Origin of the sequence: Achromobacter marplatensis, from assembly GCF_002209535.1 — a bacterium.
Lineage (GTDB): Bacteria > Pseudomonadota > Gammaproteobacteria > Burkholderiales > Burkholderiaceae_B > Achromobacter > Achromobacter marplatensis.
This window is the reverse complement of record NZ_NJIG01000002.1, coordinates 629,044-684,831: the sequence shown is the minus strand read 5'-3', so window position 1 is coordinate 684,831 and position 55,788 is coordinate 629,044. Positions and strand designations below refer to the sequence as shown.

Annotated in this window: 55 protein-coding genes and 1 pseudogene (2 of these 56 cut by a window edge); 21 read left to right on the top strand and 35 right to left on the bottom strand. The window is 65.2% G+C overall.

The features are described from left to right. Nucleotides 1–747, bottom strand: the 5' portion of a protein-coding gene (locus CEY09_RS06670) for a MurR/RpiR family transcriptional regulator (RefSeq protein ID WP_006223876.1). 129 nt of this gene lie to the left of the window's left edge; only the first 747 of its 876 coding nucleotides appear in the window; the start codon lies at nucleotides 745–747; its stop codon lies off the left edge, out of view. Nucleotides 748–937: 190 nt separating this feature from the next. Here CEY09_RS06670 and CEY09_RS06665 point away from each other — a divergent pair, with 190 nt between their 5' ends. Continuing rightward, nucleotides 938–1,396, top strand: a complete 459-nt coding sequence (locus CEY09_RS06665; RefSeq protein ID WP_088588003.1) for a GNAT family N-acetyltransferase — start codon at nucleotides 938–940, stop codon at nucleotides 1,394–1,396. A gap of 55 nt (nucleotides 1,397–1,451) precedes the next feature. Here the strand turns inward: CEY09_RS06665 and CEY09_RS06660 are convergent, their stop codons facing one another. The 3 genes from CEY09_RS06660 to CEY09_RS06650 all read right to left on the bottom strand — a co-directional run bounded on the left by CEY09_RS06660 (nucleotide 1,452) and on the right by CEY09_RS06650 (nucleotide 3,553). Beyond that, a complete protein-coding gene (locus CEY09_RS06660; RefSeq protein ID WP_088588002.1) occupies nucleotides 1,452–2,105 on the bottom strand; it encodes a CoA transferase subunit B in 654 nt (217 codons plus the stop codon). A gap of 12 nt (nucleotides 2,106–2,117) precedes the next feature. Continuing rightward, nucleotides 2,118–2,816, bottom strand: coding sequence for a CoA transferase subunit A (locus CEY09_RS06655; protein WP_054423951.1), 699 nt, complete (start codon nucleotides 2,814–2,816; stop codon nucleotides 2,118–2,120). Between the two features lie 287 nt (nucleotides 2,817–3,103). Then, complete coding sequence (locus CEY09_RS06650) at nucleotides 3,104–3,553, bottom strand: acyl-CoA thioesterase (protein ID WP_035212832.1); 450 nt, start codon at nucleotides 3,551–3,553, stop codon at nucleotides 3,104–3,106. 113 nt (nucleotides 3,554–3,666) lie between these two features. Between CEY09_RS06650 and CEY09_RS06645 the strand changes: the two genes are divergently transcribed. From CEY09_RS06645 to aptA, 6 genes and pseudogenes are all read left to right on the top strand, one after another. Next, nucleotides 3,667–5,313, top strand: coding sequence for an electron transfer flavoprotein-ubiquinone oxidoreductase (locus CEY09_RS06645; protein ID WP_006223866.1), 1,647 nt, complete (start codon nucleotides 3,667–3,669; stop codon nucleotides 5,311–5,313). Between the two features lie 67 nt (nucleotides 5,314–5,380). After that, nucleotides 5,381–6,232 (top strand): NAD-dependent epimerase/dehydratase family protein, encoded by an 852-nt coding sequence (locus CEY09_RS06640; protein WP_088588059.1) that lies wholly within the window; start codon nucleotides 5,381–5,383, stop codon nucleotides 6,230–6,232. A 985-nt stretch (nucleotides 6,233–7,217) separates the two neighbouring features. After that, a pseudogene (locus CEY09_RS32775) lies at nucleotides 7,218–7,265 on the top strand (hypothetical protein); the annotation flags it as partial. Between the two features lie 198 nt (nucleotides 7,266–7,463). Continuing rightward, on the top strand, nucleotides 7,464–7,808 hold the full coding sequence (locus tag CEY09_RS06630) for an antibiotic biosynthesis monooxygenase family protein (protein ID WP_088588001.1): 345 nt from the start codon (nucleotides 7,464–7,466) through the stop codon (nucleotides 7,806–7,808). Between the two features lie 133 nt (nucleotides 7,809–7,941). Further along, nucleotides 7,942–8,823, top strand: coding sequence for a GntR family transcriptional regulator (locus CEY09_RS06625; RefSeq protein WP_088588000.1), 882 nt, complete (start codon nucleotides 7,942–7,944; stop codon nucleotides 8,821–8,823). A 134-nt stretch (nucleotides 8,824–8,957) separates the two neighbouring features. Next, the gene (gene aptA, locus CEY09_RS06620) at nucleotides 8,958–10,283 is read left to right on the top strand and encodes an omega-aminotransferase AptA (protein WP_088587999.1); all 1,326 of its coding nucleotides are present in this window, start codon (nucleotides 8,958–8,960) and stop codon (nucleotides 10,281–10,283) included. 5 nt (nucleotides 10,284–10,288) lie between these two features. Here the strand turns inward: aptA and ltaE are convergent, their stop codons facing one another. From ltaE to CEY09_RS06590, 6 genes are all read right to left on the bottom strand, one after another. Further along, entirely contained in the window at nucleotides 10,289–11,299 is a 1,011-nt protein-coding gene (gene ltaE, locus CEY09_RS06615; RefSeq protein ID WP_088587998.1) for a low-specificity L-threonine aldolase, read from the bottom strand. A gap of 66 nt (nucleotides 11,300–11,365) precedes the next feature. After that, complete coding sequence (locus CEY09_RS06610) at nucleotides 11,366–12,253, bottom strand: DMT family transporter (protein WP_088587997.1); 888 nt, start codon at nucleotides 12,251–12,253, stop codon at nucleotides 11,366–11,368. A gap of 128 nt (nucleotides 12,254–12,381) precedes the next feature. Further along, nucleotides 12,382–14,361: an acetate--CoA ligase gene (gene acs / locus CEY09_RS06605; RefSeq protein WP_088587996.1), complete on the bottom strand. Its 1,980-nt coding sequence runs from the start codon at nucleotides 14,359–14,361 to the stop codon at nucleotides 12,382–12,384. Nucleotides 14,362–14,691: 330 nt separating this feature from the next. Beyond that, the gene (locus CEY09_RS06600) at nucleotides 14,692–15,918 is read right to left on the bottom strand and encodes an MFS transporter (protein ID WP_035212829.1); all 1,227 of its coding nucleotides are present in this window, start codon (nucleotides 15,916–15,918) and stop codon (nucleotides 14,692–14,694) included. A 113-nt stretch (nucleotides 15,919–16,031) separates the two neighbouring features. Further along, nucleotides 16,032–16,439, bottom strand: coding sequence for a GlcG/HbpS family heme-binding protein (locus CEY09_RS06595; protein WP_006223856.1), 408 nt, complete (start codon nucleotides 16,437–16,439; stop codon nucleotides 16,032–16,034). Next, nucleotides 16,436–18,325: a propionate--CoA ligase gene (locus CEY09_RS06590; RefSeq protein ID WP_006223855.1), complete on the bottom strand. Its 1,890-nt coding sequence runs from the start codon at nucleotides 18,323–18,325 to the stop codon at nucleotides 16,436–16,438. Before CEY09_RS06590 ends, CEY09_RS06595 begins: the two co-directional genes overlap by 4 nt. Nucleotides 18,326–18,610: 285 nt before the next feature. On the opposite strand from CEY09_RS06590, the gene CEY09_RS06585 reads away from it, so the two are divergent. Further along, nucleotides 18,611–19,270, top strand: coding sequence for a C40 family peptidase (locus CEY09_RS06585; RefSeq protein WP_035212792.1), 660 nt, complete (start codon nucleotides 18,611–18,613; stop codon nucleotides 19,268–19,270). A gap of 179 nt (nucleotides 19,271–19,449) precedes the next feature. Here the strand turns inward: CEY09_RS06585 and CEY09_RS06580 are convergent, their stop codons facing one another. From CEY09_RS06580 to CEY09_RS06565, 4 genes are all read right to left on the bottom strand, one after another. Next, complete coding sequence (locus CEY09_RS06580; protein ID WP_035212827.1) at nucleotides 19,450–19,773, bottom strand: DUF2325 domain-containing protein; 324 nt, start codon at nucleotides 19,771–19,773, stop codon at nucleotides 19,450–19,452. A gap of 248 nt (nucleotides 19,774–20,021) precedes the next feature. Next, a complete protein-coding gene (locus CEY09_RS06575) occupies nucleotides 20,022–20,966 on the bottom strand; it encodes a CysB family HTH-type transcriptional regulator (protein WP_006223852.1) in 945 nt (314 codons plus the stop codon). A 94-nt stretch (nucleotides 20,967–21,060) separates the two neighbouring features. Continuing rightward, the gene (locus tag CEY09_RS06570; RefSeq protein ID WP_006223851.1) at nucleotides 21,061–22,554 is read right to left on the bottom strand and encodes a CoA-acylating methylmalonate-semialdehyde dehydrogenase; all 1,494 of its coding nucleotides are present in this window, start codon (nucleotides 22,552–22,554) and stop codon (nucleotides 21,061–21,063) included. Between the two features lie 98 nt (nucleotides 22,555–22,652). Next, complete coding sequence (locus CEY09_RS06565) at nucleotides 22,653–23,870, bottom strand: ABC transporter substrate-binding protein (RefSeq protein WP_006223850.1); 1,218 nt, start codon at nucleotides 23,868–23,870, stop codon at nucleotides 22,653–22,655. 214 nt (nucleotides 23,871–24,084) lie between these two features. Between CEY09_RS06565 and CEY09_RS06560 the strand changes: the two genes are divergently transcribed. Next, entirely contained in the window at nucleotides 24,085–25,005 is a 921-nt protein-coding gene (locus CEY09_RS06560; protein ID WP_006223849.1) for a LysR family transcriptional regulator, read from the top strand. Between the two features lie 47 nt (nucleotides 25,006–25,052). Here CEY09_RS06560 and lptF read toward each other — a convergent pair whose 3' ends face one another. After that, entirely contained in the window at nucleotides 25,053–26,162 is a 1,110-nt protein-coding gene (gene lptF / locus CEY09_RS06555; RefSeq protein ID WP_088587995.1) for an LPS export ABC transporter permease LptF, read from the bottom strand. 57 nt (nucleotides 26,163–26,219) lie between these two features. Between lptF and CEY09_RS06550 the strand changes: the two genes are divergently transcribed. The 9 genes from CEY09_RS06550 (at nucleotide 26,220) to CEY09_RS06510 (ending at nucleotide 34,964) form a co-directional block, all read left to right on the top strand. Beyond that, the gene (locus tag CEY09_RS06550) at nucleotides 26,220–27,731 is read left to right on the top strand and encodes a leucyl aminopeptidase (RefSeq protein ID WP_088587994.1); all 1,512 of its coding nucleotides are present in this window, start codon (nucleotides 26,220–26,222) and stop codon (nucleotides 27,729–27,731) included. A gap of 22 nt (nucleotides 27,732–27,753) precedes the next feature. Continuing rightward, nucleotides 27,754–28,224, top strand: coding sequence for a DNA polymerase III subunit chi (locus tag CEY09_RS06545; protein ID WP_088587993.1), 471 nt, complete (start codon nucleotides 27,754–27,756; stop codon nucleotides 28,222–28,224). A gap of 59 nt (nucleotides 28,225–28,283) precedes the next feature. Continuing rightward, nucleotides 28,284–28,670: a hypothetical protein gene (locus CEY09_RS06540; protein ID WP_088587992.1), complete on the top strand. Its 387-nt coding sequence runs from the start codon at nucleotides 28,284–28,286 to the stop codon at nucleotides 28,668–28,670. Between the two features lie 132 nt (nucleotides 28,671–28,802). Further along, nucleotides 28,803–29,513, top strand: coding sequence for a Bax inhibitor-1/YccA family protein (locus CEY09_RS06535; RefSeq protein WP_006223844.1), 711 nt, complete (start codon nucleotides 28,803–28,805; stop codon nucleotides 29,511–29,513). 73 nt (nucleotides 29,514–29,586) lie between these two features. Beyond that, a complete protein-coding gene (locus CEY09_RS06530) occupies nucleotides 29,587–30,504 on the top strand; it encodes an aldo/keto reductase (protein ID WP_088587991.1) in 918 nt (305 codons plus the stop codon). 4 nt (nucleotides 30,505–30,508) lie between these two features. After that, nucleotides 30,509–31,801, top strand: coding sequence for an NTP/NDP exchange transporter (locus CEY09_RS06525; RefSeq protein ID WP_088587990.1), 1,293 nt, complete (start codon nucleotides 30,509–30,511; stop codon nucleotides 31,799–31,801). A 90-nt stretch (nucleotides 31,802–31,891) separates the two neighbouring features. After that, entirely contained in the window at nucleotides 31,892–32,848 is a 957-nt protein-coding gene (locus CEY09_RS06520) for a Bug family tripartite tricarboxylate transporter substrate binding protein (protein ID WP_088587989.1), read from the top strand. Nucleotides 32,849–32,879: 31 nt separating this feature from the next. Then, nucleotides 32,880–33,860, top strand: coding sequence for a M14 family metallopeptidase (locus CEY09_RS06515; RefSeq protein WP_088587988.1), 981 nt, complete (start codon nucleotides 32,880–32,882; stop codon nucleotides 33,858–33,860). Nucleotides 33,861–33,863: 3 nt separating this feature from the next. Further along, nucleotides 33,864–34,964: a pyridoxal-phosphate dependent enzyme gene (locus tag CEY09_RS06510; RefSeq protein WP_088587987.1), complete on the top strand. Its 1,101-nt coding sequence runs from the start codon at nucleotides 33,864–33,866 to the stop codon at nucleotides 34,962–34,964. 20 nt (nucleotides 34,965–34,984) lie between these two features. Here CEY09_RS06510 and CEY09_RS06505 read toward each other — a convergent pair whose 3' ends face one another. The 18 genes from CEY09_RS06505 to CEY09_RS06415 form a co-directional block, all read right to left on the bottom strand. Then, the gene (locus CEY09_RS06505; RefSeq protein ID WP_088587986.1) at nucleotides 34,985–35,893 is read right to left on the bottom strand and encodes a LysR family transcriptional regulator; all 909 of its coding nucleotides are present in this window, start codon (nucleotides 35,891–35,893) and stop codon (nucleotides 34,985–34,987) included. A gap of 18 nt (nucleotides 35,894–35,911) precedes the next feature. Continuing rightward, the gene (gene recO, locus CEY09_RS06500; protein ID WP_006223837.1) at nucleotides 35,912–36,499 is read right to left on the bottom strand and encodes a DNA repair protein RecO; all 588 of its coding nucleotides are present in this window, start codon (nucleotides 36,497–36,499) and stop codon (nucleotides 35,912–35,914) included. Beyond that, nucleotides 36,492–37,382 (bottom strand): GTPase Era, encoded by an 891-nt coding sequence (gene era, locus CEY09_RS06495; protein WP_006223836.1) that lies wholly within the window; start codon nucleotides 37,380–37,382, stop codon nucleotides 36,492–36,494. Before era ends, recO begins: the two co-directional genes overlap by 8 nt. Then, nucleotides 37,379–38,140 (bottom strand): ribonuclease III, encoded by a 762-nt coding sequence (gene rnc / locus CEY09_RS06490; protein ID WP_035212790.1) that lies wholly within the window; start codon nucleotides 38,138–38,140, stop codon nucleotides 37,379–37,381. Before rnc ends, era begins: the two co-directional genes overlap by 4 nt. Before the next feature lie 2 nt (nucleotides 38,141–38,142). Further along, nucleotides 38,143–39,027 (bottom strand): signal peptidase I, encoded by an 885-nt coding sequence (lepB, locus tag CEY09_RS06485; protein WP_006223834.1) that lies wholly within the window; start codon nucleotides 39,025–39,027, stop codon nucleotides 38,143–38,145. A 23-nt stretch (nucleotides 39,028–39,050) separates the two neighbouring features. Continuing rightward, nucleotides 39,051–40,844, bottom strand: coding sequence for a translation elongation factor 4 (lepA, locus tag CEY09_RS06480; protein ID WP_006223833.1), 1,794 nt, complete (start codon nucleotides 40,842–40,844; stop codon nucleotides 39,051–39,053). 242 nt (nucleotides 40,845–41,086) lie between these two features. Next, nucleotides 41,087–42,505: a DegQ family serine endoprotease gene (locus tag CEY09_RS06475; RefSeq protein ID WP_377785525.1), complete on the bottom strand. Its 1,419-nt coding sequence runs from the start codon at nucleotides 42,503–42,505 to the stop codon at nucleotides 41,087–41,089. A gap of 107 nt (nucleotides 42,506–42,612) precedes the next feature. After that, the gene (locus CEY09_RS06470) at nucleotides 42,613–43,692 is read right to left on the bottom strand and encodes a MucB/RseB C-terminal domain-containing protein (RefSeq protein WP_088587984.1); all 1,080 of its coding nucleotides are present in this window, start codon (nucleotides 43,690–43,692) and stop codon (nucleotides 42,613–42,615) included. Continuing rightward, nucleotides 43,692–44,198, bottom strand: coding sequence for a sigma-E factor negative regulatory protein (locus CEY09_RS06465; protein ID WP_088587983.1), 507 nt, complete (start codon nucleotides 44,196–44,198; stop codon nucleotides 43,692–43,694). The genes CEY09_RS06470 and CEY09_RS06465 overlap by 1 nt, the downstream gene beginning before the upstream one ends. Before the next feature lie 12 nt (nucleotides 44,199–44,210). Continuing rightward, complete coding sequence (rpoE, locus tag CEY09_RS06460) at nucleotides 44,211–44,810, bottom strand: RNA polymerase sigma factor RpoE (RefSeq protein WP_006223829.1); 600 nt, start codon at nucleotides 44,808–44,810, stop codon at nucleotides 44,211–44,213. Between the two features lie 492 nt (nucleotides 44,811–45,302). Beyond that, on the bottom strand, nucleotides 45,303–46,532 hold the full coding sequence (gene fabF, locus CEY09_RS06450; RefSeq protein ID WP_006223827.1) for a beta-ketoacyl-ACP synthase II: 1,230 nt from the start codon (nucleotides 46,530–46,532) through the stop codon (nucleotides 45,303–45,305). A gap of 185 nt (nucleotides 46,533–46,717) precedes the next feature. Beyond that, nucleotides 46,718–46,957 carry an acyl carrier protein gene (gene acpP / locus CEY09_RS06445; RefSeq protein WP_003813816.1) on the bottom strand — a complete coding sequence of 80 codons (240 nt, stop codon included), beginning with the start codon at nucleotides 46,955–46,957 and terminating at the stop codon, nucleotides 46,718–46,720. A gap of 214 nt (nucleotides 46,958–47,171) precedes the next feature. Next, a complete protein-coding gene (gene fabG, locus CEY09_RS06440; protein ID WP_006223826.1) occupies nucleotides 47,172–47,921 on the bottom strand; it encodes a 3-oxoacyl-ACP reductase FabG in 750 nt (249 codons plus the stop codon). A gap of 4 nt (nucleotides 47,922–47,925) precedes the next feature. Then, nucleotides 47,926–48,861 carry an ACP S-malonyltransferase gene (gene fabD / locus CEY09_RS06435; protein ID WP_088587981.1) on the bottom strand — a complete coding sequence of 312 codons (936 nt, stop codon included), beginning with the start codon at nucleotides 48,859–48,861 and terminating at the stop codon, nucleotides 47,926–47,928. A gap of 96 nt (nucleotides 48,862–48,957) precedes the next feature. After that, entirely contained in the window at nucleotides 48,958–49,944 is a 987-nt protein-coding gene (locus tag CEY09_RS06430) for a beta-ketoacyl-ACP synthase III (RefSeq protein WP_006223824.1), read from the bottom strand. Further along, the gene (gene plsX / locus CEY09_RS06425) at nucleotides 49,944–51,011 is read right to left on the bottom strand and encodes a phosphate acyltransferase PlsX (protein ID WP_035212788.1); all 1,068 of its coding nucleotides are present in this window, start codon (nucleotides 51,009–51,011) and stop codon (nucleotides 49,944–49,946) included. The genes CEY09_RS06430 and plsX overlap by 1 nt, the downstream gene beginning before the upstream one ends. Before the next feature lie 59 nt (nucleotides 51,012–51,070). Then, nucleotides 51,071–51,253, bottom strand: a complete 183-nt coding sequence (rpmF, locus tag CEY09_RS06420; RefSeq protein ID WP_006218037.1) for a 50S ribosomal protein L32 — start codon at nucleotides 51,251–51,253, stop codon at nucleotides 51,071–51,073. Between the two features lie 52 nt (nucleotides 51,254–51,305). Further along, nucleotides 51,306–51,902 carry a YceD family protein gene (locus CEY09_RS06415; RefSeq protein ID WP_006223821.1) on the bottom strand — a complete coding sequence of 199 codons (597 nt, stop codon included), beginning with the start codon at nucleotides 51,900–51,902 and terminating at the stop codon, nucleotides 51,306–51,308. A 209-nt stretch (nucleotides 51,903–52,111) separates the two neighbouring features. Here CEY09_RS06415 and CEY09_RS06410 point away from each other — a divergent pair, with 209 nt between their 5' ends. Genes CEY09_RS06410 through CEY09_RS06400 form a run of 3 tightly spaced genes read left to right on the top strand, consistent with a single transcriptional unit; the run spans nucleotide 52,112 to nucleotide 54,213 of the window. Further along, complete coding sequence (locus CEY09_RS06410) at nucleotides 52,112–52,714, top strand: Maf-like protein (protein ID WP_088587980.1); 603 nt, start codon at nucleotides 52,112–52,114, stop codon at nucleotides 52,712–52,714. Next, nucleotides 52,711–53,424 (top strand): SAM-dependent methyltransferase, encoded by a 714-nt coding sequence (locus CEY09_RS06405; protein WP_088587979.1) that lies wholly within the window; start codon nucleotides 52,711–52,713, stop codon nucleotides 53,422–53,424. The genes CEY09_RS06410 and CEY09_RS06405 overlap by 4 nt, the downstream gene beginning before the upstream one ends. 3 nt (nucleotides 53,425–53,427) lie before the next feature. After that, entirely contained in the window at nucleotides 53,428–54,213 is a 786-nt protein-coding gene (locus tag CEY09_RS06400) for an N-acetylmuramoyl-L-alanine amidase (RefSeq protein ID WP_088587978.1), read from the top strand. 8 nt (nucleotides 54,214–54,221) lie between these two features. Here CEY09_RS06400 and msrQ read toward each other — a convergent pair whose 3' ends face one another. After that, a complete protein-coding gene (gene msrQ / locus CEY09_RS06395; protein ID WP_088587977.1) occupies nucleotides 54,222–54,872 on the bottom strand; it encodes a protein-methionine-sulfoxide reductase heme-binding subunit MsrQ in 651 nt (216 codons plus the stop codon). A 7-nt stretch (nucleotides 54,873–54,879) separates the two neighbouring features. Then, nucleotides 54,880–55,788, bottom strand: the 3' portion of a protein-coding gene (gene msrP / locus CEY09_RS06390) for a protein-methionine-sulfoxide reductase catalytic subunit MsrP (protein WP_088587976.1). The gene runs 54 nt beyond the window's last position; 909 of the gene's 963 nt are visible here — the last part of the coding sequence; the start codon falls outside the window, past its right edge — the gene reads right to left on this strand; it ends in the stop codon at nucleotides 54,880–54,882.

Sequence of the window (55,788 nt, the reverse complement as noted above, 5' to 3'; positions counted from 1 at the left end):
GGTTTCGGAATTGGGAATCAGCTGGCGCGCGGAAAACGCATACAGAACGACGGATGCCGTGGGCGCCAGCGGAGACGTGGGTTTGTCGGTCAGCACCAGGACGGGCACGCCAGCCTGCTTGGCGGCGGCGGCCAGCGTCACGGTGTCGGCCAGATAGCGCGGGAAACCGATAGCGATCACCAGGTCCTTGGCGGTCATGCGCGACATCTGGCGCGCCGCGTGCGACACGCCGCCGGGACCGGCCAACGATTCGACGGAATGCAGGCTCATGCACAGGCCGCGTTGCAGCAGGCCGGCCAGAAAGCCGCTGGCGCCGAAACCGATGATGAACACGCGGTCGGCGGCCAGGATGGCCTCCACCGCCTGCTCACAGGCGGCCGAATCCAGCGATTGCAGGTTGCGCTGCGCGTTGCGGATGTCTTCTTCCAGCGTGGCGGCGAAGATCTGCACGGCGCTGGCGGAATGCGCCAGTTCGGTACGCAGCTTTTCGACGGGTTCCAGCGCGGCTTCAAATCCGCGCGCCAGTTCGGCGCGGAATTGCGGATAGCCCGGCAGGTCCAGAGCGCGCGCAAAGCGGTTCGCCGTGGCCACTGACACCCCTACCGCCGCCGCGAACTCGTCGATGGTCATCGTGGCGGCGCGGAACTGGTGCGCCAGCACGTACTCGGCCATCTTGTGCTGCGTCCGGCTCAACGCAGGCTGAGCCCGGGCGATCCGATCAGCGATCGTAAGTGCGGCCTTGTTCATCGGTGGGGGATGGGTCTTAGCTGAGGTTTGTGTAAATCTGTTTACACACAAATTTTAGATAAGAAAATTCATTTTCATAGTAAGGGTATACCCGTGAATTTATGTAACAGTGCATCAAAAAAAACGGGGCCGGTTTGAGGTACGCTAACGGCGCCCTGCTTTTCACCCCCTGCCCCCTTGGATTGACGCAATGCCCGATTGGATCTGCAAACCCCACCAGGACCTGACCGTGCCGGAGATCTACGCGATCCTGCGCCTGCGCACGGAAGTCTTCGTCATCGAACAGCAGTGCATCTTCCAGGACGTCGACGGCAAGGACCTGATCGGCCAGACGTGCCACCTGATGGCATGGCAGGACGGCCAATTGGCCGCCTATTGCCGGATGCTGGACCCATCACAAAAAGACGGGCAGATCGAGATCGGACGCGTCATCACCGCGCCCTGGGCACGCGGCCAGGGCCTGGGCCACGAGCTGATCCGCCATGCAATGCAGGAAGTGCGCCAGCGTTGGCCCGGCCGCGCCATGTACCTGGGCGCCCAGGCCCGCTTGCGCAACTACTACGGCGGGCACGGCTTCGTGCAGGTCACCGAGGAATACATCGAGGACGGCATCCCGCACGTGGGAATGCGGCTGGACGAAACCGCCTAGCGCCCAATGAAAAACGCCCCTTGCGGGGCGTTTTGCGTAAACGGGAGCAGCCGGTTTATTTGACGGCCGACACGTCCAGTTTGGCCAGCGTTTTGGACTGGATTTCGTCCACGGTCACGCCCGGCGCCGTTTCCAGCAGCGTCAGGCCGCCTTCGGTGACTTCCATCACGCCCAGGTCGGTGATGATCAGATCGACCACGCCCACGCCGGTCAGCGGCAGATTGCATTCGGGCAGCAACTTGATGTCTTCGGTGCCGTCCTTCTTCTTGGCCACGTGTTCCATCAGGACCACGACGCGGCCGACGCCGGCTACGAGATCCATTGCGCCGCCCATGCCCTTGACCATCTTGCCCGGGATCATCCAGTTGGCCAGATCGCCCTTTTCGGAAACCTGCATCGCACCCAGGATGGCCAGGTTGATCTTGCCGCCGCGGATCATCGCGAACGAGTCCGCGGACGAGAAGATCGACGAGCCCGGCAACGTCGTCACCGTCTGCTTGCCAGCGTTGATCAGGTCAGCGTCGACTTCGTCATCGGTGGGGAACGGGCCGATGCCCAGCAGGCCGTTCTCGGATTGCAGCCACACTTCCACGCCCTTGGGCACGTGGTTGGCCACCAGGGTCGGCAGGCCGATACCCAGGTTCACATAAAAACCGTCTTGCAGCTCGCGCGCGGCGCGCGCCGCCATTTCATCGCGGGACCATGCCATGTCGTCTTCTCCTTAGGCCGGGCGAGTGGTGCGTTGTTCGATGCGCTTTTCCGGCGTCGTGTTCAGCACGATCCGTTGCACATAGATGCCGGGCAGGTGGATCTGATCGGGATCCAGGCTGCCGGTGTCAACGATCTCTTCGACCTCGACCACCGTGAACTTGCCGGCCATGGCGACGTTCGGGTTGAAGTTGCGGGCTGTCTTGCGGAACACCAGGTTGCCGCTGCGGTCGGCGATGTGCGCCTTGACCAGCGACACGTCCGGCACCAGCGAACGCTCCATCACGTATTGCTGGCCGTCGAACTCGCGGATTTCCTTGCCGTCGGCCACGATGGTGCCCACGCCGGTGCGCGTGAAGAACGCGGGGATGCCCGCGCCGCCGGCGCGCAGCTTCTCGGCCAGCGTGCCTTGCGGGGTGAACTCAAGCTCGAGTTCGCCCGACAGGAACTGGCGTTCGAATTCCTTGTTCTCGCCCACGTAGGACGCGATCATCTTGCGGACCTGGCGCGTATTGAGCAACTGGCCCAAGCCGAAACCGTCGACGCCCGCATTGTTGCTGATGCACGTCAAATCCTTCACGCCCGAATCGCGCAGCGCGGCGATCAGGGCCTCGGGAATACCGCACAGGCCGAAACCGCCCACGGCGATCATCTGACCGTCCTTGACGATGCCTGCCAGCGCCTCCTGGGCGCTTGCAAAAACCTTGTCCATCGCTCCAACTCCTAGTTAAGGTCGAACTCAAGAGTGCCCGCCCCGCCGCTTACGCGGCCGTCCCGCCTGGGGATCAAGAAATTCGGGGAGGGCCCTGTTTTTCCTTGGAGCGCGGCTGCCGGCGTCGGCCCCAGACGGCATCGCGACATTGCCCGATGTCTCTGGGTCGCGGCGCCGAGGGTGGCGCGCCCCTTTATTTCTATTCTGGTTTTGCGCTTGATTTTAACGGCATGGCGGCCAATTCCGCGCGGGCTTTCGGAGGATCGCCTCTGCGGGATTGCCCGCCCTCAGGCGGCTGCCTTGAACTGCGTCGCCATCTGCGCCAGCACTTCCTGCGGCCACGGTGCGGACGTATTGGCCACGTAGTCCATCCAGACTAGCACGTTGCGCCCGCGAGCATAGGGGCCGGCATCGTCGCCCACCTTCTCCAGCAGCAGCTCGAATTCCGCGCTGGAACGGCCGATGCGGGTCACTTTGTGCGTGACGCGCACGGTCGCCGGATAGGTCAGCGGGCGCAGGAAATCGCACGAGGCATGGGCCAGGATGGCGCCGTTGTCGGCAGGCAGCTCGAAGCCCGCGTCGTACAGGATCTGCATGCGCGCCTCTTCCATCAGGCGGAAATACAGCGTGTTGTTCAGATGATTCAAGGCGTCTGAATCGCCCCACCGCAAAGGCAATTCCACCTGATGGGTATCGCCCACCGCCAGAATCCGCGCAGACAGATTGTCCGGGTTCACCAATTACTCCTGAAGGCTAAAAGAAATACGAAGGCATACATGGCCTCCGCCTGCAATACAATCGCCGATAATACTTCCAGCCATATATGGAATACATACGGGGAGCTTTGCAAATGTCTGAACGCGAGTCGATGGAATATGACGTGGTTGTGGTTGGCGGTGGACCCGCCGGCCTGGCCACCGCAATCCGTCTAAAGCAGCTGGCCGCTGAAAAGAATCAGGAGATCGGCGTCTGCGTCCTTGAGAAAGGCGCGGAACTGGGTGCGCACATCCTGTCCGGCGCCGTCATGGACCCGCTGGCACTGACCGAGCTCATCCCCGACTGGAAGGAAAAAGGCGCGCCGCTGAACGTGCCCGTCACGCAGGACAAGTTCCTGTTCCTGTCCCAGACGGGCGCGCGCGCCACGCCCAACTGGCTGCTGCCGCCCTGTTTCCACAACGAAGGCAACTACATCGTCCGTCTGGGCGACGTCGTCAAGTGGATGGGCGAACAGGCCGAAGCGCTGGGCGTGGACATTTTCCCCGGTTTCGCTGCCGTTGAAGTGCTGTACGACGAAAACGGCGCCGTGCGCGGCGTGGCCACCGGCGACATGGGCGTCGCCCGCGACGGCTCGCACACCGACCACTACCAGCCCGGCATGGAACTGCATGCCCGCTACACGGTGTTCGGCGAAGGCGCACGCGGCCAGTTGGGCCGCCAGCTGATCGAACGCTTCAAGCTCGACGACGGCCGCGATCCGCAGGCCTACGGCATCGGCATCAAGGAAATGTGGGAAGTCGATCCGGCGCAATCCAAGCCCGGACTCGTCATCCATACGGCCGGCTGGCCGCTGGATTCCGACACCTACGGCGGCTCGTTCCTGTACCACCTGGACAACAACCTGGTCGCCGTGGGCATGATCGTCGGCCTGGACTACGCCAACCCGTGGCTCTCGCCGTTCGATGAATTCCAGCGCTACAAGACGCACCCGGCCATCCGCGGCACGTTCGAAGGCGGCAAGCGCATCGCCTACGGCGCCCGCGCCATCACGGCCGGCGGCCTGCTGTCGTTGCCCAAGCTGACCTTCCCGGGCGGCGCGCTGGTCGGCTGCGAAGCCGGCTTCCTGAACGCGTCCCGCATCAAGGGCAGCCACGCCGCCATCAAGTCCGGCAAGCTGGCCGCCGAAGCCGCGTTCGACGCCCTGGTGGCCGACCGCCGCCAGGACGAGCTGACCGCCTATCCGAAGGCGTTCGAGGCCTCCTGGCTGCACGCCGAACTGAACAAGGCGCGCAATTTCAAGCAGTGGTTCAAGAAGGGCCGCACCATCGCTACCGTGATGACCGGCGTCGAACAACTGCTGCTCAAGGGCAAGATGCCCTGGACCCTGCGCCACAGCAAGCCCGACCACGCCTGTCTGCAACCGGCATCGGAATGCGCCCGCATCGACTATCCCAAGCCCGACGGCAAGCTCACTTTCGACAAGCTCAGCTCGGTGTTCATCTCGAACACCAACCATGAGGAAAACGAGCCCGTCCACCTGACCTTGAAGGATCCGTCGGTGCCGGTCAGCGTCAACCTGGCCAAGTACGGCGGCCCGGAATCGCGCTACTGCCCGGCCGGCGTGTACGAATTCATCAAGGACGACCACGGCGACGACCGCCTGCAGATCAACGCGCAGAACTGCGTGCACTGCAAGACCTGCGACATCAAGGACCCGACCCAGAACATCGTCTGGGTGGCGCCGCAAGGCGGCGAAGGGCCGGTGTACAGCGGCATGTGATCCGGCCGGGGCCCGCCCCGCCACAAGGCGCCCCTTGGGGCGCTTTTTCATTTTTCAGGTGACTTCCATGACCGAACGCGTACTTCTCATTGGCTGCGGCGACCTGGGCCAGCGCGTCGCCCGGCGCTTCCTGGCGCGCGGCGACGAGGTCCATGCGCTGCGCCGCCATCCGCCCAAGGACGACGACAGCGGCATCCGGTGGCTGCAAGGCGACATCACGCAGCCAGCCAGCCTGCCCGCCCTGCCCGCGGGCGTGACCCGCCTGATCCACCTGCCCGCCCCCGGTTCGCGCGACGCCGCGGTCTACCGGGGCGTCTTCATCGACGGCCTGCAAGCGGTGCTGGACGTCCTGGACGCGTCGCGGCTCAAGCGCGTTGTGTTCGTGTCGTCCAGCGCCGTCTATGGCGAACATGAGGGCGGCTGGGTGAACGAAGACACGCCGCCCGCCCCGCAGGGGTTCAACGGCCAGGTGCTGCTGGAGGCCGAAGCGGCGCTGGCCGCGCACGGCCTGTCGTCCACCTCGCTGCGGCTGGCCGGCCTGTACGGGCCGGGCCGTCTGCAATTGATCGAGCGGCTGCGTAGCGGGGCGGCGGGCGCGCCCGTGCAGCCCGAGCATTGGGCCAACCGCATCCATATCGACGATGCAGCGGCCGCGGTCGTGCATCTGGCGTTGCTGCCGGACGTCGATCCCGTCTACATCGGCTGCGACGACACGCCGCTGCCGCTGCATGCGCTGTACGCCGCGCTGGCGGCGATGGCCGGGGCGCCTGCCCCGCGCATCGCGCCTGCCCCGGCGAACGTGGGCAGCAAGAAGCTCAGCAATGCCCGCCTGCGGGCAAGCGGGTTCACGCTGCAGTGGCCGGATTCACGGGTGGGATACGCGGCCCTGCTGGCCGACGTCGGCGCAGCGCAGGCATAGTTCGTCCGGCGCCGAATCGTTGATTGTCCGGGCGGTGGATACTGGCAGCCAGATCCACCGCCGGCCACGCCATGCTTCCCGCCCATCCCCTGCTTGCCGTCACGCACGCCGATCCCTACCCCTACTATGCCGCACTGGCGCGCGAGAGGCCGCTGTATCGGGATGAGGCGCTAGGCCTTTGGGTCGCCAGCCATCCAGACACGATCCTGGCCGTCATGCGTGACCCGGCCGCCCGCGTGCGCCCTCCGTCGGAACCCGTGCCTCGGGGATTGTGCCCAGGCCCTGCTGGCGAGCTGTTTGGCCGCTTCGTGCGCATGAACGACAGCGTCTTGCACACACGGGTCAAGGCCTTGCTGACGGCATTCCTCCGCGAACAGGGCACTCAGCCCTGTACGCCAAGCTGGCCCGAGATGCCGGCCGGGGATGCGGCCGCCGTGGACCGCTACCTGACCGCCGCGCCCGTGCATGCGCAAGCGGCCTTCCTGGGGCTGAGCCCCGCTTTACAGGCCGACAGCGCGGCGCAGATCGCCGCCTTCCTGGCCGCCCTGCCCGCCACGGCTGACGCCGACGCGATTGCCGCCGCTCATGCCGCGGCCCAGGCGTTGCAATCCCGCCTGGAATCCTTGCTGTCTGCTGGCGACGCCACCCCCGCGTTACGCACGCTGCGCAAGGACGGCGCGCGTGCGCAGATTCCGGCTGCTGTGCTGGCCGCGAACCTTGTCGGCCTGCTGTTCCAGTCCTGCGAGGCCGGCGCCGGGTTGCTGGGCAATGCCTTGGTCCATGCCGGCAGGCAGGGCCTGTCCGCCGACGCGGCCTGCGCCAATGCCCAGAAAATCATCGACGACGTCATCCGCCACGATCCGCCCTTGCACAACACGCGGCGATTCCTGGCTGACTCGATCACGATCAACGGCCAGCGGATCGAAGCCGGGCAGACCGTGCTGCTGGTGCTGGCTGCCGCCGCAACGGTCCGCCCTGATGCTGGCTGGACGTTCGGGGCGCCCGGCTTAGGGGCGCCCGGCTTAGGGGCGCCCGGCTTAGGGGCGCCCAGCTCAGAGGCGCCCGGCCATGCCTGCCCTGGCCAAGGCCTGGCGCGACGCCACGCCGCGGACGCGCTGGTGCACCTGCTGCAAGCCGGGGTCGACGCTGCCGCCCTGGCCTCCCATTTTCGTTATCGGCCGCTGCCCAATGCCCGCGTGCCGCAGTTTGCGTTTTCAAAGGAACCCACGCCATGATCGCCGTGATATTCGAAGTCGAGCCTGCCAACGGCAACCCCGATCCCTACCTGCACATCGCCGCAAGCCTGATCGACGAGCTGAAGGCCCTTGATGGATTCATCTCCGTCGAACGCTTCCAGAGCCTGACTCATGCGGGCAAGCTGCTGTCGCTGTCGTTCTGGCGGGATGAAGACGCGGTCAAGCGCTGGCGGTCGCTGGAATCGCACCGCCGCGCGCAGGAGGCAGGACGCGGCGGCGTGTTCCAGAACTATCGGCTTCGGGTTGCGCAGGTGCTGCGCGATTACGGCATGGCCGAGCGCGACGAAGCGCCGTCCGACAGCCGCATCCGTCACGGCTGATCCGCACAGGACCCAATCACGTTGTATTAATTTCCATTAAAGTTCATATTACGGAGCCATCCACTACTGCAACGGCCTGCGGGTGTCCGGTACCATTGCCGCTCCGCCGCCTTTTCCGCTTCGTCAACGCGCCATGTCCACCGCCGCCCCCGCCCGCCCCACGCCGCTGCAAGTCGATCTGGCGCGCCATATCGCGGAAGACCTCGCGGTTGGGCGCTACTCGCCGGGTGAACATCTTTCCGAAGAGACCCTGGCCGCGGCCTACAAGGTGTCGCGCACCCCGGTGCGCGGCGCGTTGCGCCTGCTGGCCGCCCAGGGCCTGATCAAACACCGCCCCAACAGCGGCTATACCGTGGCGGAAAACGCGGGCTCGGGCGCCGCCCTGTTCGAAGGCGCGGGCCCGACGCAAAACGAGTTGTATCGTCGGCTGATCGACGACCGCGCCTCGCGCGGCCTGCCCGAGACCTTCACCGAACGCGAACTGCTCCAACGCTATGGCGCGCCGCGCAGCGTGCTGGCCAAGACGCTTCTGCAGCTGTCCGCCGACGGCCTGATCGAAAAACGCAAAGGGCATGGGTGGCAGTTCGCCCCCTCGCTCGAAAGCGCCGAAGCGCTTAGCGAGAGCTATCGCTTTCGCATGACCATCGAATGCGCCGGTTTGCTGGAACCCACGTTCCGCGTGGACAAGCCGGCGCTTGCGCGCATGCGCGCGGCGCACGAAGCGCTGATCCAGCGCACCGACGCCGACATGTCCGCCACCGATTTCTTCGGACTGAACGCATCCTTCCACGAATTGCTGGCCCGCTTCTCCGGCAACCGCTACATCCTGCAGGCGGTGCAGCAACAGAACCAGTTGCGCCGTCTGGAAGAGCACGCCGCGTTCTATCGCGACGCCCGCTTCGTCAACTCCAGCAGCGAACACCTGCAGATCATCGAAGCCCTGGAATCGGACGACCAGGAATGGGCCGCGCAATTGATGCGCCGCCACCTGAAGGCCTCGCTGCAAGCCTCCTGACCCGTCACGCCCCCGCTTTTCGCGCCGCGTTGCCCGGCAGGCCGGCGCACGCCGCTTCGCTTTCGGCAGAATTGTATTTATCATTTATTTAATACAAAATAAGCGTACCCTGAACTGACTCTGCAGGATCGCCCATGCCGTCGCTTCCCACTGCCGCCCCCCATTCCGATGCCTTCTGGATGCCCTTCACCGCCAACCGGCGCGTCAAGCGGGATCCGGTGCTGTTCTCCGCTGCAGAAGGCATGCACTACATCCGGCCCGACGGCCGCCGCGTGCTGGATGGCATTGCCGGCCTGTGGTGCGTGAACGCGGGCCACCGCCGGCCCGAAATCGTCGAAGCCATCGCACGCACGGCCTACGAACTGGATTACGCGCCCTCCTTCCAGATGAGCCACCCGCTGGCTTTCGAGCTGGCCGACGCGCTGTGCGCCGAAGCGCCCGCGGGCTTTTCCAACGTGTTCTTTTCAAACTCGGGCTCGGAGGCGGTCGACACCGCGCTGAAGATCGCGCTGGGCTACCACCGGGCGCGCGGCCAGGGCCAGCGCGTGCGGCTGATCGGACGCGAACGCTCTTACCACGGGGTGGGTTTCGGGGGATTGTCGGTGTCGGGCATCGGCGGCCACCGCAAGCCCTTCGGCAATCTGCTGCCCTATGTGGACCACCTGCCGCATACCTATGACCGCCAGCAGATGGCCTATACGCGCGGCCAGCCGGACTGGGGCGCCCACTTGGCCGATACGCTGGACCGCATCGTAGCGCTGCATGACGCCTCGACCATCGCCGCGGTCATCGTCGAGCCGGTGGCCGGCTCCACCGGCGTGATCGTGCCGCCCCGCGGCTATCTGCAGCGGCTGCGCGAGATCTGCGACGCGCACGGCATCCTGCTGATTTTCGATGAGGTGATCTGCGCGTTCGGGCGCATCGACGGCGCCTTCGCGTCGTCCTTCTTCGGCGTCAAGCCAGACATCATCACCAGCGCCAAGGGCCTGACCAACGGCGCCATCCCGATGGGCGCGACGCTGGTGCAGCAGCACGTGTACGACGCGTTCATGCAAGGGCCCGAAAGCGCCATCGAGCTTGCGCACGGCTACACCTATTCAGGCCATCCCGTCGCGTGCGCCGCCAGCCTGGCGACGCTGGACCTCTGCCGCCGCGAAGGCCTGTTCCAACGCAGCCAGGAACTGTCACGCTACTGGGAAGATGCGGCGCACAGCCTGAAGGGGCTGCCGCATGTGATCGACATCCGCAACATCGGCCTGCTGGCCGCAATCGAGCTGGCGCCGCTGGAAGGCCAGCCCGGCCAGCGCGCCTATGCGGTACACAAGGCCTGTCTGGAACGCGGATGCCTGATCCGTTCGGCGGGCGACACGATGCTGCTGTCGCCCCCGCTCATCATCGAACGCGCCCAGATCGACGAGCTCTTCACGGTGCTGGCGGACGTACTGCGCGCCAGCGCCTGATCCGCTCAGGCCAGATGGCGCGCCACGGCCTGGACGACCCGCCGCACGTCGTCGGCGGACACGTCCAGGTGCGTCACCAGCCGCGTCGGCCCGCCGTACACGGCGCGCATCTGGATACCGTCCTTGGCCAGCGCAGCCGTCAACGCCTCGCAGCGTGCCGGCTCGAATTCCACGAACAGCATATTGGTGTCCTGGCTCAAGACCTTGACGCCGGCAATGCCGCGCAAGCCTTCGGCCAGCGCGCGGGCGTTCTCGTGGTCATCCGCCAGCCGCTCGACGTTGTGCTCCAACGCGTACAGGCAAGCGGCCGCCAGCACGCCCGACTGCCGCAGCCCGCCGCCCAGCATCTTGCGCCAGCGGCGCGCGCGGGCGATCAGCTCGTTGCTGCCCACCAGCACCGAACCGACGGGCGCGCCCAAGCCCTTTGAAAAGCAGATCGACACCGAGTCGAACGGCTGGCACATGTCGGCCAGCGGTTTCCCGCTGGCGACGGCCGCGTTGAACACGCGCGCGCCGTCCAGGTGGGTGCCCAGGCCCTGCTCCCGCGCCCATGCCGTCGCCGCCTGGATATAGGCGGCCGGGATCAGCTTGCCGTGGAACGTGTTTTCCAAGGCCAGCAAGCGGGTGCGGGCGAAATGCGCGTCGCCCAACGGCTTGACCGCCGCAGCCAGCTTTTCCAGCGGCAGCGAACCGTCTTCTGCGTGCTCGATGGGTTGCGGCTGGATACTGCCCAGCACCGCCGCGCCACCGCCTTCGTACTTATAGGTGTGGGCCTGTTGCCCCACCAGGTATTCGTCGCCCCGATCGCAATGCGCCATCAACGCGGCCAGATTGCTTTGCGTGCCGGACGGAAAGAACAGGCCCGCCGCTTTGCCCGCGCGCTCGGCCACGGCCGCCTGCAGCTGGATCACGGTGGGATCGTCGCCCATCACGTCGTCGCCCAACGGGGCGGAAACCATCGCCTGCAACATGGCAGCCGAAGGCCGTGTGACAGTGTCGCTACGCAGATCGATCATGGGAAATCCTTGGATAGGGAATGGAATTTGGGGGGGAGTATCGGGAGCGCTTGCCGCCAGGCCGGATCACGAAGCACGCACCGCCGGCGCCGCCCGGCTGACGATGAAGATGCCGGCCAGGATCAGGACCATGCCGCCCACTTCGCCCCACGAGGGGCGCTCGGACAGGATCGCCCAGGCCAGCAGCATGGCGACCACTGGCACGCCCAAGCTGGACAGCCCGGCAATCGACGCGGGCACGCGGCGCACCACCTGCAGCCACAGCAACCAGCCAGCCGCGGTGGCGATCAGCACGATGTAGGTCATGCCGGTCCAGAGCGGCCAGCCCCATTGCGCGGTCATCTGCGGCACCAGATAGGCCACAGGCACCATGACCAGACCGCCGAACAGCATCTGCCAGGCGGTGAACGTCATCACGTCGGGCGCATGGCGTTCGAACATCCGCTTGGACAACACGGTGCCCACGCCCCAGCACAGGCCGCTGCCCAGCCCCAGCAGCACGGGACGGATGTCGCCCAGGCCATTCCAGGGCTCCACGAAACAGACCAGCCCGACTGCTGCCAGGCCGATGCCCAGGCCATGCCGGATCGACGGGCGTTCACCCAGCAGCCACCAGGCGAACAGCACCACCCAGAACGGCATGGTGTACGCCATCAGCGACACCTTGCCCACGCCGCCCGACACCAGCGCCGTCTGCACGAACCCCTGGAACCCTGCGGTCTGCGTCAATCCGATCAGCAGCGTCAGCTTCCACGGCGGCATCGCCAGCGGCCGGCGCGTGGCGATCGCCAGCGCGAACAGCACGATGCTGCCCGTCACATAGCGCAGCGCCACGAAGTCGAACGGGCCGATGTAGGGCACGATCAGTTTCATCGCGATCCAACTGCCTGCCCAGACCACAATGGTGCTGAGCATCAGCGCTAATCCGGCGCGATCAAAACTGCTGCGGCTCACGTCCGTGGCTCCATTCAAGTAAGGGGTGCAAAAAGACAAGACGCCCGGACCGGCAATTACCGGTGCGGGCGTCCGACATTATGCTCCCCTCGCGCTGCAAGGCTCCGGCCCGTCACGGCCGGAGGCACTTACAGGGGCTTGGCCAGCTGTTCCAGGATGGCGGGATTCTCCAGCGTGGACACGTCTTGCGTGACTTCCTCGCCCTTGGCCACCACGCGCAGCAGGCGGCGCATGATCTTGCCCGAACGCGTCTTGGGCAGGTTGTCGCCGAAGCGGATGTCCTTGGGCTTGGCGATGGGGCCGATCTCCTTGGCCACCCAGTCGCGCAACAGCTTGGCGATGGCCTGCGCCTCTTCGCCTTCCGGACGTGCCTGCTTCAACACCACGAACGCCACCACGGCTTCGCCGGTCGTGTCATCGGGGCGGCCCACCACGGCGGCTTCCGCCACCAGCTCGTGCGCCACCAGCGCCGATTCGACTTCCATCGTGCCCAGGCGGTGGCCCGACACATTCAGCACGTCGTCGATGCGGCCCATGATCCAGAAGTAGCCGTCCGCGTCGCGCTGCGCGCCGTCGCCCGCCAGGTAGTAACCGCGCAGTTCCGGCGGGAAGTAGCTCTTCTTGAAGCGTTCCGGGTCGCCCCAGATATTGCGGATCATCGCGGGCCACGGACGCTTGATGACGAGGAACCCGCCATTGCCCTGGTCGACGTCGCCGCCGGTCTCATCCACGATGGCCGCGGCGATACCCGGCAGCGGCAGCGTGCACGAACCCGGCTTGGTCGGCGTGGCGCCCGGCAGCGGGGTGATCATGTGGCCGCCGGTTTCAGTCTGCCACCACGTGTCCACGATCGGGCAGCGTTCGCGGCCGACGTTCTTGTGATACCAGATCCAGGCTTCGGGGTTGATGGGCTCGCCCACCGTGCCGATGATGCGCAGGCTGTCCAGGTCGTAGTTTTTCGGATGGGCGTCGGGCGTCGCTTCGGACGCCTTGATCAACGAACGGATGGCAGTGGGCGCCGTGTAGAACATCGTGACTTTGTGGCGCGCGATCATGTCCCAGAAGCGGCCGGCGTTCGGGTAGGTCGGCACGCCTTCGAACACGACCTGCGTCAGGCCGGCGGCCAGCGGGCCGTAGGTGATGTAGGTGTGGCCGGTGACCCAGCCCACGTCGGCCGTGCACCAGTAGACGTCGTCCTTGCGGGCGTCGAACGTCCACTTCACGGTCAGCAGCGCCCACAGCAGGTAGCCTGCCGACGAATGCTGCACGCCCTTGGGCTTGCCGGTGGAACCGGACGTATAGAGGATGAAGAGCGGATGCTCGGCGTTGACCGGCACGGGCTCGCAGGTGTCGGGCTGGCCGGCCTCGACCTCGTGCATCCACAGGTCGCGGCCTTCGGTCCATTGGACCTTGCCACCGGTGCGGCGGTACACGATGACCTTGGAAATGGCTTCGCAGCCGCCCATCGCGATGGCGTCTTCCACCGCGACTTTCAGCGGAATCGTCTTGCCACCGCGCACTTGTTCGTCGGCGGTGATGACGAGCGATGCGCCCACGTCCACGATGCGCTCCTGCAGGCTCTTGGCCGAGAAGCCGCCGAACACCACCGAATGCGTCACGCCCAGGCGCGCGCAGGCCTGCATGGCCACCACGGCTTCGATCGACATGGGCATGTAGATGATGGCGCGGTCGCCCTTCTTGTAGCCCAGCGCGGTCAAGCCGTTGGCGAAGCGGCACACGCGCGCCAGCAGTTCGCGGTAGCTGACCTTGTTCACCGTGCCGTCGTCGCCTTCGAAGATGATGGCGGTCTTGTCGGCGTTGCCGTTGGTCAGGTGCACGTCCAGGCAGTTGGCCGAGACGTTCAGTTCGCCGTCGCCGAACCAGCGGTAGAACGGGGCGTCGGTTTCGTCCAGCACCTGCGTGAACGGCTTGGTCCACGTCAGGTTGTCGCGGGCCTGGCCGGCCCAGAAGCCGTCGAAATCATTTTCGACCTGGGCACACAACGCGTTATAGGCGTCCATGCTGGGAATCGCCGCGCCCTGCGCCGCACGCTCGGGCGGCGGGAAGACGCGGGTTTCTACCAGTACGGACTCAATGGCATTCGACATGATCTTGTCTCCAATCGGTGATTCTGTTTGTTTGTGCTGCTGTTTTATTACCCACCCGCCACCGTATCGCCGCGCTCTTACGGGCACCTTACGCAAAATGCGGGCCGGAGCCCGCATACGCATGGGAACGCAGAGACCTGACAGCGCCGGCTCAGGGCGGGAAACACCGGAACGGCGTCGACCCCAGCGGCACGCACAAGCTGACAACGCACCTGCATAGCAGTGCAAAGCAATCCGCTTGATGGGTCGCGTGGCACGCGACCCATCAAAGGCAGTTCATAAGGATAGCAGCCCGGCCGCAGCCGCGGCAGGCGGTGGCGCGGCGTTCCATCAGACGGCGGGGCGGCGGGCCAGGCCGCGCTTCATGTCCACGCGCGACAACAGGGCCAGGCCGCCCACGAAGAACAGGCCGGTCACGAGGATGGCCAGGCGGTGGTCGCCGTGCGTGCCCCAGGTCACCAGACCGTAGGTCAGCGGGCCGATCACCGCGGCCAATTGCACGGCGAAGGTCCACAGCGAGAAGAACTCGGCCAGTCGGCCGGCGGGCGCCAGCGCGCCCGTCATGGCGCGGCCCGCGCTTTGCGTCGTGCCCATGCACAGGCCGGCAAGCGTGGCGGCCACCCAGAACACCGGCGCCGTCGTTGCGGCATACGCGACCAGCACCATCACGATCCAGCCACACAGCGTGATGGCCAGAGCCGGCTTGTGGCCGATGCGGTCCTGCACATAGCCGAACGAAAACGCGCCCAGCGCCGCACCGATGTTCACGGTGAACACCAGCAGCATGATCTGCGGCGTCGTGAAGCCCATGACTTCGGATGCGTACACGGCCGCCAGCGTGATGACGACCGAAATGCCCGCCTGATAGCAGGCGATGCACATCAGCAGCCGGCGGAATTCGGGAAAGTGCTGGCCCGTCTCGCGCCAGGCGTAGGCCAGGCGCTTGAGCATGTGCAGCGCTTCGGGCTTGTCCGCTTGCGGGCGCGTGCGCTCTTTTAAAAGGAAGAAGGACGGCAGCGCCGCCAGCGCGAACACCGCGCAGGTGACGACGATGACCCAAGGCACGAAGTGTTCCGCCGTCATGCCGCGCCCCTCGGCCAGCGTGACGACGACGAGCGACAGGCCCAGCGTGAGCATCCCGCCGCAATAGCCGAAGCTCCAGCCCCAGCCCGACACGCGCCCCAGCGCCGCAGGCCTGGCCAGTTCGGGCAGGAATGCCGCCACCACGGACTCGCCCACGCAGTAGCAGTAGTTGGATACGACGATGGCGGCCAGCGCCAGCCAGACGTCGCCCGGCCCCGCCTGGGTCAGCACCAGGGTCGCGGCCACGCAGCCGATCGTGCTGGTGTAGAGCAGCCGGCGCTTGCTGCCGTTCGCATCAGCGCGGGCGCCCAGCGTGGGCATCGTCAACATGATGAGCAGATAGGACAGCGACAGCGCCGCGGTCCAGGCCAGCGTGGCCCACGGGGCACGCCCGCCGACCACGCCAACAAAATAGGTGCTGAACACCGCCGTGAGGATCACGGTGGTGTAGCCGGAATTCGCGAAGTCGTACATGGCCCAGGCCCAGACTTCGCGTTTGGCCACGCCGGGATTCAGGGGGCTTGCGTCCCCTGCTCCGGCGTTCGGCGCGGAACCGTCGGCAGACGGCTCCGGTTGCTGCGCTTGGCTCACAGGCCCAGCGCGGCGATGCCAGCTTGTGCGATCAGCACGTCTTCGGTCGACTTCACGCCCGACACGCCAACCGCGCCCACCACGTGGCCGTCGACGGTGATCGGCACGCCGCCTTCCAGCAGGCCGTCGATCAGCGGCGCGGACAGGAAGGACACGCGGCCGGTGTTGATCATCTCTTCGTAGATGCGCGATTCACGGCGGCCCAGCGCGGCCGTCTTGGCCTTCGAGGGCGAAATGTGCGCCGAGATCGGGGCTGCGCCGTCCAGGCGCAGCATGCCCAGCAGATGGCCACCGTCATCGACCACCGAAATGGTCACGGCCCATTTGTTCTGCACGGCGTGTGCTTCGGCCGCGGCGAGGATCTTCTTGACGTCTTCGGCGCTCAGCACGGGTTTGGTATTCATTGCAGCGACTCCTTGATCTGTTCCAGGGCGTTAGGATCTTCAATGGTCGTCAGGTCTCCGGGATCGCGTCCTTCGCATACCGCGACGATCGCACGGCGCAGCACCTTGCCGGACCGGGTCTTGGGCAATGCACCCACGAACCGGATCCGGGCGGGCCTGGCCACCGCTCCCAGCTGATCTTCCACTAGCCGCATGATATCGCCTTCCAGCTGCTTTGCCCCTTGCTCCGTGTCGGCGCTGGCAGGATTCTTCAGCACGGCAAACGCCATGGCCACTTGCCCCTTGAGCGCATCGGCCACGCCGACCACCGCGCATTCCGCGATTCCGCTGTGGCTGTTGACCGACTCCTCGATCTCGCGCGTGCCCAGGCGATGGCCCGCCACGTTGATCACGTCATCCGTGCGGCCCAGGATGAACCAGTAGCCGTCGGCATCCACCCGCCCCCAGTCGAAGGTCGAATACACCTGGCGTCCGGGGATCGACGTGAAGTAGGTCTGCACGAAACGCGCGTCGTCGCCCCAGATGGTGGACATGGCACCCGGCGGCAGCGGCGGCACGATCGCCACCACGCCCTTCTCGTCAGGCCCCAGGTCTTCGCCGGTGGATTCGCTGACGATGCGCGCGTCGAACCCGTACACCGGAAAGGACGGGCTGCCGAATCGGGTCGGCACGCGCTCCACCCCCGGCTGGGCCGACAGGATGGGCCAGCCGGATTCGGTCTGCCAGTAGTTGTCGATGATGGGCTTGCCCAGGCCTTCCGATATCCAGTGGGCGGTCGGTTCGTCCAGCGGCTCGCCCGCCAGGTAGACGGCGCGCAGGCTGGACAGGTCATGGCGCTTCAGCAGCGCGGGGTCCTGGCGCTTCAGGACGCGCACCGCCGTCGGCGCCGAAAACAGCGTATTCACGCCGTACTGCTCGACCAGCTTCCACAGGATGGCCCCGTCCGGGCGCACGGGCGTGCCCTCGTAGAGCACCGTCGCCTGCCCGCCGATCAAGGGGCCGTAGATGATGTAGGAATGTCCGACCACCCAGCCGATGTCGCTGGTGCAGAAGAAAGTGTCGCCGGCGCGCCCGTTGAACAGGTATTCCATCGACGAAGCCAGCGCCACGGCATAGCCGCCGGTGTCGCGCTGCACGCCCTTGGGCTTGCCGGTCGTACCGGACGTATAGAGGATGTAGCTGGGTTCGGACGATTCCAGCCATTGCACCGGCACGCGCGCGCCGCGGTGGCGCTCGCGCAGGGTGGCGTAGTCCAGGTCACGCCCGGCCACGGGTTCGAACGGCGCCAGGCCGCGGTCGAACACCACGACGGCAGCCGGCGGCGTCTTGGCCAGGGCGAGCGCACGATCCAGCAACGGCTTATAGGGCACGACCTTGCCCCCGCGCGACCCGCCGTCCGTGCAGACCACCACCTTGGGCGCGGCGTCGTCGATGCGCTGCGCCAGATTGACCGACGCGAATCCGCCGAACACCACCGAGTGGACCGCGCCGATCCGGGCGCAGGCCAGCATCGTGAACACCGCTTCCGGCACCATCGGCATATACAGCAGCACCCGATCGCCGCGCCCCACCCCCAGCTCCTTGAGCATGGCGGCGGCCGCGTTGACCTCTTCATAGACGTCCTGCCGGGTGTAGACCTGTTCCCGGTCGACTTCGGTGGACACCCAGATCAGGGCCGGCTGGTCAGCCTGCGTGGGCAGCCACCGGTCGACCGCGTTGTAGCAAAGATTGGTCTTGCCGCCTACAAACCACTTGGCGAATGGCGGCCGCGAGAAGTCCAGGACAGACTCGAAGGGCGTCTCCCAGTGGATGCGGCCAGCCTCTTCGCGCCAGAAGCCATCGCGGTCATGCAATGATCTGTAATGGAAATCCCGGGTTTTTTGCATTTATGTCTCCTGGTATTGTTCATACGCCTTAAGGCTGATTGATTTCTTTCGAATCATTTGGTCATTCTGGTAGGCGAACCTTGCACGAGGCTTGCCACAAGTCAAAATGTTCCACCAAATATCCACGCGTCATGGATAAATAGCCGATCTGTCACTGACCGGTCTTGAAAGTTTGGTAGAATGCCCGCGAAGTTGTAGATAATTGTTGATTTTGCTGACATCTCGGCTCGATCCACGGCTAATCCCGTGGTTTTTGCTGTCATCTCGGCAAGTCATCCCAGGCGAATGCATCGACACTCCATACTCGCGCGATTCAATTCATCCACTGGCCAAGCGTACCGCGGTCTGCGTACGCTCGCGTTAATGGCATGTGTGGCGGGTTTGGCAGGTTGTGCCGGCACTGGCCAGAAGTCAACCGCCCATACGTCCGAGATTGATCCGTACGAAATGGAGTGGGTCGCCACCGCCGATGACCCCATCGGCATGCTGGTTACGCACAAATTCAAGCGCGACCGCCAGCAAAACCACACTGGCACCAACAGCGACAACGCCATGGTCAGCGAAGCCCTCAACTACCTGGGCATCCGCTACCGCTTCGGCGGCAGTTCCCCCGATACCGGATTCGATTGCAGCGGCCTGGTCGCCTATTCCGCCGAGCGCTCGCTGGGCCTGAAGCTGCCCCGCAACGCCGCCGAAATCGCCCAGCAAGGCGTCTCCGTCGCCAAGAACGAACTCAAGGCCGGCGATCTGGTCTTCTTCAACACGATGGGCCGCCGCTATTCGCACGTGGGCATCTACCTGGGCGACGACCGCTTCGTGCACTCGCCCAGCGCCGGTGGCGTCGTCCGCGTCGAAAGCATGACCATGGCCTACTGGACCAAGCGCTACAACGGCGCCCGCCGCCTGGACAACAGCCTGATGGCATCCGCCCGCGCCGCGAATTGAATTCGGTTTCCGGCATCCTCGCATAAGCAGGTTGCCCGGCGCCATCCCCCAAAAGCAAAACGCCGTCAGACTTCAGTCTGACGGCGTTTTTTCTTGCTCTTCGCGGCTTGGGGATTCATGTGCCAAGCCGCAGGCCGTTTCGGCCTCCCCAGTTCTTGTGTTCCAGCGGCAACCGGAAATCAGTGCACGGTGCCTGCGCGCGGGCACAGGCCGCATTGCTGCAGGGCCTGCTGCATGCTGCATACCGAACGGCGACAAGCCACGACCCGGATGCCGCCGCGCTGCGCGGCGTTGCGGAAGGTCTTCATGACGTTGTGCCCCAGGAAGTCGGTCAGCAGGATGACCAGCTGCGTGCCCGACGGAAGTTGAAGCGTTTTCTTCTGATGTGAAGGATCGCGGCCACTGATGTGATGCGTGATCGAAATATTGTGTCCTTTCAGCAGATCCGGGATGTTGCCCAGTCGATCTGCGCCAACTACTACTGCACTGAGTCCTGCCGTCATGATGAACCTCACTGGTCGTTGAGCCTGGATGTAATGATAATGATTCCTATTTTTTAGTCAACTTAAATGAGATCGGTTCTTATTTAATAATATTAATGAGCTTCAAGAAAGGGATAGCGATATTTGCTATCAGCCAGGGAACTCGCGGCTTTCCGGCGAGTCGGCGCCACTGGCCCCCAAAAGAAAAAGCGCGGCATTCCAGGAATGCCGCGCTTTTTTTGCCGTAGGCCGAGACCGTCCTGGCCGCCCTACTTCGGCGCGCCCTGCACGGCTTCGGTCACCACCGCGCGGGTCAGCGACGGCGCCAGCATTTCCAGGAACGTGTAGACGTAGTCACGCAGGAATACGCCCGATTTCACGCCCACGCGGGTCGTGTGCGTGCCGAACAGGTGCCCCACCGGCAGGCCCACCAGGTTGGAGTCGCGGCGCGGGTCATAAGCCACGCCGGCGATGATGCCGATGCCCAGGCCAACGTCCACGTAGGTCTTGATCACGTCGGCGTCGATGGCTTCCAGCACGATGTCTGGGTGGATGCCCTGGTTGGCGAAGACTTCGTCGATCGTGCTGCGGCCCGTGAATGCACGGTCGTAGGTGACGATGGGGTATTCCGCCAGTTGCGTCAGCGACAGGCGCTTGGCGGCGCTGGAAGTCAGTTCCGCCAGCGGATGGTCGGGGCGCACCACGACGGTGTGCTCCCAGGCATACACCGGTAGCGTCGCCAGGCCCGGCGTCAGCGCAAGGGATTCGGTCGCCAGCGCCAGGTCGGCCTGCTCGTGCAGCACCATCTCGGCCAATTGCGCGGGGCTGCCTTCAGCCAGCGACAGATGCACTTTGGGGAATTGCTTGCGGAAAGCCGGAATCACACGCGGCAGCAGATAACGCGCCTGGGTGTGCGTGCACGCGATCACCAGGCCGCCTTCGTCGCGGCGCGCGAACTCGTCGCTGACCTTCTTCAGGTTGTCGACTTCGCGCATGATGCGGTCGATCACCTGCGAGACCGCCAGGCCGGGCTTGGTCAAGCCCTTGATGCGCTTGCCGTGGCGTTCGAAAATCTTGATGCCGAGTTCGTCTTCGAACTCGATGATGGCCTTGGAGACTCCAGGCTGCGAGGTATAGAGCATCCGGGCGGCTTCGGTCAGGTTGAAGTCGCGCCGGATGGTTTCACGCACAAAACGAAATTGCTGGAGGTTCATTAATTGGCCCCTAATAGATGGGCCAATTATAAGTAATAAGGACGCCTTGTTATATGACTTATTTGTATAAGCTTAGGAGCAAGGCGTCCCTGTTTCAGCGCATCGAGATCGTGGTGTTCACGGTCTTGGCGTGGGCCGACCAGCGGGCGGTGACCGTCTTGGTCTGCGTCCAGAACTGGACCGCCTGCTTGCCGTTGGGGCCCAGGTCGCCCAGCTTGGAGCCGCGCGAACCCGTGAAGCTGAACCATGCCACCGGCACGGGGATCGGCACGTTGATGCCGACCTGGCCGACGTCGATGTTGTTCTGGAAGTAGCGCGCCGCGCCGCCGTCCTGGGTGAACAGCGCCACGCCGTTGCCATTGGGGTTGCGGTTGATGAACGCCACCGCGTCTTCCAGCGTTTCCACGCCCACGCAGCATAGGACCGGCCCGAAGATTTCTTCGGTGTAGATGGTCATGTTTTCGTCCACGCCGTCGAAAATCGTGGGGCCCACGAAGTTGCCTTGCTCAAAGCCCGACACCTTCAGATTGCGGCCGTCCAGCAGCAGCTTGGCGCCTTCGTCCACGCCCTTCTGGATCAGGCTTTCGACGCGTTTCTTGGCGTTGGGCGAAACCAGCGGGCCCAGGTCGGCTTCGCGGTCGGTGCCGGAATTCACCTTCAGCTTCTTCGAGCGCTCGACGAAGTCGGGCAGCCAGTTGCGGGCGTCGCCCACCAGCACGGCCACGGACGAGGCCATGCAACGCTGGCCCGCCGCGCCGAATGCGGCGCCGACCAACTGATTCAGCGCGACTTCCGGATCGGCGTCCGGCAGGATCACGCAGTGGTTCTTGGCGCCCATCATCGACTGGCAGCGCTTGCCGGCCGCCGACGCGCGGTTGTAGATCTCGGTGCCCACGCGGGTCGAACCGATGAACGACACCGCCTTGATGTCGGGGTGTTCGCACAGGCCGTTGGCGGTATCCGGGCCGCCATGCACCACGTTCAGCACGCCCGGCGGCAGGCCGGCTTCCAGCGCCAGCTGGGCCAGGAACAGCGACGCAGTCGGATCCTGTTCAGAGGGCTTGAGCACGAAGCTGTTGCCGCAGGCGACAGCGATCGGGAACATGAAGCACGGCAACATCACCGGGAAATTGAACGCGGTGATGCCCGCGCACACCCCCAGCGGCTGGATCAGGGTGTAGACGTCGATGCCAGATGCGGCATTCTCGGCATACTCGCCCAACTGCAGGTTGGCGATCGAGCATGCGTGCTCGACCACTTCCAGGCCACGCCCGATCTCGCCCTCGGCATCCGGCAGGGTCTTGCCGTGTTCGCGGGTGATCATCTCGGCCAGCTTGCCGGTGTTGGCGCGCAGCAGTTCCTGGAACTTCAGCATGACGCGCATCCGCGTGCCCTGCCCGCTGTTGCGCCAGGTCTTGAAAGCTTCCTTGGCGTTGGAGACCGCCAGGTCCAGTTCTTCGCGCGTCGCGAAGGGCACCTTGGCCACGACCTCCTGGGTGGCGGGGTTGATCACGTCTCGCCATTCGGTGGATTTGGACTGCACAAGCTTGCCGCCGATCAATAGCGGAACGCGGGGGACTTCACTCATTTGATGCTCCTCACACTGCGTAGTCGATGCGGATGGAATCCGCGTTCATGAATCTTGCCGCGCGCCGCCGGGCAAGGGCCCGGCCGGCGCGCAAGGGGTTATTTCTTCACCAGCGAGCAGGTCGAATCGGCCAGGGGCTGGAACGCTTCGGCGGCCGGGATGGTGGCCACCAGCTTGGAATAGTCCCAGCCGCCCTTGGATTCCGCGGGCTTCTTCACTTCGTACAGGTACATGTCGTGAATGACGCGGCCGTCGGGACGGATCGACGCATTGCGCATGATCGGGTCCTTGATGGGCAGCTCGCGCATCTTGTCCGCCACCACCTTGCCGTCGGTGCTGCCGGCCGCCGCCGCCGAACGCAGGTAATGCAGCACGCTGGAATACACGCCGGCCTGCGTCATCGTGGGCTTCAGGCCGCGGAAGGCCTTCTCGAAACGCGACGACCATTGGCGCGACGCATCGTCGTAATCCCAATAGAAGCCGTCCACGTAGGACAGGCCTTGCGCGCTTTCCAGGCCCAGCGCACGCAGGTCCGACAGGAAGATCAAGAGCGACACCAGGCGCTGCCCGCCGGCCACGATGCCGAATTCGCGCGCCTGCTTGACCGCATTGACCGTGTCCTGGCCGCCGTTGGCCAGCGCCACGACCTGCGCCTTGGAGCTTTGCGCCTGCAGCAGGTAGGACGCGAAATCAGGCGCGTTCAACGGGTGGCGCACGCTGCCGGCAACCGTGCCGCCCAGCGCCTGCACCGCCTTGGCCGTGTCCGCTTCCAGCGAATGGCCGAAGGCGTAGTCGACGGTGATGAAATACCAGGACTTGCCGCCCGCCCGCACGGTGGCCTTGGCGCCGCCCGCGGACTGCGAATACGTGTCGAACATCCAGTGGAAACCGACGGGCGAGCATTCCTTGTTGGTCAGTGCCGTCGTGGCCGGGCCAGAGAACATCACGACCTTGTTCTTCTCGCGCGCAATGCCTTGCACCGCCAGCGCCACCGCGGAATTGGTCAGATCGGCGATCGCCGTCACGCCGTCGCGGTCGAACCATTCGCGCGCTTTCGCCGCCCCCACGTCCGCCTTGTTCTGATTGTCGGCGGACACCAGTTCAATCTTCATGCCCTTGCATTCCGCCGCCAGGCAGTCGTCGATGGCCAACTGCGCCGCCGCCACGGAACCCGCGCCCCCCATGCCGGCGTAGGTGCCGGACATATCCGTCAGAATGCCGATCTTCACTGGCGGCTTATCCGCCGCTTGCGCTTGGCTCACCAACAATGCGCCCAGACACAAGCCTGCGGCCAGCCCGCGTGCGTGCAATTTCATGGATTTGTCTCCTGAGTGTTATGCGCTGATTTTTAGCGTTATGCGCCGTCTGTGCGGCCTGCGACCCCAGGGCAATGCCCCGAGGCCTGCCGACCCAGTGTAGATGTGTGAAAATCAACAAGCAACACTAGAAATGCACATTCCTTGTGCATTCATGCACAATCAATATTTGTGCCTCCCGCCGGTTGGCGCGAGGCGCCTGGAGAGCCGGAACGTGCTTGATTGGGACAGCCTGCGATATTTCCTGGAAGTGGCCCGCACCCAGCGGGTCAGCGCGGCGGCACGCAAGCTCGGGGTCGAACACACCACGGTGTCGCGACGCATCCGGGCACTGGAAACCGAGCTCGACACCTTGCTGTTCGAGAAATCCCGCAGCGCGGGCTTTGTACTGACCGACGACGGTCAACGCCTGTTCGTACACGCCGAACAGATGGAAAGCACGGTGCACACCGCGCGGGAAAACCTGTCGGGCATCGGCCAGGCCCTGTCGGGCCACCTGCGCATCGGCGCAACCGAAGGGTTCGGCAGCTATGTGCTGACGCCGCTGGCGGCCGATTTCCAGCGGCGCTATCCGCATATCACGCTGGACATCCTGCCGGTGCCGCGCTTTGTCAGCCTGTCCAAGCGCGAGGCGGACCTGGCCATCACCATCGAACGCCCGCAGCGCGGCCCCTACGTCTGCAGCAAGCTGTGCGACTACACATTGCGGCTGTATGGCACGCCGGGCTATCTGGCGCGCCACCCGCCGATCACAAGCCGCGCGGACCTGGCCGACCATACCTTCATCGGCTACGTGGACGAACTGTTGTTCAGTGAACGCCTGCGCTATCTGGAGGACTTGCTCCCGGCCAGCAAGGTGGTGCTACGCAGCACGAGCGTGGTGGCGCAATACCACGCGGCCTTGCAGGGCCAGTCGCTGGCGATCCTGCCTTGCTTCATCGCCGCGCAGGATCCGCGGCTGAAACCGGTGCTGGAGAACGAGGTGGAGATCACGCGTTCGTTCTGGATGTACTGCCACGAAGATCTGCGCAAGCTCAAGCGCGTGACGGTCCTGTGGGAGTTCATCCGCAAATCGGTATTGAAGAATGCCGACCTGCTGGCCGGCAAGCGCGGCACGATGAAATACTTGCCGTAACGGGTGGGACGGGCGCGGGGTGAAGCGGGGCCAGGGCCCCGTCCCCGCTATGCCGGCGCGCTGTTCTTGGGCGCCTTCACCCGCAGGCGGCGCATGAGCAGAAATACGGTCAGCAAGGCCACCACCCCGTGGATGGCCCACACCCCGACGCCGAAGCTGAGCTTGCCGTTGGAAATCCAGGCGCGCGAGAGGTTGATCAGGTTCATATAAAGCAGCCCGACCAGGCCCGCGATCAGCAGGTCGCCCGAACGGCCCAGGCGCGGATTCACCGCCCCCAGCGGAATGGCCAGCAGCGCCAGGTTCAGCGCGGCCAGCGGCAGCGACACCCGCCACATCACCTGCGACCAGCTGCTGTCGGTGTTGTCCGCCATCAGCTGCATCGTGGTGCGGGCCTTGGCCGAACGCTCAGCGGCGGCACGAGCTTCAGCGATGGGATCGCCGCCGGCCTTGCTTTCCAGGCGCAGGCCGTACTTGTCGAAGTGGACCAGCCGGATTTCGGGCGTGCCCGGTTTCAGGTCATAGCGATGGCCTTCGCCCAGCACCAGGAAGCGGTCGCCGTTGGGCAGCGTCTCGCTGTGCGCGCTGCTTGCGGTCAGCACGCTCAGCCATTCCGGCCCGATTTCGCGCGCGAACACGTTGCCCAGTTCGTCGGACGGCGTGGCCGGGTCTTCCGAGAAGAACACGCGGTTGCCGCCGGAAGATTCCGCGAACTGTCCCGCCGTAACCTTGGATAGGTCCGAGCGCTGCTCGAAGCGTTCGTGGTATTCGCCGATCTGGCGGTACGCCCAGGGCGCGGCCACCAGCGTCAACCCGGCCACCGCCAAGGCGATGGGGATGGCCACCCGCAGCACGGGCCTTAACCAGTCGGCCAGCGACAGGCCGCTGGCGAACCACACCACCATTTCGGATTCGCGGTAGTTGCGCGTGACCGTCGTCAGCACCGCGATGAACACGGAGACGGCCAGAATGGTCGGCAAGGCGGTGATGGTCGACAGCGCGGCCAGCACCAGCACGACGTCGGCTCCGATGTTGCCGCCCGCGGCTTCACCGAGCAGGCGCACAAGAAGCACGCTGAGCCACACGACGAGCAACGTGGAAAAGACAACGCCAGCGTGACTGGTGATCTCGCTGACGACAGAGCGTTTAAATAGAGACATGGGAGAATATGCGGGATAATCGACCGCATCATACACAGACGCACACGGGAAACCCTCATGGAATTTAGCACACAGACCACTGCTTCCCTGCACCAAGTCAAAACCGCCGCCCTGGCTGTCGGCGTATACGCGGATGGCGTGTTGAGCCCCGCCGCCGACATCATCGACCGCGCCTCCAACGGCGCCGTGCGGGCGGTGGTCAAGGCCGAGTTCCGCGGCCGCGCCGGTTCCACCCTGACCTTGCGCGCGCTGCCCGGCGTGACCGCGCAGCGCGTGGTGCTGGTGGGCCTGGGCAAGCAGGACGAATACTCGGCACGCACCCACGCGTCGGCCGAACAGGCATTCGCCTCGGTCTGCGTCGCCGCCCAACTGACTGAAGGCGTGTCCACGCTGGTGGCCAACCCCGTCACGGACGTGGCCGTCATCGCCCGCGCCCGCAGCGCCGCCATCGCGGCCGGCAACGCCACTTACCACTACGACGCCAGCTTCGGCAAACCCGACCGCGACGCGCGCCCCAAATTGAAGAAGATCGTCCAGATCGTCGAGCGCGCCGAAGCCGCCCAGGTCCAGAAGGGCCTGCGCGAAGGCAGCGCCATCTCCAACGGCATGGAATTGACCCGCACGCTGGGCAACCTGCCCGGCAACATTTGCACCCCCACCTACCTGGGCGACACGGCCAAGCGCCTGGCGCGCGAATTCAAGTCGCTGAAGGTGGAAGTGCTGGACAAGAAGCAGGTCGAAGCGCTGGGCATGGGCTCGTTCCTGTCCGTCGCACGCGGCTCCGCTGAACCGCTGCGCTTCATCGTGCTGCGCCACGCCGGCGCCAAGGCCGCCGCCAAGAAGGGGGCGCGCGCCGCCCAGGGCCCGATCGTGCTGGTCGGCAAGGGCATCACGTTCGATGCGGGCGGCATCTCGCTCAAGCCCGCTGCCACCATGGACGAAATGAAGTACGACATGTGCGGCGCCGCCAGCGTGCTGGGCTCGTTCCGCGCCCTGGCCGAACTGGAGCTGCCGCTGGACGTCGTCGGCCTGATCCCGGCTTGCGAGAACCTGCCCAGCGGCACGGCCAACAAGCCGGGCGACGTCGTCACCAGCATGGCCGGCCTGACCATCGAAATCCTGAACACCGACGCCGAGGGCCGCCTGGTCCTGTGCGACGCCCTGACCTACGCCGAACGCTTCAAGCCGTCCGCCGTCATCGACATCGCCACGCTGACCGGCGCTTGCGTCGTGGCGCTGGGCAACGTCAACACCGGCCTGTTCTCCAAGGACGACGCGCTAGCCGACGCCCTGGCTGCCGCCGGCCGCCAGTCGCTAGACACCGCCTGGCGCATGCCGATGGACGACGCCTACCAGGAACAGCTGAAGTCCAACTTCGCTGACCTGGCCAACATTGGTGGCCCTCCGGCCGGCGCGGTCACCGCGGCTTGCTTCCTGTCGCGCTTTGCCAAGGCCTACCGCTGGGCCCACCTGGACATCGCCGGTACTGCCTGGCGCGGCGGCAAGGACAAGGGCGCCACTGGCCGCCCCGTGCCCCTGCTGATGCAATACCTGCTGGACCAGGTTTGAAGCGCTTGCAACGGAACCGGGCATGACGCGGATCGACTTCGCCTTCGGCGCGCCCGACCGCCTGCGCATGGCCTGCCAGGTCGTGCGCAAGCGCTTCCTGGCCGGCCAACGGCTGGTGGTGTACTGTAGAGACGGTTCCCGCCTGGCTGCTTTTGACCGCATGCTGTGGGCGTTCGACGATACGTCGTTCGTGCCGCACGTGCTGGCCAATGACCCGCTGGCGCCTGAAACGCCGGTGGTGCTGACGGCAGGCGACCCGCAGCAGGCCGCGCAGGCGGCCCGGCCGGCGGATGGCGCCGACCAGCCCTTGCCCTGGCTGCTGAATCTGGACAATGAGTGCCCCCCGGGCTTTGACGCCTTCGAGCGCCTGCTTGAAATCGTGTCGGACGACCCTGACGACAAGCACGCGGCGCGCCAACGCTGGCGCGTGTACCTGAACGCCGGCCATACGCCGCAAAGCCACGACCTCAGCCGCCAGCCGTCCGGCGACTGAACGCCCTGCCCGCCCTGGCGGGCCCTGCCGCCCCGCCCATCGATATTCGGAAAGCCCCCATGCCTACTCGCCCCAACGATCCCGGCATCCCCACCCTGACCCAGCGGGCCGAGCCAACGCTCTACCCCCTGCCGGCCGACGAGGCGGACGCGCCCTTGCTGACGGAATTGGCCGATGACGCCGATCCTGCGTTCGACGACGATGCGTTTCCCCTCTTGACCGAGGTTGCCCACGAGCAGGAGGCCGAAGCCGACGCCCAGGCGCAAGCCGAGGCGGCCGCGGCCGCCCTGCCCGATCCCACCGTCCTGACGGCCCGCCTGCAGGCCGAGGTCGAGCAATTGATGCGCCAGGCGCTGGCGCAAGCCATCGAGCAGATTCAAAGCCGCATGGATGCCGAATTACCGGGTATCGTTGCCCGTGTGCTGAAAGATGTCCGGCCGGGTTGAACCGGCTGGCGGCAGGCGTCCGGCAACCGGTCTAAATCTTCCAAAAACTGGATTCTTCAGGGAACTGTAAGGTATCCTTCCCATCTAAGCCTTCTAGGCAATCACTATTTTTGCCGTACACAGGAGTTCTCCATGAACGAATATCGTCCGTCCCCTTTTAACCGTTCCGGTGCAGTTGCCGGCGCGCCGGGCGAGGTCGCTCGCAACCAGGTCCTGCGCAACACCTACTGGCTCTTGGCGCTGTCGCTGATCCCCACGGTCCTGGGCGCCGCTGTCGGCCTCTACACCGGCATCAACCGCGTCATGGGCGCAAGCCCCGGCCTGTCCGCCATCGTGTTCCTGGTGGGCGCGTTCGGCCTGATGTTCGCCATCGAGAAGAACAAGAACAACTCGATGGGCGTGGTGCTGCTGCTGGCCTTCACGTTCTTCATGGGCGTCATGCTGTCGCGCCTGCTCGGCTTCGTGATGGGCTTCAGCAACGGCTCGCAACTGGTCATGACGGCCTTCGGCGGCACGGCAATCGTGTTCGGCACGATGGCCACGCTGGCCACGACCATCAAGCGCGATCTGTCCGGGATGCAGAAGTTCCTGTTCATCGGCGCCGTGGTCATCCTGATCGCCGCGCTGGCCAACATCTTCCTGCAATTGCCCGCGCTGATGCTGACCATCTCGGTCATGGCCATCCTGGTCTTCTCGGCCTTCATGCTGGTTGACCTGCAACGCGTAGTCAACGGCGGCGAAACCAACTACGTGTCCGCCACGCTGGCCATCTACCTGGACGTCTACAACGTCTTCTCGAACCTGCTGATGCTGCTGGGCATCTTCGGCGGCAACCGCGAGTAAGCACCGGTCGAAAGACCCCTGCAAAAGGCCTACATTCGCGTGTAGGCCTTTTTTCTTTGGAGCGCCCCTCGTCATGCACGACCGCCGCCGATTTCTTCAGACCGCCGCCTGCGCCGCCTTGCTGGGATCCGCCGGCACGGCCCGCGCGCTCAGCGTCAAACAGTCCATGCTGAGCCGCGCCATCCCCGCCTCGGGCGACCTGATCCCGGTCATCGGCCTGGGAACGGCAGACACCTTCAACGTTTCGCCCGGCGACACCGCAGCCATGGAGCCGCTGGCGCAGGTGCTGGACATCTTCACCCAGGAAGGGGGCTTCCTCATCGATACCGCCCCCAGCTATGGGCAGGCCGAAGCGGCTGTCGGCTCGCTGCTGGCCCGGCACGGCGGCATGCGTGACCGGTATTTCCTGGCCACCAAGATCGGCGCCCAGGGCCGCGAATCCGCCATGAACCAGGTGCGGCAGTCGCAAAAGCAGCTGGGCAGCGACAAACTCGATCTGATTCAGGTGCACAACCTGATCGACACTCGCAACCAGCTGGCGCTGCTGCGCGAACTCAAGCAGCAAGGCGTCACCCGCTACATCGGGATCACGCACTACACCGACTCCGCGCACGACGAACTGACCGAACTGGTCGAACGCGAAAAGCCCGACTTCCTGCAGGTCAATCTGTCGGTGGGCGCGCGCAATGCTGAAAAGCGCCTGCTGCCCGCCTGCCAGGCCAACGGCGTCGCGGTGCTGATCAACCGCCCGTTCCAGGACGGCGCGCTGTTCCGGCAGGTCAAGGGCCGCGCCCTGCCGGCACTCGCCGCCGAGATCGACTGCACGAGCTGGGCGCAGATTTTCCTGAAGTTCATCATCGGCCATCCGGCCGTCACGGCCGTGATCCCCGCCACGTCCAAACCCGCCAACATGGCCGACAACGCGCTGGCCGGGTTCGGCCGCCTGCCGGACGCCGCTCTGCGCGAACGCATCGCCGCCTTGCTGGCATAGCGCCATGGCTGCTGCTGCCCCCTCCTCCCTGCGCGAACGCGCGGCGCGGGCGCTGGGCATCCACGGCGAGGAAATCGCGCCGGCCGCCTGCGGTTTCGCCTTTTTCTTCTTCCTGTTCTGCGGCTATTTCATGCTGCGGCCGATCCGCGAGACCATGGGCATACAGGCGGGCGTGAACCAGCTGCAATGGCTGTTCACCGCCACCTTCGTCGCCACGCTGGCCGTGGTGCCGCTGTTCGGCTGGCTCTCGGCACGCGTGCCGCGCGCCACCCTGCTGACCTGGGTCTACAGCGTCTTCGCCCTGACCATGGCGGGCTTCGCCGCCCTGCTTCATCTGCGGCCAGACAGCATCTGGGCGGCACGCGCGTTCTACGTCTGGCTGTCCGTGTTCAACCTGTTCGTGGTCTCTATCGCCTGGAGCCTGATGGCCGACGTGTTCCGCATGGAATCGGCCAAACGCCTGTTCGCGTTGATCGCCGCGGGCGCCAGCGCGGGCGGGCTGTGCGGCCCGTTGCTGGGCGCCTTGCTGGCGGGCAGCCTGGGGCCGGCCGGACTGCTCCTCTTGTCGGCGCTATTGCTAACGGCCACGCTGCCGTTCAAACAATGGCTGCTGCGCTGGCGCGCCACCACGCGCACTGAAACCGGCCTGGAGGACATGCGGCATCCCATCGAAGGCACCGTCCTGGCCGGCATTTCGCGCATTTTCCGCTCGCGCTACCTGCTGGGCATTTCCTTGCTTGTCGTGCTGCTGGCCACCCTCAATACGTTTTTGTACATGGAGCAGGCGCGGCTGGTGGCCGACACGTTTGCCGACACGGCCCAACGCATCCGCGTCTTCAGCGCGCTGGATTTCACCGTCCAGACGCTGGCGCTGTTGTCGCAGGTCTTCATCACGGGCCGGGTCGCCGCCCGTCTGGGCCTGCGCTTCCTGCTGACCGCCGTGCCCCTGGCCGTGGGCCTGTCGTTCCTGGCGCTGGCCGCTTTTCCTGTCTTCGGGGTGCTGGCGGCCGCGATGATCCTGCGCCGCGCCGGGGAATACGCGCTGATCCGGCCAGGGCGCGAAATGCTGTTCACGGCGGTTCCACCCGAAGACAAGTACAAGACCAAGAGCGTGATCGACACCGTGGTCTACCGCGGCGGAGACGCGGCCAGCGGGTGGGTCAAGGCGGGCGTCGACATGCTGGGTTATGGCGCGGCGCTGATCGCGCTGCTGGGCGCGGCGGTCGCCTTGGGCGCAGCCGCCGTGGGTTACGGCCTGGGTAAGCAGGCCGACGTACGCAGGCCCGACGACCATTAGTTTTTGCTGAACATCCATCTGATCAAGGCAAACGGATTCTCCTGGCGGCGCCCCCACAATGGCGCAGCTCTCAACGCCTCGGGAATCGTCATGAAACGCAATGCCTGCCTTGCCGCCCTGTTGCTTTGCCTTGCCGCGCCTTCCGCGCAAGCCGACTATCCCGAGCGTGCCATCACGCTGATTGTGCCGGCCGCCGCAGGGGGCAACGCGGACATCACCGCTCGCCTGATCGGCCAGGAAATGAGCCGCCAGCTTGGACAGCCTGTAGTGGTGGAAAATCGCGTCGGCGCAGGCGGCCGCATCGGCACGCAAGCGGTGGTGCGCGCCCCGGCCGACGGCTACACCATCGGCTATGCCCACGTCGGCACACTGGTGCTGCACCGCTTCCTGTTCAAGCAACAGCTCTACGACCTGGACCGCGACGTGACGCCCATCGGGCTGGTGGCCGAAACCCCGAACGTCATCGTCGTGAATGCCGCCTCGCCCTATCGCGACCTCAAGAGCTTCATCGACGCCAGCCGTGCCCAACCCGACCGCCTGACCATGACATCGGCGGATCCCGGCACCACCAGCGAAGTCGGCGTGAAACTCTTCATCGCCCAGACCGGCGCCGCCGTGCGCCAGATTCCCTACAAGGCGACGGCCGCGCAGCTGTCGGACCTGCTGGGCGGGCACGTCGACGCCATGATGGAAAACCTGCCGCCCTTGATCGGCAACCTGAAGGACGGGCGCCTGCGCGCGCTCGCCGTCACGACCAAAGCCCGCGCGGCCTCCAATCCCGACGTGCCCACGGTAGCCGAACAGGGCTATCCCGATTACGAGCAGTCGGCCTGGAGCGCGCTGATCGCGCCCGCGGGCACCCCGCCCGCCGCCGTCGCCCGCCTGAATGCCGCGCTGAACCAGGCGCTGCGCTCGGAGAACGTCGAGAAGGAATTGCGCAGCCGTTCCCAGGAACCCCTGGGCGGCACGCCCCAGGACGTCCAGACCCAGATTCGCAAGGAGCTGCCCAAATGGGAGACCATCATCAAGGCCGCCACCCTGGATTGACCCCGATGAATACCGATACTGGAGCCGCCGCATGGTCAGCGTAAGCCGGGAGGATTTCTCCGTCGCCGCCGCCACCAATGAATCGGCGTATCGCCGCATCACGATCCCCGTGTTGCGGATCGAGGCAGGGCCAGGCCCCGCCGTTGCGCTGATCGCCGGCGTGCACGGCGACGAATGGGAAGGCCAGGCGGCCATCCTGGACTTGTGGCATCACCTGCCGGCCATTCTGCAACGCGGCACGGTCTACCTGCTGCCTGCCGTCAATGCCGAGGCCTCGCTGGCCGGCACGCGGCTGTCACCCGCCGACGGCGGCAACCTGAACCGCGCCTTCCTGGGCGCGCCGGCGCGCGGCTACACCGAGAGCGTGGCGGCCGCGCTGGAAGCCCGGCTGCTGCCTCGCGTGCAGGCCATGGTGGACGTGCACAGCGGCGGCGCATCGCTGCGCTACCTGCCGTCATCGGTCATCACGCGCTACGGCGACGACGCCTACGACGAACGCCTGCCCGCCCTGGCACGCGCCTTCGGCCTGCCGCATTGCGTGTTCTTCCGCGGCAACGAAGCAGGCTCCCTGCCCGCCGCGGCCAGCCGCCACGGCGTCTTGCGTCTGAGCGCCGAGATCGGCGGCGGCAGGGAAACCAGCAGCAACCTGGCCGACCGGTGTCGCGATGGCCTGCTGGGTTGCCTGGGTGAACTGGGCTTGCTGTCGGACCTTCCCCTGCCGCGCCATCCGAATATCCGGCTCTATGACCTGGAGGCGGCCGCCGCCACGCTGCGCGCGGGCGAACCCGGCGTGTTCGTACCCAGCGTTGAACTGGGGCAATCGGTCACGGCCGGCCAGCGTATCGGGCGCCTGATCGAACCGGCGCGTCCCGATACGCCCCTGCGCCCCCTGCTCAGCCCTCAAGCGGGCACCATCGTCTGCCTGCGCGCCATCGCCCGCAGCGACGACGGCGACTGCCTCCTGCAAGTCGCCCCCGCCCTCCCCCTGGACTCCCTAGCCTCCAAGTATTGACCCATGCTGATGAACCCGCGATTGTCCACCCTGCGTTGCATCCGCTGCGCCAGCCTCTGGTCGCCCGACGACTATCCCGAAGGCTGCCCAAGCTGCCTGGCAACGGGCCATCCCGCCACCCTGGAGTGTTGCTACGACCCCGTTGACGAGGACCGCGCCATCCCCCTGCCCGTGCTGGCGCCCATCACGTTGGGTGAAGGCGGCACGCCGACCCTGGAAGCCATGGACCTGGCGCGTGCGGAAGGCGTCGGCCAGCTTTGGCTCAAATGCGAAAGCGCCAATCCCACCGGCAGTCACAAGGACCGCATGGCGGCCCAGTTGGTGTCACGCGCCCGCCTGGCGGGCGCGACCCGCGTGGCGGCGGCTTCCAGCGGCAACGCCGGCGTTTCGCTGGCCGCCTATTGCGCGGCAGCCGGCTTGCAGGCCGATATCGCCATTACCCGCAACTGCCCGCCCCTGCAGCGCGAGGCCATGCAGCGCTTCGGCGCCAAGCTCAGCGCCTTCGAGGACAGCCTGGCCCGCTGGCCGTACGTGTCGGACCTGTGCCGCAACCACGGCGCATTCGCGGGCACTAACTACCTGAATCCCCCGGTCGGCACGCACCCCTACGGCGTGGAAGGCTACAAGCCGATCGCCCAGGAGATCCTGGACGCCTGCGGCGCGCCCACCGATATCATCGTGCCCACCGCGCGTGGCGACTTGCTGTGGGGAATCTTCCTGGGCTGGCAGCACCTGCTGAACAGCGGACGCATCTCGCGCCTGCCGCGCCTGCACGCGGTCGAGCCCTACGCCCGGCTGTCGCGCGCCCGCGCCGAAGGCGATGCGCGCGGCCAGTGGGAGGGCATAACGGACCAGTACTCCATTGCGGGCGGCACGTGCACGCTGCAATCGCTGGAAGCCCTGTCCCGCTCGGGCGGCACGCCGGCAGAGGTCTCGGACGCCGCCGCAGCCCAGGCGCAGCAACGGCTTGAACGCCGAGGAATCAGCACCGAACTGTCTTCGGCGGCTGCGCTGGCGGCGGTGTCCCGGCTCAGGCGCTCGGGCGTGCTGGATGCGGAATCGTCGGTAGTGCTGATGGTGACGTCGGACGGGCGCCGCGGCTGAGGCCGGCCCGGGCCTGGGCGCTAGACGCCGAAGCGGTCGACCAGCGGGGCCAGCGCGCCGCGCAGACAGGTCGCCCAGAATTTGCCCGCCTCGGACAAAGGCCGGCTGCCATGCAGGATCATGTGGCATTCGAAATGCACGGGGGCCGTCAGCGGCCGATAGCACAGGCCCGCGGCCTCCATGCCCACTGCCGTCGCGGGGTTGGCGATGCCCACGCCATGCCCAGCCAGCGCCAGCTGGCAGACGGTACTGGAGTACGGGGTTTCAATCGCCACCCGCAAGCTCAGCCCCGCCTGGCGCAACAAGGAATCCAGCCGCTTGCGCGAGCCGTCTTCCGCGTTCAGGGCAATCACGTCCAGATCGGCCAGATGCGGAAAATCCACGCGCGCCAGGCGCGCCAGCCCATGCGCCGCCGGAAAGACGGCAACCGCCCGCAAGCTGGCCAGCCGGTGGCCGCGCAGCCCTTCCAGCTCCGACTCGTCGGCCACCACGGCCAAGTCGAGCTCGCCCGACACCACCATGTCGCGCAAGGTATTGGAATCGCGGATCTGCAGATACAACGGGGTATCGGGGTAGCGCGTGCGAAAGCGCGAGATCGCATCGCTGACGACGGCGCCGCTGTAGGCATGGATGCAGCCGATGCGCAGCCTGGGCTGGGCCGCCCCACGGATCGCGCGGATCTTGCGTCCCAGGCTTTCCAGGCCGACATTCAAACGCCGAATTTCCTCGTATAGCAGCGTGGCTTCCGGCGTGCGTTGCATGCGTTGTCGCACCCGCTCGAACAGCCGCAGCTCGATGCTGGCTTCAAGCGCCGCCAAGGTGGCGCTGACCGTCGCGGGCGACACGTCCAGCCGCCGGGCGGCGGCGGTGACGCTTTCCGTCTCGTAGACGGTGCGAAAGGTTTCGACCTGCTTTAGCGTGAAGGTCATGATCGGGGCGCCGTGCGCTCAGATACGTTGGAGATCCATCAGTACGCGGCGCGTGGACAACGGGCGGCCAGCCAGAATTTCGGCCAGGCGCTCGCGCAAATCGCGGCGCAGCGCGGGCTCAATCACGGGGTCTTCGAAGTCGGGCGCGTCTTCGTCCACGCCATAGCCGGTTTCGCGCAACAAGGTCCATTCGAACCGGCGCAGCGCACCCGCGGCACGGGTTCCGTTGGACAGTTGCTGCAGCGCCACGTCGTAGGCATCGAACAGTAAGGGGTGGGCATCCTCGCGCGGCAGCAGGCGCAGAAGCAGCTCGTTCATGTACCAGGCCGACATCAAGGCCGTGCCCGTCAGCGGACGGATGCCGGCGATCTCGGCGCGGGTCAGTGTCTTGACCTCGCCATTGCCGGTCCAGGACAGCAGCAAGGGCTGGAAGGCCGACAACACGGGACGCAGAACGGAATACGGGCGCTTGGCGCCCTTGGCGACCATGGCCACACAGCCATGATCGCGAGAGAACGTCTGAACAATAAGGGAAGTCTCACGCCACGCGGTGGCGTGCAGCATAAACCCCGGGCGATCCTGGACGCGAGGCGCCCGTCTACTCATAGCCCAGATCGCGGAGCGCACTCTCGCGGTCGGACCAGCCCTTGCGCACCTTGATGTAGACCTCAAGGTGCACGGGCTTGTCCAGCAGCTTGGCGATGTCCTGCCGCGCCTCCGTGGCAATACGCTTCATGTGCATGCCGCCCGTGCCCAGCAAGATGGGCTTGTGGCTGTCGCGTTCGACCACGACGCAAGCGTTAATGCTGGCGCCCTTGCTGGTCTCTTCCCATTGCTCGATGACGACGGTACAGCCGTAAGGCAGTTCGTCGCCCACCAGGCGGAAGATCTTCTCGCGCACCAGTTCGGCGGCGATGAAGCGCATGGGGCGGTCGGTCAGCGTGTCTTCTTCGAACATCGCCTCGCCTTCCGGCAGGCGGGCCGCGATCTCTTGCAGCAGCTGATCCAGCTGCTGGTTCTTGGTGGCGCTGACGGGCACCACGGCGCCGAACGGATGCAGCGCCATGATCTTGGCCACGAAGGCAAACAGGTCGTCGCGGTTCTTCAGCGCGTCGATCTTGGAGACGACGAGGATGGTGCGCTCGGGGTTGGGCAACAGCGGCAGCAGCTTGGCGTCGCCTTCCGACCATTTACCGGCTTCCACCACATGCACCACCACGTCGACATCGGCCAGCGCCTGCGTCACGACGCGGTTCATCATGCGGTTCATCGCGCCGCCATGGCGCGTCTGGAAACCCGGGGTATCGACAAACACGAACTGCTCGTGCTCGCGCGTCAGCACGCCATGGATGCGATGGCGCGTGGTCTGCGCCTTGCGCGACACGATGGAGATCTTGGAACCGATCAGGGCGTTCGTCAGCGTGGACTTGCCCACATTGGGGCGGCCAACGATGGCAACGAAGCCGGTACGAAAAGGGGTATCGCTCATTTAGTCTCTTGAGCCACTGCCACGGGCAGCGACAATTGCGCGGTTTTGCGCGCCTTGCCCGACTTGCGGGCAGCCTTGGTCGCCGGGCTGATGGCCAACGCGGCCTCCAACGCCAGCTTGGCCGCCGATTGCTCGGCGGCGCGGCGGCTGGCGCCGGGCGCCATAACCTTGATCTCGAGCGCCGGGATGGCACACTCGACTTCGAACTGCTGGCTGTGGGCCGCGCCATGCGTCGCCACCACCGTGTACAACGGCAGCGCCAGCTTGCGGCCTTGCAGGAATTCCTGCAGCAAGGTCTTGGCGTCCTTGCCCAGCGTCTTGGGGTCGACCGAGGCCAGTACCGGCTGGTACTGGCGCACGATCACGCGACGGGCGGCATCAAATCCCGCGTCCAGGAAGACGGCGCCGAACAGCGCCTCGACCGTGTCCGCAAGAATGGATGGCCGGCGGAATCCGCCGCTCTTCAATTCACCTTCGCCCAGGCGCAGGTATTGCGACAGTTCCAGGCGCTGCGCGATATCCGCCAACGAAGCCTGCTTGACCAGATTGGCCCGCAGTCGCGACAGATCGCCTTCATCGATTTTGGAATACCGCTCGAACAGCATGGCCGCAACGACGAAGTTCAGCACGGAATCCCCAAGGAATTCCAATCGCTCGTTATGGCGCGCACCATGACTGCGATGCGTCAGTGCCTGTTCAAGCAAGGCTGGATCACCGAAGTGGTGATCCAGGCGGTTTTCTAGCGTGGCTAGCGACATAATCAGTTGAACCGGCCAATGCGGCTGAGATCGCTGAAATTCATCCAGATGAAGAACGCGCGTCCGACGATATTGGATTCAGGTACGAAGCCCCAGTATCGGCTGTCTGCGCTGTTGTCCCGATTATCGCCCATGGCGAAATAACTGCCTTCAGGTACTTTGCAGCGTACCCCATTGCGGCTGTATTGGCAGTTTTCCCGGTTGGGAAATTTCCACATCGGCGAATAATCCTGCGGTTTGTTCTCATCAAGCAGGATTTTGTGCTCAACGTCGCCCAACTTCTCTTTATATTGTGCGATATACGAGACACGGTCCGGCTCAAAATAGTCGCCGTCGCGTACATGCGGCACCAATTCACCGTTCACGTACAGTTTTTTGTCCAGGTAGGCGATCTCGTCGCCCGGCAGGCCGACCACGCGCTTGATGTAGTCCACGTCCGGATCCACCGGGTAGCGGAACACGAAAACGTCACCGCGCTGGGGCTTGCCGACTTCGACGACCTTTTTGTCGATCACGGGCAGGCGCAAGCCGTAGCTGAACTTGTTCACCAGGATCAGGTCGCCGGACTGCAGCGTGGGCAGCATCGAACCCGACGGAATCCGGAACGGCTCCACCACGAACGAACGCAGCATGAAGACGAACAGGATGACGGGAAAGAAGCTGACGGCGTACTCGATCCACCACGGCACGCGCCGCGCGGCATCACCGGCTTCGCGGCGCAGGCGTTCGGCTTCCTGAGCGTCTCCGACCAGGGCCGCGTCGTACTGCGCCATTGCCGCTTGCGCGCGGGCTTCGCGACCCCGTCGCAGCACCGCCAGATCAAGCACCCAGATAATGCCGGTCAGGACCAGCAGAACAAACAGGATCAGGGCAAAGTTCCAACTCATCAGCTAACCGCCTTCTTTTGGTTCTACTTGTCTTCCACTTGCAGGATGGCCAGGAACGCCTCCTGCGGAATTTCCACGCTACCCACCTGCTTCATGCGCTTCTTGCCGGCCTTCTGCTTTTCCAGCAGCTTCTTCTTGCGCGAGATGTCGCCGCCGTAGCACTTGGCCAGCACGTTCTTGCGCAATGCCTTCACGTTTTCACGCGCGATGATTTCCGCGCCAATGGCAGCCTGGATGACCACGTCAAACATCTGGCGCGGGATCAGTCCGCGCATGCGGGTCACGACGTCGCGGGCGCGATGGCGCGCATTGCTGCGGTGGACAATCACGGCCAGCGCGTCCACGCGGTCGTTGTTGATCAGCAGGTCCACGCGCACCACGTCCGCCGAGCGGTACTCCAGGAACTCGTAGTCCATCGAGGCATAGCCGCGCGACACCGACTTCAGCTTGTCGAAGAAGTCCAGCACGATCTCGGCCAGCGGAATCTCGTACACCAGGTGGACCTGACGGCCGTGATAGCTCATGTTGACCTGCGAGCCGCGCTTGTTGTTGCACAGCGTCATGACCGGACCGACATAGTCCTGCGGCATGAAGAGCGTGACCTTCACGATGGGCTCGCGGATATCCTGGATCTTGCCCACTTCGGGCATGCGCGACGGGCTTTCCACGGTGATCACGGATCCATCGCGCTGCTCGACTTCATACACCACCGACGGCGCGGTGGTGATGATGTCCATGTCGAATTCGCGCTCCAGGCGTTCCTGCACGATTTCCATGTGCAAGAGACCCAGGAAGCCGCAGCGGAAGCCGAAGCCCAGCGCCTGCGAGACTTCTGGTTCGAACATCAGCGCCGCGTCGTTCAGCTTCAACTTGTCGAGCGAATCGCGCAGCTGGTCGTATTCGGAGCTTTCCACCGGATACAGGCCGGCGAACACCTGCGGCTTGACTTCCTTGAAGCCGGGCAGCGCGCTGGCGGCGGGCTTGTTGGCCAGCGTGACCGTATCGCCCACCTTGGCGTCTTCCAGCTGCTTGATGCCGGCGATGATGAAGCCCACCTCGCCCGCCGACAGATGCGGACGCTGCTGCGACTTCGGCGTGAACACGCCGGTCTGCTCGCACAAGTGGGTGGCGCCGGAGGCCATCAGCAGGATCTTGTCCTTGGGCTTGAGCACGCCGTTGATGATGCGCACCAGCATGACGACGCCCACGTAGTTGTCGAACCACGAGTCGATGATCAGCGCTTGCAGCGGCGCGTCGGGATCGCCCTTGGGTGCCGGCACGCGGGCCACGATGGTTTCCAGGATCTCGTCGATGCCCATGCCCGTCTTGGCGCTGGCCAGCACGGCCTCGGACGCGTCGATGCCGATCACGTCTTCGACTTCCTGGCGCGCACCGTCCGGATCGGCCTGCGGCAGATCCATCTTGTTCAGCACCGGCACCACTTCCACGCCCAGTTCGATGGCGGTGTAGCAGTTGGCGACCGTCTGGGCTTCCACGCCCTGGGAGGCATCCACCACCAGCAGCGCGCCTTCGCACGCCGACAGCGAGCGGCTGACTTCATACGAGAAGTCCACGTGCCCCGGAGTGTCGATCAGGTTCAGGTTGTAGGTCTTGCCGTCCTTCGCCTTGTAATGCAGGGCGGCGGTCTGGGCCTTGATGGTGATGCCGCGCTCGCGTTCGATTTCCATGGAATCGAGCACCTGCGCCGACATTTCGCGATCCGCCAATCCACCGCAGCGTTGGATCAGGCGATCGGCCAGGGTCGATTTGCCATGATCGATGTGGGCAATGATGGAGAAGTTGCGAATATGCTGCATGCTTGAAATTATAAGGGACGGAACACTCGGCACATGGCCGGAAGACACCGCCGCCGGAGTACGCACGGCTGACGTGAGGGGTGCTGCGGGCCGCCGGTAGGCTGCTGGTCGGCCAATAACCCGGGCAAAAACGAGGGGGCGCCAGGCGCCCCCTCTTGCGGCAACCAGCCATTTTAGCCGGTCTTGGGGTTTTTTTTCTGCCGCCGGGCCGCCCCGGGGCAAAAAGCACCCCACTCAGGGCTTTACTTCGAGGCCGGAACCGCCACCCACTGCGTCTGATCGCCGCGGCGAACCAGCAAACCTGCGGCGCGGGCCTTGTCCAGCTTGCCCACCAGTTCGGCGAATTGCTTGGCGCCGGTGACGTCAGTGTCGTTCAAGGCCAACACAATGTCACCTTCCTGCAGGCCCGCCTTGGCGGCCGCGCCTTCGGCGACCTTCACCTGGACGCCGCCCTTGATGCGCAGCTTCTTCTGCACGTCGGCGGGCACATCCACCACGCCCAGGCCCAGCGCGTTGGTGACTTCAGGCGCCGGGGCCGGCTTCTTGCCCGCCGCCGCGGCCTTCTCGGTCGGGATTTCACCGACCTTGACCGACAACGTCAGGCTCTTGCCCTTGCGCCACACTTCCATGTCGGCGCGCGTGCCCGGCTTGGTTTCGCCCACGATGCGCGGCAGGTCGGACCAGCGCTTGATCGGTTCGTTGTTGAACTTCAGGATCACGTCGCCCGGCTGGACGCCCGCCTGCTCGGCAGGGCCTTCGGCTTCCACGCTGCTGACCAGCGCGCCTTCGGCCCTGGGCAGGCCGATGGCTTCGGCCACGTCCTTGCCCACTTCGCCGATCTGCACGCCGACACGGCCGCGGGTCACCTTGCCCGTGGCGCGCAACTGGTCCACCACCCGCATCGCTTCGTCGATCGGGATAGCGAGCGAAATACCCATGAAGCCGCCGCTGCGCGAAATGATCTGGGAGTTGATGCCCACGACTTCGCCATCCAGGTTGATCAGCGGGCCGCCCGAGTTGCCGGGGTTCACGGCCACGTCGGTCTGGATGAACGGCAGGTATTCACCCGTATCACGGCCAATCGCGCTGACGATGCCGGAGGTCACGGTGGAATCCAGGCCGAACGGCGAACCAATGGCCAGCACCCACTGCCCTTTCTTCAGCTTCTTGGGGTCGCCGATGACCAGCGGGATCATTTCCTTGGCTTCGATCTTGATCAGCGCAACGTCCGTGCGCTCGTCCGTGCCGATGACCTTGGCCTTGAACTCTCGGCCGTCGGTCAGCGTGACGTAGATGTCCGTCGCGTCGACCACCACGTGGTTGTTGGTCAGGATGTAGCCGTCATCCGAAATGAAGAAGCCCGAGCCCACGCCACGCGGCACGGTGCGCTCTTCAGGCTGCGAAGGCTGCGGGCGCTGACGCGGGTTCGGGGACTGGCCGCCCGGGCCCGGAGGCTGGAAGTCTGGGCCGAAAAACCAGCGGAACAATTCGTAGGGGTCGCCGCCGCCGCCACCCGGGCCGGGGCCACGCACCGGCACGGTAGCCGTAGTGCGGATGTTCACGACCGCAGGGTCGGCCTTTTCAACAATGCCCGTGAAGTCGGGCAGCGCGACGGTGGGCGTCTGCGCCACCGAAGCGGGGACATACGCGGCGGACATCATCACGCTTGCCGCCACAACCGTCAGAAAGCGCCGGAAATAAGCGTTCGACACCGTCATTGCTTTCATAAGTTACTCCGAAATTGCTGCTAGCCGCCCCGAGGCATGGATCACTTGGACCCGGCCGTCCCGGGTGCCGGCGCTGCTGCCGCAGGTGCGGCGGGCACATACTCTGTCGCTTCCGCCAGTTGCTCCAGCGTCCCCACGGGCACCTCGCCCACGGCCGTCAGCCAGAAGTCCGCAATGCGCGTTCCGTAGACGGTAATCGACCCGCGCTGCGCGGCGCCATGCGGGGGATGATGCCCGCGCTGGCTGTCATAGGGCTCGATGAAGACCGAGATGGCCGCCAGGCCGTCGGACAACACCATCTGGCTCACCGTTGCGCCGCGCCCCATCGAGCGCGCCACTTGCATGATCACCTTGAAGCCCTTGGGCGCCGGGATGCGCCACCCCTGGGCCGACAGGTCCACGGGCGCCATCGTCGGCTCAAGCACCTTCCAGTCGCGCGTGCTCCAGCGCGACGTCAGCAATTGGGGATCGACTTCGGAGCCCAGTCGCAGCGACGTGAACGACACCTGCTCGACGACGCCGCGGGCGGCGTTCAAGGTCTGGGCCTTCAGCAGCAGATTGGTTTCCACGTCGGCGCACAGGCGGTAGCCGTAACGCAGCTTGTCCAGGGGTTCGATCGTGATCAGCCGGCATTCGCGGCCCGCCACCCGATGCAGCGCGGGTTCGGTGCTGATCTTGTAGTGCTCGGCCAGATTCGCCGGATCTCCCAGCAGCAAGCCCGGGAAACGGTCGCCGCGGCGACGCTCGACCAGCACGGTCTTGCGCTCGGGAATCAGGCACTGCACGTCTTCGTTGTGCCGCAGATATTCGCGCGGTTGGCCATCAAGGATTTCCAGCCGTTCGCGCTCGCCCGTGCCGTCCAGGACGTGCACCAGGCGCGAAGACTGGATCATCTCGCCCTGCTGATACATGAAGACGCCTGCGTAATCCTGCTTGCGCGCGGCCTGCTGGATGCGCGACAGCAACTGGACCACGTCGTCCGTTGCCGGCACAGGGTCTGCGGCGCGCGCAGGTTCGTGCGCGGCAAGGAAAGCGGTCAGAAGCGTGGCGGCGAACCAGCCAGCGCGATGCGCGTGCCAGGAAGCAGCGCGCGGCCAACGTGTCGGTAACACCAGTGCCATCAACGCCCCGCTCCGACGTCGAACGAGACTTGGCGCACCGCGCTGGGGCCGGCCATCTGGCGATGGGCCTCCAGGTAGTCGCGCAAGCCCGCATCATCGGCGGAGGCAGGCGTGCCGCTGGCGTCGGCCAGCACGCGGACTTCGGTCGCCGGCGTGCCCGTCACGTAGGGCTGGGCCACCCAGGCGACGGTCGCCACGGCGGCGGCCACGGCCAGGCCCGACAGCCCGTAGCGCAACGGCGAACGGCGCCGGGGCGCCGCCACGATCGGCAGTTCGGCGTCCAGCGCGCGCGCCAGTCGGGACTGGAAGGCGGCGCTGGGCGTCAATGCCAGATCGGCATTACGGAGGGAATCACCGATCAAATGATAGGTGTCCCAGGTCTGACGTCCTTCCTTGGACAACAGACTGGGAAGAATATCGTCGGAATCTTCTCCGTCCATCCAGGCGGAAACCGATTCCTCCCAGGAGGATTCGGCGATTTCAACGGACTTGGCTGCGGTTTGCATGACTGCCACTCCTTACCAGCGACGCTCGGCATCGGTGCCAAGCAATGGACGCAATTTGGTCGCGATGGCCTCGCGCGCACGAAAAATGCGGGAGCGCACCGTACCGATCGGGCAATCCATGCTCTGGGCGATGTCTTCGTAACTCATACCTTCGATTTCACGCAGGACAATTGCGGTGCGCAACTCTTCGGGCAATTCCTCGATGGCCGCGTTCACCGTCTCGGCGATTTCGCGGCTGGCAACCATGGACTCCGGCGTGCTTATATCGGTTAGGTTGTCGGTTTCGTTAAAAGTTTCACCGTCTTCCGTTTCTATCGCATTTGGCGCGCTGGGCCGGCGGCCCTGCGAGGCCAGCCAGTTACGCGCCGTATTGATGGCGATACGATACAACCAGGTGTAGAACGCGCTCTCGCCCCGGAATTGCGGCAGGGCCCGGTAGGCCTTGATGAAGGCCTCCTGAGCCACGTCCTCGATTTCCGAGGGGTCGCGGATCATCCGGGCCAGCAGGCGCAGGATCTTGCGCTGGTATTTCAGCACCAGCAGATCAAAGGCCTTCTTGTCGCCCCGTTGAACGCGCGCGACCAGCTCGGCGTCGACTTCGCGCTCGCTCATGACGCCTCCTGCAGGCGTGCCGCCGGCTGTGCGCGCCGTGCCGTGCCCGTCAGCAGGCAAAGGCGCCGCCAGGACTCAGGTCGCAACGTCCGCTGCCAGACGGTGAGGGTGATTGTGCTATTGGTGAAGGCCGTACTCCCGGTGGGCAATGGCTGCAAAGTGAGCGTCAGCCAGCGGGGACCGCGTTGCTGGCTCAGCAGCACCGCGTCTTGCCAGCCTTGCGACTGGCATACCTGCCAGCGGCCAGCCCCGGTCGCCGTGCGTATTGCCGATACCGGGGACAGGCTACTCCGTGCCGAGTGTAACAGCCCGGCCGGCACAAGCAGCAGCGCGATCACCGCGCCCGCCGCCCATGCCATGCCGCCCCAGGACGCCGCCGTCAGCGCGCACGCCGTGGCCACGGCGATCGCCAGGCCGCCAAGCGCGCGGACGCCGGGCGGCTGCCCGGCAGGCACCTGAAACGACCAGCGCCCTGCGTCCGAGCCTTCCAAATCAGACCCGGCGAACGGCCATAGAGCCGTTGGTGCCGCCGAAGCCGAACGAATTGGACAGGCCCACTTCGATCTTCATCTGCCGCGCTTCGTTCGCGCAGTAATCCAGATCACATTCGGGATCTTGATTGAAGATGTTGATCGTGGGAGGCGAGACCTGGTTGTACACGGCCAGGGTGGTGAACACCGCCTCGATGCCGCCGGCCGCGCCGAGCAAGTGCCCGGTCATGGACTTGGTCGAGTTGACCACCAGCTTCTTGGCGTGATCGCCGAACGCCAGCTTCAGCGCATCGGTTTCGTTCTTGTCGCCCAGGGGCGTGGACGTACCGTGGGCGTTGACATACTGGATGTCATCCGCGTTCAGGCCGCCGTTGCGCAGCGCATTGAGCACGCCGCGGCGCGGGCCGTCCTTGTCGGGGGCCGTAATGTGATGCGCGTCCGAGCTCATGCCATAGCCTGCGAGTTCGCCATAGATGCGCGCGCCGCGCTTCTTGGCATGCTCGTATTCTTCCAGCACGAGAACGCCGGCGCCCTCGCCCAGCACGAAGCCGTCGCGGTCGCGGTCCCAGGGACGCGAAGCCGTCTGAGGATCATCGTTGCGGGTCGACAAGGCGCGCATGGCGGCAAAACCGCCGATGCCCAGCGGGGACACGGTCGATTCGGCGCCGCCGGCAACCATGACGTCCGCATCGCCGTATTCGATCAGGCGCGCTGCGTCGCCGATGCAATGCAGGCCGGTGGTGCAGGCCGAGACGACGGCGTAGCTGGGGCCCTTCATGCCGTAGGCAATGGACAAATGACCGGAGATCAGGTTGATCAGCGAACCCGGCACGAAGAACGGCGAGATCCGTCGCGGACCCTTGGCCAGATATTCGACCTGGGTTTCCTCGATGCGCGGCAAACCGCCGATACCGGAGCCCACGATCACGCCGATGCGCTCGGCATTGGCTTCGGTGACTTCCAGGCCACTATCGCGCCATGCCTGCATCCCGGCAGCCAGGCCGTAATGGATAAACGTATCCATCTGGCGGGCTTCTTTGGACGAGACATAGGTGCTGATGTCGAAGTCTTTGACTTCGCCAGCAATGTGCGTGGTGATGGCCGAGGGATCGAAACGGGTGATGCGGCTGATGCCAGAACGTCCGTTGACGATATTGTCCCAAGCGGTGGTCAGGTCGTTCCCTACGGGGGAAACGATACCAAGGCCGGTGATGACGACACGTCGCTTCACGGATGACTCCTCAAACAGACAAAAGAAAGGCGGTTTTCGGGATGCGCTGCGCGTGTGGCCCACGCGAAAGCGGGTCGGGCATTACTACGCCCTTCCCGCACGCGGACCACACGGCAAATTCCTGAAACCGCCCCGTTTCCCGGTTGGCCCCGACAGTCGGGCAACCGGAAGGATATAGGCTGAGCTTACTGCTTACCGTGCGAATTGATGTAGTCAATCGCTTGTTGCACGGTCGTGATCTTTTCGGCCTCTTCGTCGGGGATCTCGGTCTCGAATTCGTCTTCGAGCGCCATGACCAGTTCGACCATGTCGAGCGAATCGGCACCGAGGTCGTCAAGGAAGGAGGATTCGTTCTTGATCTCGGCTTCGTTCACGCCAAGTTGTTCAGCGACGATCTTCTTGACGCGCTGTTCGATGCTTTCCATGCAGATCTCCAATTGGGAAAAATCCCGCGAATTATAGCCAAGCGTAGAGGAAAGCAACGCCTGGCCGTGACAAAAATAACACCGCGCACTTGTTCTGTCGCCCATCGGGGCGCAGGAATACCGGTATGCGGCGTTTCCGGATGAACTGCGCGCAGCCTCGCTGGTTGCCCGGCGGCGGCCCGGCGGCCTGGGCCGCCCGCGCGCAATTCGTGATTTATTGCATGTACATCCCGCCGTTTACGTGCAGGGTGGTGCCGGTAATGTAACCCGCTTGCGGCCCGGACAAAAAGGCCACCGCATGGGCGATGTCTTCCGGCGAGCCCAAACGGCCCAGCGGAATCTGCTGCAGCAGCGCAGTGGTCTGGCTTTCAGCCAGCGCACGGGTCATGTCGGTGTCGATGAAACCGGGCGCCACGCAGTTCACGGTGATGTTGCGGCTGCCCAACTCACGGGCCAGTGCGCGCGACATGCCCGACACGCCCGCCTTGGCGGCCGCGTAGTTCGCCTGGCCGGCGTTGCCGCTGGAACCCACGACGGACGTGACGTTGATGATGCGTCCCCAGCGGGCCTTCATCATGCTGCGCAAAACCGCGCGCGACAGGCGGAACACGGACGTCAGGTTCGTGTCCAGCACGGCGGACCAGTCGTCGTCCTTCATGCGCATGGCCAGCGTATCGCGGGTGATGCCGGCGTTATTGACGAGGATGTGCGGACCGCCGCCTTCCTTGCCCAACGCGTCGATCAACGCATCGCAGGCTTCGGCGTCGGTCACGTTCAGCACCACGCCGCGGCCGCCGGACGGCGCCAGGGCTTCGGTGATGGCGGCTGCGCCCGATTCGGACGTGGCGGTGCCCACGACGGTTGCGCCGCGCGCAGCCAGTTCCTGGGCGATGGCGCGGCCGATGCCGCGCGTGGCGCCGGTCACCAGCGCGATCTTGCCCTGCAGTTCGATCGAGTTGTCCATGTCTTTAATTTCCGTTAACGGCGGCCAACGCGGCTTCAAGCGACGCGGGATCGGTGATGGCCAGGCCGGTAAGTTCGGGGTCGATACGCTTGGTGAGGCCCGCCAGCACCTTGCCGGGGCCGCACTCGATGATGTGCGTGACACCTTGCGCCTTCATCGCGCGCAGCGTTTCCACCCAACGCACAGGATGCCATGCCTGACGCACCAGCGCATCCCGGATTGCCCCGGGTTCCGTGGGCGACGCCACATCGACGTTGTTGATCACGGGGATCTGCGGCACCGAGACGGTGACAGCGGCCAGCGCGCCAGCCAGCACGTCAGCGGCAGGCTTGAGCAGGCTGGAGTGGAACGGCGCGGACACCGGCAGCAGCAGTGCGCGCTTGGCGCCCGCGGCCTTGGCGAGTTCGCAGGCGCGCTCAACGGCGGCCTTGTGCCCCGCGATCACGACCTGCGCAGGCGCGTTGAAATTCACGGCTTCGACGATGTCGCCTTGGGCGGCTTGCGCACACGCGGCGCGCACGGCATCGTCGTCCAGGCCCAGGATGGCGGCCATGGCGCCCGTGCCCACCGGCACGGCAGCTTGCATGGCGTCGGCGCGCACACGCACGAGGCGCACGGCATCTTCAAGCGCCAGCGAACCGGCTGCGGTCAGCGCGGCGTATTCGCCCAGGCTGTGGCCGGCCACGACGTCGGGCTTGCGGCCGCCGGCGGCGCACCAGGCGGCATAGAACGCCACGCCAGCGGTCAGCATTGCCGGTTGGGTATTGGTGGTCAGGTTGAGCTGTTCCACCGGGCCTTGGCCGATCAGCGCGCCCAGATCCTGCCCCAGGGCTTGCGAGGCCTGCGCCACGGTATCAGTGACTGCAGCGACGCCCGACCAGGCATCCAGCATGCCGACAGCTTGCGAACCTTGGCCAGGGAAGACAAATGCGATTTTCATGATTGACCGGTTGGATTGATTCAGTGTCTGTGTGGAATGTCAGGCGCGCTCTCCGGGCGACGGCGGCGCAAGCGCCGCCCTGCCCCGGGCACACCCCTACATGCGGGCGAGTACCGAGCCCCAGGTGAATCCGCCGCCCACACCTTGCATCAGAATGAGCTGGCCCGGCTTGACGCGGCCATCCCGGCGCGCGGCATCCAGTGCCAGCGGCACGCTGGCCGCGGAGGTGTTGGCGTGGCTGTCAACGGTAATGACGACTTTCTCGACCGGCACGGCAAGCTTGCGCGCCAGGAAGTTCAGGATGCGCACGTTGGCCTGATGCGGGATCAGCCAATCGACGTCGGCGAGCGCCACGCCGGCTTCAGCGCAGGTGTCGCGGGCCGAACGGTCCAGCACGGTCACGGCTTGCTTGAACACAGCTTGGCCGTCCATCCGCAGGAACGGATCGCCCGTCACGTCGCCATAGGCCACGTTGCCAGCAGCGCTCAGGATCTTCATCTGGCTGCCGTCGGCATGCAGTTGCGCAGCCAGGATGCCCGGCTCGTCGGATGCTTTCAACACCACGGCACCCGCGCCATCGCCGAACAGCACGCAGGTGCTGCGGTCGTTCCAGTCCAGGATGCGCGAAAACACTTCCGCGCCGATCACCAACGCGCAACGGGCGCGGCCCGCGCGGATGAAGCTGTCGGCGGTGGTCAGGGCATAGACGAAGCCGCTGCACACGGCCTGCACGTCGAACGCCGCCGAACCCTTGGCGCCCAGGTTCGCCTGCACCAGGCAAGCCGTGCTGGGAAACACGAAATCGGGCGTGGACGTGGCCACGACGATCAGGTCGATCTCGGAGGCGTCGACGCCCGCATCCGCCAGCGCGCGGCGCGAGGCCTCGGTGGCTAGCTGACTGGTCGTGACGCCGCGTTCGGCCAGATGGCGCTGACGGATGCCCGTGCGCTCAACGATCCATTCATCGGACGTGGCGATATCGCGCGTCGCCAGCTCCGCTGCCAATTCGTCATTCGAAACCACGCGTTCCGGCAGGAAGCTGCCGGTGCCCGCGATTGCGGAATATTTCATTGCGGTATCCATCAAGCGGTGTCCCCAGCCACGTTCCGCGAAGGCGTTGCGGCGCCCTCGCCCGATTGAACGCGCTTGGTAATCTGAGCGACCGTCTGAGCGGTGCGCTCCAGCAGTTTACTCACTACGGCTTCGCGAGCTCGTTGCAACGCAAAACCGTAGGCGTAGACATCCGCGGAACCATGGCTCTTGATGACCACGCCACGCAAGCCCAGCAACGCGGCGCCGTTATAGCGCCGGTTGTCGACGCGATTGCGCAGACGGTTGAGCACCGGCTTGGCGATAGCGCCGGCCAGCAGGGTGACGATGTTGCGTTTGAACTCTTCGCGAATGATGCTGGACAGCATCTTCGCCAGCCCCTCGACGGACTTGAGCACGACGTTGCCGACGAAACCGTCGCAGACGACGACGTCGACCGTGCCCTTGAAGATGTCGTTGCCTTCCACGTTGCCGTAGAAATTCAACGGGCTGCCGCGCAGGAGCTCTGCAGCTTCCTTGACGACTTCGTTGCCCTTGATGACTTCTTCGCCGATGTTGAGCAAGCCCACGGAGGGGTTCTCACGATGGTCCACCGCCTGCGACAGCGCGGCGCCCATGATGGCGAATTGCAGTAGGTGCTCGGCCGAGCAGTCCACATTCGCACCCAGGTCCAGCACCGTGGTGGCGCGGCCCGTCTGGTTCGGAATGGACGTGGCGATCGCGGGGCGGTCGATACCGTCCAGCGTTTTGAGCACGTAGCGTGAAATGGCCATCCACGCGCCGGTGTTGCCCGCGGAAACGCAGGCGTCAGCGCGCCCGTCCTTGACGGACTGGGCGGCCAGGCGCATGGAGGAGTCTTTTTTGCGGCGCAGGGCGACCTCGACAGGGTCGTCCATGGTGACGACTTCAGAAGCCGCCACGATTTCCATACGATCGCGCGCTACGCCGCGGTGCTCGGAGAGCGCCGCTTCGATAGCGTCGGGAAGCCCGACCAGCAATAGCCGGGTATCCGGAAATTGCCGGGCGAACTCGATCGCAGCCGGAATCGTGACGGGCAGACCGAAGTCTCCGCCCATACAGTCTATGGCGATGCGTATCACGGGTGCCAGGTATCAGCGCTCAGCCGAATTGGTCCGAGTACGAGTTCGGCCCGGGGGCCTTATTCGTCGGCCTTGGTCTTCAGGACCTTGCGGCCACGGTAAAAGCCGTTGGGGCTGATGTGGTGACGCAGGTGCGTTTCACCGGTGTTCGGCTCGATGGCGGTCGACGGAGCAACCAGAAAATCGTGCGAACGGTGCATACCGCGCTTGGAGGGGGACTTCTTGTTTTGTTGAACGGCCATGATGACTCCTAGAAACGGGGCGCATTGTACGCGATGCGGCCCGATGTTGATCTCAATCTTTGTGCTTCAGTTGTTCCAGCACCGCAAACGGCGACGGACGCTTGACAGCGGGCTCATCAAGAGCATCGCTGACTTTGGCCTGCGCGCCCGGGCATACTTCATGCTTGGGCACATACGGAACGCTCAGAATGAGCTCATCTTCGATCTGGGCCAGCAGATCAAAATGATGTGAACCCACCACCTTTTCAGGCTGGTTGGACACAAAACCATTTCCTTCTTCGTCTTCATCGTCCTCGTCGGCATGACCGTCGGTGTAATCACCGTTGGTAAAACCATCGTCGAGATCGGCTTCGGACTTGACCAGCTGCAAGAGGACTTCGCTATCGACCGGATACACGAACGGCGCGTTGCACCGCTGGCACACCAGCACCGGGTTCGCCTGCACGTGAACGTGCAAGAGGGGCCGGCCAAGCAACAGACCAGACTTGCCCACCTCACCGCGCACGGACCAAGTCACAAGCCCGGCATCGCCCAGCGGTTGTTCGGGTAACCCTTCAACCGCGCGCGAAAACCGCACAAGAGGTATGGTGCCATGCGCTTCCTTGCCACTATGGGCAAATGCGAATGCATCGATGCGCTTAATGATCAATCCTTTGCATTTACAGGTCTTTGCGATGGATCACGTTTTGCCACCTTGGGTTTGCAAACCTGGGGTTGCCCACCTGACTTTGCCAAGCTGGCTTTATCAAACAGCACGCCGTGACCAGAACGCGACCCGAATTTGGGTACCCGTTCACTGCAAAAATCCCGCAAAACGTTAGATAATACTGCGACTTACGCTTTAACGTCAAATATCGCATGCCTTCCAAGCCTAGCCTGATCCTCGCGTCCAGCTCGCGTTACCGCAAAGAACTGCTGTCGCGCCTGCGCCTGCCCTTCACCGCCATTTCCCCCGATGTAGACGAAACGCCACAACCCGGCGAAACGCCTGCCGCGCTGGCCCTGCGCCTGTCGGTCGCCAAGGCCATGGCCGTGGCGGACAAGCACCCCGGCAGCCTCGTCATCGGGTCGGATCAGGCGGCCACCGTGGACGGCCAGCCGATCGGCAAACCGGGGGATTTCCCTCGCGCCCTGGCGCAATTGCGGGCCCTGTCGGGGCAAATCGTGGAATTCCACAGCGCATTGGCGGTGACGGATGGCCAACGGGTGGAAAAAGCCGACATCGTCACGCGTTGCCATTTCCGCCAACTGTCGGACCGCGCCATCGAGGCCTATCTGCGCGCCGAGGAACCCTACGATACCGCAGGCAGCGCCAAGGCGGAAAGCCTGGGCATCGCCCTGATGGAGAGCATCCAAAGCGACGACCCGACCGCCATCATCGGGCTGCCGCTGATCGAGTTGACGCGCATGCTGACGCGGTTCGGCCTGGATCCGCTGGACGCGCCGGGAGCTTCCGAATGAGCGGCGGCGCCCTGCACCTGATCCCGGTCGGCCTGGGAGAGGCCCCGCCCGAGCGCTGGCTGCCCGCCGACGTGCGCGCGCTGGCCGGACGGCTGGACACCTACATCGCCGAGAACGCCAAAACAGCGCGCGCCTTCCTGAAGCTGATCGGCACTACCCGGCCTCTGCAGGAAATCACCATCCACACGCTGACCGACAAGGTCAACGACGGCCAGATCAAGACGTGGCTGGAGCCGGTGAGGAAAGGCGCGGAAATCGGGCTGGTCTCCGAAGCGGGCTGTCCCGCCGTCGCGGACCCCGGCGCCAAGGTCGTGGACGCCGCCCATCGCCTGGGCATCACCGTCAAACCCTGGGTGGGCCCTTCTTCCATTCTGCTGGGCCTGATGGCCAGCGGCCTGGACGGGCAGCGTTTCGCTTTCCACGGCTACGCGCCGGTGGACCCGGCCGAACGCGCCAAGCAGTTGCGCGCCTGGGAACAGCATTCGGCCAAGCACAACCAGACCCAGTTGCTGATCGAAACGCCGTACCGCAATGCCGCCATGTTCGCCACCTTGCTGGCCAGCCTGAAGGGCGACACCAAACTGTGCGTGGCCCGCTCGGTCACGACTGCCGACGAATGGGTCGTGACGCACACCGTGGCCGACTGGAAAAAGCTGCCGGCGCCCCAATTGGACAAGCTGCCCACGCTGTTCCTCTACCTGGCCCGCTGACCCATGTTCCGCTTGATCACCACACTGCTGGCCACGGCAGTCCTGGCGGGCTGCGCCACGCGCGGCCCCGCCGGACTGGACCTGGACACCTCAGTCACCGCCGTCAGCCAGGCCAGCCGCGTACGCAGCGTCGTCCTGCACTACACCTCGGTCGACGACGCCACCTCCATGAAGCTGCTGTCCCAAGGCAAGGTCAGCGCGCACTACCTGATCAACGACGCCGGGCGCGCCTATCGCCTGGTGGATGAAAACCGTGCCGCCTGGCATGCCGGCGCCAGCTCCTGGTACGGCAACATCGCCATGAACAGCACGTCCATCGGCATCGAAGTCGTCAACCCCGGCTGGACGGACGGCCCGGATGGCAAGCCGCTCTGGCATCCCTACAACGAACGCCAGCTGCGGGCGCTGACGATCCTGCTGCGCGACATCATCCAGCGGCACGGGATCGCCTCTGAAAACGTGGTGGGCCACAGCGATATCGCCCCGCAGCGCAAAGTGGACCCTGGCCCGCTTTTCCCGTGGAAAGCACTGGCTGCGGCGGGGATCGGCCGCTGGTACGACGAGGCCGGCGCCACCGAGCATCTGGCGCGCCTGCAAACCGAGGGCGTGCCGGACGTGGCCTGGTTCCAGAAGCAATTGCTGCGGCTGGGTTATGCCTGCCCGCAGGATGGCGCCCTGGACCGCGCAACAATCAACACATTGGCGGCCTTCCAGATGCACTATCGCCCCGCCCTGCACGATGGCCAGCCGGACGCGGAAACCGCGGCGATCATGCTGGCAATGCCTTAGGCGAACCCCTAGGCGCGGCGGCGCCACCACGCCACGATCCGCCACCCCAGCAGCAGGGCAAGCACCGAGGCATACAGGAGCGGCTGCGCCAGGTCGTTCTTGCCGGCCTTGTGCCACCAATAGTGCAGGACCGCCAGCAGCCCGATCGCGTAGATGGCGCGGTGTAGTTGCTGCCAGCGCTTGCCCAGCCGGCGCATGGCCCACTGTGTGGAAGTGGCCGCCAGCGCCGTCATCAGCACAAAGGCGGCAAACCCCACCGTGATGAAGGGGCGCTCGCCAATGTCCTGCAGCATCGCCGCCGGATCCAGCCCGCGGTCCCACCAGACCCAGGCCATGAAATGCATGGCGCCGTAGAAAAACGCGAACAGCCCGCACATGCGGCGCACGCGAACCAGCGCGGGCTGCCCGGTCAGGCGGCGCAGCGGCGTGATCGCCAGCGTGACCAGCAGGCAAACCAGCGTCCACGTGCCGGACGAGCGCGTCAGAAACTCCACCGGGTTTGCGGTCAGGCCGTTGTTGAACCCCAGCCAGATCCACCGCAGGAGCGGCGTCAGGCCCAACAGGAACAGGACAGGCTTGAACCGCCCGACTGCCCGAGCGGACAGGGACGCCTTGCGCGGGACTGCGGTAGCCGCAGGTTGCGAAGTGCCTTCAGGCATCGATGCCTCAGTAGTTGGCTTTCAGGTCCATGCCCTGGTAGAGCGATGCCACCTGTTCGCCATAGCCGTTGAACATCAAGGTCTTGCGCTTGGGGCTGAACAGGCCGTCCTCGCCGATGCGGCGTTCGGTCGCCTGGCTCCAGCGCGGATGCGGGACGTTGGGGTTCACGTTGGCATAGAAGCCGTACTCCTGCGGGGCCGCCTTGATCCAGGACGACACCGGCAGCTTTTCCACGAGCCGGATCTTGACGATCGACTTGGCCGACTTGAACCCGTACTTCCACGGCACCGCCAAGCGCAACGGGGCTCCGTTCTGGTTGGGCAGGACCTTGCCATACACGCCGAACACCAGCATCGCCAATGGATTCATGGCCTCGTCGATGCGCAGCCCTTCCACGTAGGGCCAGTCAAGAATGGCGGCCCGCACGCCCGGCATGTTCTCGCGCTGCACCGCCGTGACGAATTCAACGTATTTGGCGTTGCCCGTGGGCTCGACCTGTTTCAGCAGTTCAGACACCGAATAGCCCACCCATGGGATCACCATGGACCAGCCCTCGACGCAGCGCAGGCGATAGACGCGTTCTTCCATCGGCGCGAGCTTGAGCAATTCCTCGATGCTGAAGGTGCGCGGCCGGGCGACCTCGCCTTCGACGCTGACTGTCCAGGGGCTCGTCTGCAACTTGCCGGCGTTCGCGGCGGGATCGCCCTTATCGACGCCGAACTCGTAGTAGTTGTTGTAGGACGTCACATCGGCCAGCGAGGTCTGCTTGTCCATGACGCTGAGCGACGCATTGGGCTTGCCCGGCAGGGCGCCGGCGTCCTGGGCAAAGGCGCTGCGCGTCGCCCAGCCCGGCAAACCCACGGCGGCGGCCGTCAGCCCGGCGCGCAGCATCAACTCGCGCCGCGAGCGCCAGAC

What these genes read in the sequence shown, in the direction of transcription:
- CEY09_RS06505 (WP_088587986.1), bottom strand. Translation starts at nt 35,893, where the DNA reads ATGACCTTCACGCTAAAGCAGGTCGAAACCTTTCGCACCGTCTACGAG.
- CEY09_RS06660 (WP_088588002.1), bottom strand. Translation starts at nt 2,105, where the DNA reads ATGGCATGGTCCCGCGATGAAATGGCGGCGCGCGCCGCGCGCGAGCTG.
- lepA (WP_006223833.1), bottom strand. Translation starts at nt 40,844, where the DNA reads ATGCAGCATATTCGCAACTTCTCCATCATTGCCCACATCGATCATGGC.
- CEY09_RS06640 (WP_088588059.1), top strand. Translation starts at nt 5,381, where the DNA reads ATGACCGAACGCGTACTTCTCATTGGCTGCGGCGACCTGGGCCAGCGC.
- CEY09_RS06580 (WP_035212827.1), bottom strand. Translation starts at nt 19,773, where the DNA reads ATGACGGCAGGACTCAGTGCAGTAGTAGTTGGCGCAGATCGACTGGGC.
- CEY09_RS06585 (WP_035212792.1), top strand. Translation starts at nt 18,611, where the DNA reads ATGCATCGACACTCCATACTCGCGCGATTCAATTCATCCACTGGCCAA.
- CEY09_RS06625 (WP_088588000.1), top strand. Translation starts at nt 7,942, where the DNA reads ATGTCCACCGCCGCCCCCGCCCGCCCCACGCCGCTGCAAGTCGATCTG.
- CEY09_RS06430 (WP_006223824.1), bottom strand. Translation starts at nt 49,944, where the DNA reads ATGGATACCGCAATGAAATATTCCGCAATCGCGGGCACCGGCAGCTTC.
- CEY09_RS06630 (WP_088588001.1), top strand. Translation starts at nt 7,464, where the DNA reads ATGATCGCCGTGATATTCGAAGTCGAGCCTGCCAACGGCAACCCCGAT.
- CEY09_RS06530 (WP_088587991.1), top strand. Translation starts at nt 29,587, where the DNA reads ATGCACGACCGCCGCCGATTTCTTCAGACCGCCGCCTGCGCCGCCTTG.
- aptA (WP_088587999.1), top strand. Translation starts at nt 8,958, where the DNA reads ATGCCGTCGCTTCCCACTGCCGCCCCCCATTCCGATGCCTTCTGGATG.
- CEY09_RS06655 (WP_054423951.1), bottom strand. Translation starts at nt 2,816, where the DNA reads ATGGACAAGGTTTTTGCAAGCGCCCAGGAGGCGCTGGCAGGCATCGTC.
- msrQ (WP_088587977.1), bottom strand. Translation starts at nt 54,872, where the DNA reads ATGCCTGAAGGCACTTCGCAACCTGCGGCTACCGCAGTCCCGCGCAAG.
- rnc (WP_035212790.1), bottom strand. Translation starts at nt 38,140, where the DNA reads ATGTCGCTAGCCACGCTAGAAAACCGCCTGGATCACCACTTCGGTGAT.
- CEY09_RS06600 (WP_035212829.1), bottom strand. Translation starts at nt 15,918, where the DNA reads ATGTACGACTTCGCGAATTCCGGCTACACCACCGTGATCCTCACGGCG.
- CEY09_RS06405 (WP_088587979.1), top strand. Translation starts at nt 52,711, where the DNA reads ATGAGCGGCGGCGCCCTGCACCTGATCCCGGTCGGCCTGGGAGAGGCC.
- CEY09_RS06525 (WP_088587990.1), top strand. Translation starts at nt 30,509, where the DNA reads ATGGCTGCTGCTGCCCCCTCCTCCCTGCGCGAACGCGCGGCGCGGGCG.
- CEY09_RS06515 (WP_088587988.1), top strand. Translation starts at nt 32,880, where the DNA reads ATGGTCAGCGTAAGCCGGGAGGATTTCTCCGTCGCCGCCGCCACCAAT.
- fabG (WP_006223826.1), bottom strand. Translation starts at nt 47,921, where the DNA reads ATGGACAACTCGATCGAACTGCAGGGCAAGATCGCGCTGGTGACCGGC.
- CEY09_RS06410 (WP_088587980.1), top strand. Translation starts at nt 52,112, where the DNA reads ATGCCTTCCAAGCCTAGCCTGATCCTCGCGTCCAGCTCGCGTTACCGC.
- CEY09_RS06400 (WP_088587978.1), top strand. Translation starts at nt 53,428, where the DNA reads ATGTTCCGCTTGATCACCACACTGCTGGCCACGGCAGTCCTGGCGGGC.
- CEY09_RS06475 (WP_377785525.1), bottom strand. Translation starts at nt 42,505, where the DNA reads ATGATGTCCGCCGCGTATGTCCCCGCTTCGGTGGCGCAGACGCCCACC.
- CEY09_RS06595 (WP_006223856.1), bottom strand. Translation starts at nt 16,439, where the DNA reads ATGAATACCAAACCCGTGCTGAGCGCCGAAGACGTCAAGAAGATCCTC.
- CEY09_RS06645 (WP_006223866.1), top strand. Translation starts at nt 3,667, where the DNA reads ATGTCTGAACGCGAGTCGATGGAATATGACGTGGTTGTGGTTGGCGGT.
- CEY09_RS06535 (WP_006223844.1), top strand. Translation starts at nt 28,803, where the DNA reads ATGAACGAATATCGTCCGTCCCCTTTTAACCGTTCCGGTGCAGTTGCC.
- CEY09_RS06520 (WP_088587989.1), top strand. Translation starts at nt 31,892, where the DNA reads ATGAAACGCAATGCCTGCCTTGCCGCCCTGTTGCTTTGCCTTGCCGCG.
- rpmF (WP_006218037.1), bottom strand. Translation starts at nt 51,253, where the DNA reads ATGGCCGTTCAACAAAACAAGAAGTCCCCCTCCAAGCGCGGTATGCAC.
- rpoE (WP_006223829.1), bottom strand. Translation starts at nt 44,810, where the DNA reads ATGAGCGAGCGCGAAGTCGACGCCGAGCTGGTCGCGCGCGTTCAACGG.
- CEY09_RS06545 (WP_088587993.1), top strand. Translation starts at nt 27,754, where the DNA reads ATGACGCGGATCGACTTCGCCTTCGGCGCGCCCGACCGCCTGCGCATG.
- CEY09_RS06565 (WP_006223850.1), bottom strand. Translation starts at nt 23,870, where the DNA reads ATGAAATTGCACGCACGCGGGCTGGCCGCAGGCTTGTGTCTGGGCGCA.
- CEY09_RS06590 (WP_006223855.1), bottom strand. Translation starts at nt 18,325, where the DNA reads ATGCAAAAAACCCGGGATTTCCATTACAGATCATTGCATGACCGCGAT.
- CEY09_RS06470 (WP_088587984.1), bottom strand. Translation starts at nt 43,692, where the DNA reads ATGGCACTGGTGTTACCGACACGTTGGCCGCGCGCTGCTTCCTGGCAC.
- acs (WP_088587996.1), bottom strand. Translation starts at nt 14,361, where the DNA reads ATGTCGAATGCCATTGAGTCCGTACTGGTAGAAACCCGCGTCTTCCCG.
- era (WP_006223836.1), bottom strand. Translation starts at nt 37,382, where the DNA reads ATGAGCGATACCCCTTTTCGTACCGGCTTCGTTGCCATCGTTGGCCGC.
- CEY09_RS06575 (WP_006223852.1), bottom strand. Translation starts at nt 20,966, where the DNA reads ATGAACCTCCAGCAATTTCGTTTTGTGCGTGAAACCATCCGGCGCGAC.
- recO (WP_006223837.1), bottom strand. Translation starts at nt 36,499, where the DNA reads ATGAGTAGACGGGCGCCTCGCGTCCAGGATCGCCCGGGGTTTATGCTG.
- CEY09_RS06665 (WP_088588003.1), top strand. Translation starts at nt 938, where the DNA reads ATGCCCGATTGGATCTGCAAACCCCACCAGGACCTGACCGTGCCGGAG.
- CEY09_RS06510 (WP_088587987.1), top strand. Translation starts at nt 33,864, where the DNA reads ATGCTGATGAACCCGCGATTGTCCACCCTGCGTTGCATCCGCTGCGCC.
- CEY09_RS06465 (WP_088587983.1), bottom strand. Translation starts at nt 44,198, where the DNA reads ATGCAAACCGCAGCCAAGTCCGTTGAAATCGCCGAATCCTCCTGGGAG.
- lepB (WP_006223834.1), bottom strand. Translation starts at nt 39,027, where the DNA reads ATGAGTTGGAACTTTGCCCTGATCCTGTTTGTTCTGCTGGTCCTGACC.
- CEY09_RS06570 (WP_006223851.1), bottom strand. Translation starts at nt 22,554, where the DNA reads ATGAGTGAAGTCCCCCGCGTTCCGCTATTGATCGGCGGCAAGCTTGTG.
- ltaE (WP_088587998.1), bottom strand. Translation starts at nt 11,299, where the DNA reads ATGATCGATCTGCGTAGCGACACTGTCACACGGCCTTCGGCTGCCATG.
- CEY09_RS06540 (WP_088587992.1), top strand. Translation starts at nt 28,284, where the DNA reads ATGCCTACTCGCCCCAACGATCCCGGCATCCCCACCCTGACCCAGCGG.
- fabD (WP_088587981.1), bottom strand. Translation starts at nt 48,861, where the DNA reads ATGAAAATCGCATTTGTCTTCCCTGGCCAAGGTTCGCAAGCTGTCGGC.
- lptF (WP_088587995.1), bottom strand. Translation starts at nt 26,162, where the DNA reads ATGTCTCTATTTAAACGCTCTGTCGTCAGCGAGATCACCAGTCACGCT.
- CEY09_RS06550 (WP_088587994.1), top strand. Translation starts at nt 26,220, where the DNA reads ATGGAATTTAGCACACAGACCACTGCTTCCCTGCACCAAGTCAAAACC.
- acpP (WP_003813816.1), bottom strand. Translation starts at nt 46,957, where the DNA reads ATGGAAAGCATCGAACAGCGCGTCAAGAAGATCGTCGCTGAACAACTT.